This window comes from Treponema denticola, from assembly GCF_024181645.1.
GTDB classification, from domain to species: domain Bacteria; phylum Spirochaetota; class Spirochaetia; order Treponematales; family Treponemataceae; genus Treponema_B; species Treponema_B denticola_A.
Genome location: NZ_CP058624.1, coordinates 2,707,046 through 2,764,575, shown reverse-complemented (window position 1 = coordinate 2,764,575; position 57,530 = coordinate 2,707,046). Strand labels below are relative to the sequence as shown.

At 38.9% G+C, this 57,530-nt stretch carries 57 protein-coding genes, 1 tRNA gene and 3 pseudogenes (2 of these 61 running past the window's edge); 24 read left to right on the top strand and 37 right to left on the bottom strand.

Annotated elements, in window-relative coordinates; translation table 11 throughout:
* From HO345_RS12985 to HO345_RS12975, 3 genes and pseudogenes are all read left to right on the top strand, one after another.
* On the top strand, positions 1-198 hold the end of the coding sequence (locus tag HO345_RS12985) for a TP0733 family outer membrane beta-barrel protein (RefSeq protein WP_253683262.1). 420 nt of this gene lie to the left of the window's left edge; only the last 198 of its 618 coding nucleotides appear in the window; its start codon lies off the left edge, out of view; the stop codon is at positions 196-198.
* 17 nt (positions 199-215) lie between these two features.
* Positions 216-1,256, top strand: coding sequence for a hypothetical protein (locus tag HO345_RS12980; protein WP_253683261.1), 1,041 nt, complete (start codon positions 216-218; stop codon positions 1,254-1,256).
* Positions 1,249-2,571 (top strand): annotated as a pseudogene (locus HO345_RS12975) (AAA family ATPase); the annotation flags it as partial. The gene HO345_RS12980 and the pseudogene HO345_RS12975, both read left to right, overlap by 8 nt.
* A gap of 64 nt (positions 2,572-2,635) precedes the next feature.
* Here the strand turns inward: HO345_RS12975 and HO345_RS12970 are convergent.
* Positions 2,636-3,142, bottom strand: a complete 507-nt coding sequence (locus HO345_RS12970) for a LysM peptidoglycan-binding domain-containing protein (RefSeq protein WP_010694484.1) — start codon at positions 3,140-3,142, stop codon at positions 2,636-2,638.
* Positions 3,143-3,266: 124 nt separating this feature from the next.
* A complete protein-coding gene (locus HO345_RS12965) occupies positions 3,267-4,970 on the bottom strand; it encodes a formate--tetrahydrofolate ligase (RefSeq protein ID WP_253683259.1) in 1,704 nt (567 codons plus the stop codon).
* 127 nt (positions 4,971-5,097) lie between these two features.
* Between HO345_RS12965 and HO345_RS12960 the strand changes: the two genes are divergently transcribed.
* Genes HO345_RS12960 through HO345_RS12950 form a run of 3 tightly spaced genes read left to right on the top strand, consistent with a single transcriptional unit; the run spans position 5,098 to position 8,091 of the window.
* The gene (locus HO345_RS12960; RefSeq protein WP_010694475.1) at positions 5,098-6,453 is read left to right on the top strand and encodes a glycine--tRNA ligase; all 1,356 of its coding nucleotides are present in this window, start codon (positions 5,098-5,100) and stop codon (positions 6,451-6,453) included.
* 10 nt (positions 6,454-6,463) lie between these two features.
* Entirely contained in the window at positions 6,464-7,465 is a 1,002-nt protein-coding gene (locus HO345_RS12955; protein WP_253683258.1) for a CDP-alcohol phosphatidyltransferase family protein, read from the top strand.
* A gap of 56 nt (positions 7,466-7,521) precedes the next feature.
* Entirely contained in the window at positions 7,522-8,091 is a 570-nt protein-coding gene (locus tag HO345_RS12950; protein WP_253683257.1) for a hypothetical protein, read from the top strand.
* A gap of 31 nt (positions 8,092-8,122) precedes the next feature.
* Here the strand turns inward: HO345_RS12950 and HO345_RS12945 are convergent, their stop codons facing one another.
* Genes HO345_RS12945 through HO345_RS12935 form a run of 3 tightly spaced genes read right to left on the bottom strand, consistent with a single transcriptional unit; the run spans position 8,123 to position 11,159 of the window.
* Positions 8,123-9,019 (bottom strand): GNAT family N-acetyltransferase, encoded by an 897-nt coding sequence (locus HO345_RS12945; protein WP_253683256.1) that lies wholly within the window; start codon positions 9,017-9,019, stop codon positions 8,123-8,125.
* Positions 9,019-10,692 carry a glycoside hydrolase family 3 protein gene (locus tag HO345_RS12940; protein WP_253683255.1) on the bottom strand — a complete coding sequence of 558 codons (1,674 nt, stop codon included), beginning with the start codon at positions 10,690-10,692 and terminating at the stop codon, positions 9,019-9,021. The genes HO345_RS12945 and HO345_RS12940 overlap by 1 nt, the downstream gene beginning before the upstream one ends.
* 8 nt (positions 10,693-10,700) lie before the next feature.
* Complete coding sequence (locus tag HO345_RS12935; protein ID WP_010694469.1) at positions 10,701-11,159, bottom strand: hypothetical protein; 459 nt, start codon at positions 11,157-11,159, stop codon at positions 10,701-10,703.
* Positions 11,160-11,241: 82 nt separating this feature from the next.
* Between HO345_RS12935 and HO345_RS12930 the strand changes: the two genes are divergently transcribed.
* Positions 11,242-11,313 (top strand) — tRNA-Cys (locus HO345_RS12930).
* Positions 11,314-11,411: 98 nt separating this feature from the next.
* Here HO345_RS12930 and HO345_RS12925 read toward each other — a convergent pair.
* The 12 genes and pseudogenes from HO345_RS12925 to HO345_RS12870 form a co-directional block, all read right to left on the bottom strand.
* Entirely contained in the window at positions 11,412-12,602 is a 1,191-nt protein-coding gene (locus HO345_RS12925; protein WP_253683254.1) for a TraB/GumN family protein, read from the bottom strand.
* Positions 12,589-13,572 carry a DHH family phosphoesterase gene (locus HO345_RS12920; protein WP_253683253.1) on the bottom strand — a complete coding sequence of 328 codons (984 nt, stop codon included), beginning with the start codon at positions 13,570-13,572 and terminating at the stop codon, positions 12,589-12,591. The genes HO345_RS12925 and HO345_RS12920 overlap by 14 nt, the downstream gene beginning before the upstream one ends.
* A gap of 70 nt (positions 13,573-13,642) precedes the next feature.
* Positions 13,643-15,481 carry an ABC transporter ATP-binding protein gene (locus HO345_RS12915; RefSeq protein ID WP_253683252.1) on the bottom strand — a complete coding sequence of 613 codons (1,839 nt, stop codon included), beginning with the start codon at positions 15,479-15,481 and terminating at the stop codon, positions 13,643-13,645.
* A gap of 1 nt (position 15,482) precedes the next feature.
* Positions 15,483-17,285 (bottom strand): ABC transporter ATP-binding protein, encoded by a 1,803-nt coding sequence (locus tag HO345_RS12910; protein WP_253683251.1) that lies wholly within the window; start codon positions 17,283-17,285, stop codon positions 15,483-15,485.
* Positions 17,286-17,357: 72 nt separating this feature from the next.
* Positions 17,358-18,137 carry a prolipoprotein diacylglyceryl transferase gene (locus tag HO345_RS12905; RefSeq protein WP_253683250.1) on the bottom strand — a complete coding sequence of 260 codons (780 nt, stop codon included), beginning with the start codon at positions 18,135-18,137 and terminating at the stop codon, positions 17,358-17,360.
* 127 nt (positions 18,138-18,264) lie between these two features.
* Entirely contained in the window at positions 18,265-18,525 is a 261-nt protein-coding gene (locus tag HO345_RS12900; protein ID WP_002666892.1) for a hypothetical protein, read from the bottom strand.
* 134 nt (positions 18,526-18,659) lie between these two features.
* Positions 18,660-19,406 carry a histidine kinase AtcS gene (atcS, locus tag HO345_RS12895; RefSeq protein WP_253683249.1) on the bottom strand — a complete coding sequence of 249 codons (747 nt, stop codon included), beginning with the start codon at positions 19,404-19,406 and terminating at the stop codon, positions 18,660-18,662.
* Positions 19,406-20,125 (bottom strand): response regulator transcription factor AtcR, encoded by a 720-nt coding sequence (gene atcR / locus HO345_RS12890; RefSeq protein WP_253683248.1) that lies wholly within the window; start codon positions 20,123-20,125, stop codon positions 19,406-19,408. The genes atcS and atcR overlap by 1 nt, the downstream gene beginning before the upstream one ends.
* A gap of 16 nt (positions 20,126-20,141) precedes the next feature.
* Entirely contained in the window at positions 20,142-20,876 is a 735-nt protein-coding gene (locus HO345_RS12885; protein WP_253683247.1) for a hypothetical protein, read from the bottom strand.
* A 107-nt stretch (positions 20,877-20,983) separates the two neighbouring features.
* Positions 20,984-21,820 (bottom strand): PD-(D/E)XK nuclease family protein, encoded by an 837-nt coding sequence (locus HO345_RS12880; protein ID WP_002676311.1) that lies wholly within the window; start codon positions 21,818-21,820, stop codon positions 20,984-20,986.
* A 66-nt stretch (positions 21,821-21,886) separates the two neighbouring features.
* On the bottom strand, positions 21,887-22,312 hold the full coding sequence (locus HO345_RS12875; protein WP_002666879.1) for an HIT family protein: 426 nt from the start codon (positions 22,310-22,312) through the stop codon (positions 21,887-21,889).
* A 622-nt stretch (positions 22,313-22,934) separates the two neighbouring features.
* Positions 22,935-23,075 (bottom strand): annotated as a pseudogene (locus HO345_RS12870) (beta-ketoacyl-ACP synthase II); the annotation flags it as partial.
* A gap of 41 nt (positions 23,076-23,116) precedes the next feature.
* Here HO345_RS12870 and HO345_RS13180 point away from each other — a divergent pair.
* Positions 23,117-23,332: a plasmid mobilization protein gene (locus HO345_RS13180; protein ID WP_366796403.1), complete on the top strand. Its 216-nt coding sequence runs from the start codon at positions 23,117-23,119 to the stop codon at positions 23,330-23,332.
* Positions 23,333-23,468: 136 nt separating this feature from the next.
* On the opposite strand, the pseudogene HO345_RS13250 reads toward HO345_RS13180, so the two are convergent.
* The 9 genes and pseudogenes from HO345_RS13250 to fabF form a co-directional block, all read right to left on the bottom strand.
* Positions 23,469-23,735: pseudogene (locus HO345_RS13250) on the bottom strand (hypothetical protein); the annotation flags it as partial.
* Positions 23,736-23,797: 62 nt separating this feature from the next.
* On the bottom strand, positions 23,798-24,082 hold the full coding sequence (locus HO345_RS12865) for an Imm32 family immunity protein (RefSeq protein WP_253683246.1): 285 nt from the start codon (positions 24,080-24,082) through the stop codon (positions 23,798-23,800).
* Positions 24,082-24,588, bottom strand: a complete 507-nt coding sequence (locus tag HO345_RS12860; RefSeq protein WP_301338711.1) for an RHS repeat-associated core domain-containing protein — start codon at positions 24,586-24,588, stop codon at positions 24,082-24,084. The genes HO345_RS12865 and HO345_RS12860 overlap by 1 nt, the downstream gene beginning before the upstream one ends.
* Positions 24,589-24,737: 149 nt before the next feature.
* A complete protein-coding gene (gene imm9, locus HO345_RS12855) occupies positions 24,738-25,208 on the bottom strand; it encodes an Imm9 family immunity protein (RefSeq protein ID WP_253683245.1) in 471 nt (156 codons plus the stop codon).
* On the bottom strand, positions 25,205-25,717 hold the full coding sequence (locus HO345_RS12850; RefSeq protein WP_253683244.1) for a hypothetical protein: 513 nt from the start codon (positions 25,715-25,717) through the stop codon (positions 25,205-25,207). Before HO345_RS12850 ends, imm9 begins: the two co-directional genes overlap by 4 nt.
* A gap of 2 nt (positions 25,718-25,719) precedes the next feature.
* Entirely contained in the window at positions 25,720-25,857 is a 138-nt protein-coding gene (locus tag HO345_RS12845; RefSeq protein ID WP_253683243.1) for a hypothetical protein, read from the bottom strand.
* Between the two features lie 9 nt (positions 25,858-25,866).
* Entirely contained in the window at positions 25,867-26,286 is a 420-nt protein-coding gene (locus HO345_RS12840) for a putative toxin-antitoxin system toxin component, PIN family (protein WP_002680893.1), read from the bottom strand.
* Positions 26,283-26,531 carry an AbrB/MazE/SpoVT family DNA-binding domain-containing protein gene (locus HO345_RS12835; protein WP_002666876.1) on the bottom strand — a complete coding sequence of 83 codons (249 nt, stop codon included), beginning with the start codon at positions 26,529-26,531 and terminating at the stop codon, positions 26,283-26,285. The genes HO345_RS12840 and HO345_RS12835 overlap by 4 nt, the downstream gene beginning before the upstream one ends.
* 236 nt (positions 26,532-26,767) lie before the next feature.
* Positions 26,768-28,003: a beta-ketoacyl-ACP synthase II gene (fabF, locus tag HO345_RS12830; protein WP_002673329.1), complete on the bottom strand. Its 1,236-nt coding sequence runs from the start codon at positions 28,001-28,003 to the stop codon at positions 26,768-26,770.
* Positions 28,004-28,187: 184 nt separating this feature from the next.
* Between fabF and HO345_RS12825 the strand changes: the two genes are divergently transcribed.
* Complete coding sequence (locus HO345_RS12825) at positions 28,188-29,042, top strand: Rpn family recombination-promoting nuclease/putative transposase (protein ID WP_253683242.1); 855 nt, start codon at positions 28,188-28,190, stop codon at positions 29,040-29,042.
* A 4-nt stretch (positions 29,043-29,046) separates the two neighbouring features.
* Here the strand turns inward: HO345_RS12825 and HO345_RS12820 are convergent, their stop codons facing one another.
* Entirely contained in the window at positions 29,047-30,699 is a 1,653-nt protein-coding gene (locus HO345_RS12820; protein ID WP_253683241.1) for an AMP-binding protein, read from the bottom strand.
* Between the two features lie 106 nt (positions 30,700-30,805).
* On the opposite strand from HO345_RS12820, the gene HO345_RS12815 reads away from it, so the two are divergent.
* The 3 genes from HO345_RS12815 (at position 30,806) to HO345_RS12805 (ending at position 34,903) form a co-directional block, all read left to right on the top strand.
* The gene (locus HO345_RS12815; RefSeq protein ID WP_253683240.1) at positions 30,806-31,885 is read left to right on the top strand and encodes a biotin--[acetyl-CoA-carboxylase] ligase; all 1,080 of its coding nucleotides are present in this window, start codon (positions 30,806-30,808) and stop codon (positions 31,883-31,885) included.
* A gap of 122 nt (positions 31,886-32,007) precedes the next feature.
* Entirely contained in the window at positions 32,008-33,015 is a 1,008-nt protein-coding gene (gene pta, locus HO345_RS12810) for a phosphate acetyltransferase (RefSeq protein ID WP_253683239.1), read from the top strand.
* A gap of 4 nt (positions 33,016-33,019) precedes the next feature.
* On the top strand, positions 33,020-34,903 hold the full coding sequence (locus HO345_RS12805) for a tetratricopeptide repeat protein (protein ID WP_253683238.1): 1,884 nt from the start codon (positions 33,020-33,022) through the stop codon (positions 34,901-34,903).
* 197 nt (positions 34,904-35,100) lie between these two features.
* On the opposite strand, the gene HO345_RS12800 is transcribed toward HO345_RS12805, so the two are convergent.
* The 6 genes from HO345_RS12800 to HO345_RS12775 form a co-directional block, all read right to left on the bottom strand.
* A complete protein-coding gene (locus HO345_RS12800; RefSeq protein WP_253683237.1) occupies positions 35,101-35,742 on the bottom strand; it encodes a cyclodeaminase/cyclohydrolase family protein in 642 nt (213 codons plus the stop codon).
* Positions 35,743-35,810: 68 nt separating this feature from the next.
* Entirely contained in the window at positions 35,811-37,052 is a 1,242-nt protein-coding gene (hutI, locus tag HO345_RS12795; RefSeq protein WP_253683236.1) for an imidazolonepropionase, read from the bottom strand.
* 25 nt (positions 37,053-37,077) lie between these two features.
* The gene (locus HO345_RS12790; protein ID WP_253683235.1) at positions 37,078-37,713 is read right to left on the bottom strand and encodes a hypothetical protein; all 636 of its coding nucleotides are present in this window, start codon (positions 37,711-37,713) and stop codon (positions 37,078-37,080) included.
* Positions 37,714-38,260: 547 nt separating this feature from the next.
* Positions 38,261-38,575: a hypothetical protein gene (locus HO345_RS12785; RefSeq protein WP_010694388.1), complete on the bottom strand. Its 315-nt coding sequence runs from the start codon at positions 38,573-38,575 to the stop codon at positions 38,261-38,263.
* A gap of 44 nt (positions 38,576-38,619) precedes the next feature.
* Complete coding sequence (locus HO345_RS12780; RefSeq protein ID WP_253683234.1) at positions 38,620-40,704, bottom strand: heavy metal translocating P-type ATPase; 2,085 nt, start codon at positions 40,702-40,704, stop codon at positions 38,620-38,622.
* Positions 40,705-40,724: 20 nt separating this feature from the next.
* Entirely contained in the window at positions 40,725-40,946 is a 222-nt protein-coding gene (locus HO345_RS12775) for a DUF6110 family protein (RefSeq protein WP_253683233.1), read from the bottom strand.
* Between the two features lie 136 nt (positions 40,947-41,082).
* Between HO345_RS12775 and HO345_RS12770 the strand changes: the two genes are divergently transcribed.
* Positions 41,083-42,681 (top strand): neuraminidase, encoded by a 1,599-nt coding sequence (locus HO345_RS12770; protein WP_253683232.1) that lies wholly within the window; start codon positions 41,083-41,085, stop codon positions 42,679-42,681.
* A gap of 196 nt (positions 42,682-42,877) precedes the next feature.
* Here the strand turns inward: HO345_RS12770 and ftsH are convergent, their stop codons facing one another.
* Positions 42,878-44,854, bottom strand: coding sequence for an ATP-dependent zinc metalloprotease FtsH (gene ftsH, locus HO345_RS12765; RefSeq protein ID WP_253683231.1), 1,977 nt, complete (start codon positions 44,852-44,854; stop codon positions 42,878-42,880).
* A gap of 411 nt (positions 44,855-45,265) precedes the next feature.
* Between ftsH and HO345_RS12760 the strand changes: the two genes are divergently transcribed.
* The 6 genes from HO345_RS12760 to HO345_RS12735 all read left to right on the top strand — a co-directional run bounded on the left by HO345_RS12760 (position 45,266) and on the right by HO345_RS12735 (position 51,163).
* Positions 45,266-47,989 carry an efflux RND transporter permease subunit gene (locus HO345_RS12760; protein WP_253683230.1) on the top strand — a complete coding sequence of 908 codons (2,724 nt, stop codon included), beginning with the start codon at positions 45,266-45,268 and terminating at the stop codon, positions 47,987-47,989.
* Entirely contained in the window at positions 47,986-48,759 is a 774-nt protein-coding gene (locus HO345_RS12755) for an outer membrane lipoprotein-sorting protein (RefSeq protein ID WP_253683229.1), read from the top strand. Before HO345_RS12760 ends, HO345_RS12755 begins: the two co-directional genes overlap by 4 nt.
* A 69-nt stretch (positions 48,760-48,828) precedes the next feature.
* Positions 48,829-50,250 carry a hypothetical protein gene (locus HO345_RS12750; RefSeq protein WP_366796402.1) on the top strand — a complete coding sequence of 474 codons (1,422 nt, stop codon included), beginning with the start codon at positions 48,829-48,831 and terminating at the stop codon, positions 50,248-50,250.
* A 64-nt stretch (positions 50,251-50,314) separates the two neighbouring features.
* A complete protein-coding gene (locus HO345_RS12745; protein WP_010694353.1) occupies positions 50,315-50,524 on the top strand; it encodes a DUF2281 domain-containing protein in 210 nt (69 codons plus the stop codon).
* Positions 50,524-50,901, top strand: a complete 378-nt coding sequence (locus HO345_RS12740) for a type II toxin-antitoxin system VapC family toxin (RefSeq protein ID WP_010694351.1) — start codon at positions 50,524-50,526, stop codon at positions 50,899-50,901. The genes HO345_RS12745 and HO345_RS12740 overlap by 1 nt, the downstream gene beginning before the upstream one ends.
* Before the next feature lie 34 nt (positions 50,902-50,935).
* Positions 50,936-51,163, top strand: coding sequence for a NifU family protein (locus tag HO345_RS12735; RefSeq protein ID WP_002681558.1), 228 nt, complete (start codon positions 50,936-50,938; stop codon positions 51,161-51,163).
* 15 nt (positions 51,164-51,178) lie between these two features.
* On the opposite strand, the gene deoD is transcribed toward HO345_RS12735, so the two are convergent.
* Positions 51,179-51,880: a purine-nucleoside phosphorylase gene (gene deoD, locus HO345_RS12730; protein ID WP_253683227.1), complete on the bottom strand. Its 702-nt coding sequence runs from the start codon at positions 51,878-51,880 to the stop codon at positions 51,179-51,181.
* 163 nt (positions 51,881-52,043) lie between these two features.
* Between deoD and HO345_RS12725 the strand changes: the two genes are divergently transcribed.
* Positions 52,044-52,880: an MBL fold metallo-hydrolase gene (locus HO345_RS12725; protein ID WP_253683226.1), complete on the top strand. Its 837-nt coding sequence runs from the start codon at positions 52,044-52,046 to the stop codon at positions 52,878-52,880.
* Positions 52,834-53,301: a hypothetical protein gene (locus HO345_RS12720; RefSeq protein ID WP_253683225.1), complete on the top strand. Its 468-nt coding sequence runs from the start codon at positions 52,834-52,836 to the stop codon at positions 53,299-53,301. Before HO345_RS12725 ends, HO345_RS12720 begins: the two co-directional genes overlap by 47 nt.
* Positions 53,302-53,423: 122 nt before the next feature.
* On the opposite strand, the gene HO345_RS12715 is transcribed toward HO345_RS12720, so the two are convergent.
* Together HO345_RS12715 and HO345_RS12710 are read right to left on the bottom strand one after the other, a co-directional pair.
* A complete protein-coding gene (locus HO345_RS12715) occupies positions 53,424-54,212 on the bottom strand; it encodes a TrmH family RNA methyltransferase (protein ID WP_253683224.1) in 789 nt (262 codons plus the stop codon).
* Between the two features lies 1 nt (position 54,213).
* On the bottom strand, positions 54,214-55,365 hold the full coding sequence (locus tag HO345_RS12710) for an iron-containing alcohol dehydrogenase (protein ID WP_253683223.1): 1,152 nt from the start codon (positions 55,363-55,365) through the stop codon (positions 54,214-54,216).
* A 130-nt stretch (positions 55,366-55,495) separates the two neighbouring features.
* Here HO345_RS12710 and fliQ point away from each other — a divergent pair, with 130 nt between their 5' ends.
* The 3 genes in view from fliQ to flhB are tightly spaced (at most 17 nt apart) and all read left to right on the top strand, a layout consistent with a single transcriptional unit that may run on beyond the window.
* Positions 55,496-55,765: a flagellar biosynthesis protein FliQ gene (gene fliQ, locus HO345_RS12705; protein ID WP_002666830.1), complete on the top strand. Its 270-nt coding sequence runs from the start codon at positions 55,496-55,498 to the stop codon at positions 55,763-55,765.
* A 17-nt stretch (positions 55,766-55,782) separates the two neighbouring features.
* A complete protein-coding gene (gene fliR / locus HO345_RS12700; RefSeq protein ID WP_010694343.1) occupies positions 55,783-56,577 on the top strand; it encodes a flagellar biosynthetic protein FliR in 795 nt (264 codons plus the stop codon).
* Positions 56,574-57,530: the 5' portion of a flagellar biosynthesis protein FlhB gene (gene flhB / locus HO345_RS12695; RefSeq protein ID WP_253683222.1), read on the top strand. It continues 216 nt past the right edge of the window; the window shows 957 of its 1,173 coding nt (coding positions 1-957); it begins with the start codon at positions 56,574-56,576; the stop codon falls past the right edge of the window. Before fliR ends, flhB begins: the two co-directional genes overlap by 4 nt.

The window sequence follows — 57,530 nt, the reverse complement described above, 5'->3', positions numbered from 1 at the left end:
ACTTATAGCGGAAACGGAGCCCAATACTTCGGCATGATTTTTAGATTTGATGCAGGAACTTATTATCAGTTTTCGCCTGAATGGTCTTTCGGAGGCGATATATCTTGGAATGTAGTTCCTGAATGGCATAAAAATAAAGAAACTAATCGCACTGCAAACTTTTTAGGTATCAGCTTTGCCGCCAGATATCATCTTTAATTATGGGAGAATTCAGCATGAAATTTAGAAGATATATTTTTATTTTAATACCGCTTATTTTTATCGGCTTTACGGCTTGTAATTATAGACCCATATTTGCAGCCATTGAACAAGAGATTGATTTAAAAGAGTTTTCGGTTGAAGGAAATGTTTTGAGCTTGTTGGAATCAGGCGGAAATGTTTATGCCTCAAATCTGGCAGGTGTTTATTCAAAAGAAAAAAGCTCTGACGGCTCTTGGGAGAAGATTTTAAGTGTTAAAGGTACTCAAAAGCTTGCCAGTGACACAACTGATGTTGTTTTTGCTTGTTTTGTTTCAGGAAGTGTGAAATATTATGAAAGCGGAAGCTGGAAAACCGTTCCCGGTTCCGAAAATATACGCATTATTGCCGGAAATAGTATTGTTTTCGGATATGATGATAGCAAAAAAGAAGTTTTAAAAATAGTAAAAAATGCAGCTCCTTCTATGGTAATACATTCCGGTGAGGTTGATAAACTTTTTGCAGCAGGAAACTATGTTTTGGTAAAGTCAAAAGACTCGGCAAAACTATATAAAGATGGTGTTTCCGGAGCGGTCCCAGGTTTGCCAAGCGGCGCAAAAGCTATTTGTCCTGCCGGAGCTGACGATAAAATTTTTGTATTGGCCGGATCAACAGTTTATTATTATGGTCCTGCACCTGATGATAATTGGAACAATAAAATATCAATATCCGGAAGCCCTGACAATATTTCATATTTTGGAGCGAGAAAAACCATATTGCTAGGCTGCGACAAGGGATATACCGAGATACGGTTAGATAATGCGGATTCCACAAATCTTTCAAAGGCAAAACAGCTTAATCCCGGCAATTCAGGTTCTACGACTCCCTCCGGCTCTTATTCCCAATATCAAACTACTCTTGGAAGTTATTATACAAATCCTGTGTTGGGTGTTGAAAGAGGAAATGCCGGAAGCGGTGAGTATGCCGTATTTCTGGGTATTAATTCAGGCATAATTAAAAGAAACACGGGGCTATGGGGCTTTTATAGCGATAAAAAACGCGAATGGAACCGTGAGTAAGGATCTTTTTGAAGCTGCGGCTTCAAGTTCTAAACAAAATGAACCTCTTGCCTCCCGCATGAGGCCTATCAGCTTGGACGAATATATAGGCCAAGAACACATAATCGGAAAGGGATGTCTTTTAAGGCGTGCAATCCAAGCTGATAGACTTTCTTCTCTTATTTTTTTCGGCCCCCCCGGAACAGGAAAAACAACCCTTGCCAGAGTTATCGCAAATACCACCAAAAGCAATTTTTTAAGTTTAAATGCCGTTTTAGCAGGTGTGCAGCAGATAAGGGAAGCCGTAACCAATGCTGAGGAAAACAAAAAGCTCTATAACCGTAAAACTATTCTTTTTGTGGACGAAGTTCACCGCTGGAATAAATCCCAACAGGATGCTCTCCTGCCATGGGTAGAAAACGGGACGATAATTTTAATCGGTGCCACAACGGAAAATCCTTATTTTGAGGTAAACAAGGCTCTTGTAAGCCGCAGCCGCGTTTTTGAATTAAAACCTTTAACCGATGATGAGCTAAAAAAAGTTGCACAATTTGCTCTGGCAAATAAAGAAAGGGGTTACGGTAGTTGGAAAATAGAATTTGAAGATGGAGCTTTGGATCATCTTATCGATACGGCATCAGGCGATGCGAGAAGTCTTTTAAATGCCCTTGAGCTTGCCGTTGAAACGAGCGCGGAGCACTGGCCTCCTGAAGAAAATTTTAAAATTATGATTAGTCTAAAGGCCGCCGAAGAAAGCATCCAGAAGAAGGTTGTCTTGTATGATAGGGACGGGGACTATCATTATGATGTTATAAGCGCATTTATAAAGTCTATTAGAGGAAGCGATCCTGATGCCGCCATGTACTGGCTTGCCAGAATGATAGCGGCAGGAGAAGACCCGCGCTTTATCTTTCGGAGAATGTTAATTTCTGCCTGCGAAGATATAGGGCTTGCATCCCCCGGGGCTGTAAGCGTGGTTGCAGGTGCGGCCGAAGCCTTTGACAGGGTCGGTATGCCTGAAGGCAGGTATCATCTAGCCCATGCCACCCTCTATTTGGCAACCTGCCCTAAATCAAACAGCGCCGAAGCTTTTTTCAAAGCCCTAGATTGTGTTCAAAAGGAAAATAAAGAAGTACCTAATCACTTAAAAGATTCAAATCGTGACGGAGAAGCTCTAGGCCATGGTGAAGGCTATTTGTATCCTCATGCTTTTGAAGGGCATTGGGTCAAACAGCAATATCTACCCGATGGGCTTGAGGGCACTCACTTTTATGAGCCTAGCGACCAGGGCTATGAGGGCAAGATAAAGCCTGAAATTTTAAAAAAGCGGCAAAGCTAAAGCCTTCGCACGAAAATAAAAAAAACTTCCTCCCATTTCGGAAGGAAGTTTTTATCAAAAATTAAAACTCTTTAAGCCGTCGTCTTAAAGACTCAACTACTCCGGATTTTCCTTCATCCTCATAAATTTTAATACATTTTTCAAACTCAGGTCTTGCAAGCATTTTTGAAGGTGAGTGTTTCATGAAAAGTTCAAAATCGGGGATTAAAAGTTTAGTCTTAGGAGTGAGCTTGTCCGGATGTTTAACCTTACCGGGGTTAATTGCCATAATTATGGGGAAGTAGTAGGCTTTCTCTCTTGTTCCGTAAAATTTCAATGCAATTTCAGACAGAGTGTCGCCTTCTACAACTACATATTCCTTTACAGGTACATCTCTCGGCTCTTCAACAATCGGTTTTGGCTCGGGTGTAGGTTCCACTACAGGCTCCGGTTCAGGCGCCGGTGTAGGCTCTTCTACCACAACAGGAGCGGGTTTTTCTTCGGGAGGAGGAGTGGGGGGGGTTCCACAGCTCGTAAGTACAAAAGAAAAAAGGGCCATAATTGCCAAAATTTTCAAAATGTTTTTCATTTTTTTCTCCTTAAATGATCTATAATTTATAAACTTGCCTTTCGGTAAATTTATAAATGATTACCCTATATTATACGATATTATTTTATAAAAATCAAATACTACCGCATATTTTTAGCAAATTTTATGACAAGCCTTCAATATTTCCGTTTACAAGGTCAATTCTGACGGCCTGCGGATCTTTAGGAAGACCCGGCATTCTCATCATGTCTCCCATAATGGCTACAATCATTTCGGAACCTGAGTTTAAAACTATATCCCTGACATTCATTTCAAAGCCTTTAGGAACTCCGTAGAGCTTAGGATCAGATGAGAACGAGTACTGTGTTTTAGCGACACAAACAGGGAAGTCAGCCATTCCGGCTTCTTCAATCTTTTTGATCATCTTGTCGGCAGCTCCCGAATATGTAACATCAGCAGCTCCATAGATTTCTTTACAGATTTTTCCTATCTTTGTCTTTATGGAGTCCTTATCTTCGTAAACAAATTTTAAAGGCTTCGATGGATTGGTTTCGATGGTCTTTACGACGAGCTCGGCAAGTTCAACGGCACCTTTTCCGCCTTCAACAAAGGCATTGTTTACGGCAAAGCCTACACCTTGGGCTTCACAGTGTTTTCTAACCAGATCCAATTCGGAGTCAATGTCATATCCGTATCTGTTAAGAGCTACAACTACAGTCTGTCCGAATTTTTTCATATTTTCAATGTGCTTATCAAGGTTGATCAAGCCTTTTTTGAGGGCATCGGCGTTGGGTTTGGATATTTCCTTTTCGGGAACATCTCCGTGCATTTTTAACCCGCCGGTAGTGGCCGCAATTATCGTCAATTTTGGATTTAAACCGGCTTTTCGGCACTTGATATCGAAGAATTTTTCGGCACCGAGGTCTGCGGCGAATCCTGCTTCGGTAATTACATATTCTCCGTAGGTAAGGGCTGTTTTTGTAGCGATTACCGAGTTACAGCCGTGAGCAATGTTTGCAAAGGGTCCGCCGTGAATAAAGGCCGGGGTATTTTCCGTTGTTTGCACAAGGTTCGGGTTAATTGCGTTCTTTAAGAGAACTACGATTGAACCTGCAATACCTAAATCTTTTACCTTTACGGCATTATTTTCGGTATCATAACCCAATATGATATTTTCGATTCTTCGGCGTAAATCTTCAATATCTTTTGCAAGGCAGAAAATAGCCATAATTTCGGAAGCAGGAGTAATATCAAAGCCCGATTCCATTACTACGCCGTTACCGTCTCCTAATCCGGTAACAATTTGGCGTAAGTTTCTGTCATTTACGTCCAAAACCCGCTTCCAAAGGATTGTTTTAATGGCCTTTGGAGTTCCTTGATTTCTAAAAATATAGTTGTCAAAAAGGGCACTTATCATGTTATGTGCCGAGGTGATTGCATGGAAATCTCCCGTAAAGTGGAGGTTAATGTCTTCCATAGGCAAAACTTGGGCATAGCCCCCTCCTGCAGCACCTCCCTTCATACCGAAACAGGGTCCTAAAGAAGGTTCCCTCAAAGCTGCAACAGCCTTTTTCCCGATTTTGTTTAAGCCCAAGGCGAGCCCGATAGAAACGGTTGTCTTTCCGATTCCGGCCTTTGTAGGCGTGATAGCAGTAACAAGGATTAAATTATTCTTTTTTACCTTTGCATCATCTATAACGCTATAGGGAACCTTGGCTATATACTTTCCATAGGGAATGACATTGTCGTCATGAATCCCTAAACCGTCTGCAATTTCAGCGATTTTGTTTAGCTTCGCTTCTCTAGCTATTTCTATATCAGTTTTCATACAAATATTATGACATAAAAAATCTATATTTGCAACCATAAAATTCTTTTTTTGGAGAATATCTCTTACAATTTATACGTAATACAGACTGTTTTAATCGGTACTTGTACAAAGATAAAAAAAAGACTATAATTTACACTTATAATTGCAATAAGGGAGATAAATTATGGAAGATCATAAAATTTCAATGGAAAAAATTGTAAGTCTTTGTAAAAGAAGAGGTTTCGTTTTTCAATCATCCGAAATTTACGGAGGACAGAACGGTGCATGGGATTACGGCCCCTTAGGGATAGAGTTAAAAAATAATGTTTCCCGCGCTTGGTGGAAGGAAATGACCCAGCTTCATGATAATATAGTAGGACTTGACGCCGCAATTTTGATGCATCCCCGCACGTGGGAGGCTTCAGGTCATGTTGAAAATTTTACCGATCCTCTTGTAGACTGCAAAAAATGTAAATCCCGCTTTAGGGCAGACCATTTGTCTCCTGAAAACCTTGAAAAAAAAGTTTGCCCCGATTGCGGAGGTGAGCTTACCGATACCAGAAAATTCAATCTTATGTTTAAGACTCACATCGGCCCCACAGATGATAATTCAAGCGTTATCTATCTTCGCCCCGAAACTGCCCAAGGTATTTATGTAAACTATAAAAATATTATTCAATCAAACAGGATGAAGATTCCATTCGGTATTGCTCAAATCGGAAAGGCTTTTAGAAACGAAATTGTTACAAAAAACTTTATCTTTAGAACCTGCGAATTTGAACAGATGGAGATGCAGTTTTTTGTAAAACCCGGAACTGATGACGAGTGGTTTGACTATTGGAAAAAACAGCGCTGGGCATTCTATGAGAAGTATGGGGTAAGAACAAATAAGCTCCAGTGGCATCAGCACGGTAAGGACGAACTTGCTCATTATGCAAAAGATGCTTATGATATCGAATACGAATTCCCTATGGGCTTTAAGGAACTTGAAGGTGTGCATAACCGCACTAACTATGACCTTACACGTCATACCGAGTATTCAGGCAAAGATATGCAGTACATCGATCAAGATAACGGAAACGAAAAATATATTCCGTACATAATTGAAACCTCAGCAGGCTTAACGCGAAATGTTCTTATGTTTATTTGCGATGCCTATGATGAAGAAAAGGTTGCCGATAAGGGAAATGATGATGATTGGAGAACAGTATTACACTTCCATCCTAATGTTGCTCCTATAACCGTAGCCGTGCTTCCCTTGATGAAAAAAGACGGACTTGCAGAATTGGCCGAAGAAATTCGAAATGAACTTAAAGAGGAATTTAAAACAGATTATGACCAGTCCGGAGCTATCGGAAAAAGATACCGCCGTCAGGATGAGGTTGGGACACCTTTTTGCGTAACCGTAGATTATGATTCAAAAGAAGATAATACGGTTACCTTGCGCTTTAGGGATTCTATGGAGCAGATTAGAATTCCCAGAACGGAATTAATTTCACGAATAAAAACCGAAATTAAAAACTATAAAAGGGTACAATAAAAAAACGCAAATGGAAAATTACTCGTACAGTGCAGAGGATAAGTCAGTACTTACTCCTCTGATCTACAAGTGTTTTGTGTTTCCGCTTGTAAAAATTTTGCCTGAATCAATTCCGGCAAATATAATTACAATATTCTCCAATAGTTTTGTAGTGTTTTCCTTCATTGTCGCTTATCTAAATTATATTCATGACACTTATAGATTTTTGTGGCTGATTCCTATTTTTTGCTGGACTTATATTGTGGGAGATTATTCTGACGGCGTACAGGCAAGACGTACAAAAACCGGTTCCCCGCTCGGCGAATACTTTGATCATTTTTTGGACAGCTTTGTTACAGGTCTTCTTACAGGAATTTTAATGTTTTGCTTTAGAGTTACAAATCCTGTTTTGCTTTTTTGCGTATATCAATTTTTATATTTGGGGCAGATAGGAACATTTTGGGGACGTTTTAAAGACGGGGTAATGGAGTTTGCAGCTTTTAGTACAAGTGAAGGTACTATGGCTATTGCAATTATGGCAGCCCTTGCTTCTTTTCCTTTTATGAGAGAGAGTAGTTTAAAAAATGTTTTTTTTACGTTTAGTATTCCATACATAATTATGTTTGCCGGTTTCGGTGCTGCTTGGATTACAGGTCTTATAGCTATTTTTAAAACAAAAAAAATAAGTATCCGTTTAGTTTTACATCTTTTCTTTTCTGCCCTCATAGGTGCCGTTTTAGTTTGGAAGGTGAAAGCTCCGATATTTACACAAACATTAATTATTACATTCTATAATGTTCTGTTTATTCAATCGGTTTTATCGGCTACTGCAGAAAAAGTAAAAGAATCCTTGCCCGACTTTTTGATACCGGTCAGCTGTATTCTATATTTTGTAGTATTTGACTATTCTATGATTATTCAAGTTGTTCAAATTGTTTACCTTTTAGTTAGAATAATCATAAGGTTTCTTATTTTCTTTAAGAAGTATAGACATTGTTGGTATTGGAAAAATCCTATTCCTTTAAAAAAGTAATTAAAAAATGCTTTTAAGGTATTGACAAAATCTTGATAAAATAGCAAGGTATAGCCATGGTTGATCCGATATTTAGTGATGAATTTTTAGTGTCTCCCGAAGTAAAAGATATAGCAGTTGTTGAAATTCCTAAGTTTATAGATGCTGCAGATGATGAGCTGGCCTCATCGTCTTTAAAAATTTCTAAGGCCTTCGGACGAGGAGCCTCTTTTGAAATTTATACGGATAAAACCAATGTAGATGCTGAAAAACATTTGATAGAAAGTTTTAGGAAAAACATTCAGCTTCTTGTACAAAAAACTTGGGTTGAAAAAGATGATGAAGAATGTAAAGAAGATACCGTGTACAGGATAAATTCTTTATGTGAAAAACTGATAAACTCGGAACATTCTGCCGCATATAAGGAATCATTTGAAGATTGCTTTGCAATTTTGCACGATGTTGTTTCCCTTCTTTTTGGAGACTTGGTAAAAACCGATTCTTTTGTGGAATACGCCTTCCGCATTGATCCCGACTTCGGATTTTTTTGGTATTATGTTACTCGGCTTTCAAAGGTTGAAATTATATCTGAAGAAAAGGCCAGATATGCTTCCTTGCTTGCAATGTTCTTTTTAGCAAATTTTTAAAATAAACTCTTTTAAAAATTAGATTACAAATCTAAAAATATGAAATTCTAAAATCACAGGATTCTGTAAATCCTATCTTTTTATACATTTGCCTCGCTGCCGGATTTTTTATTTTTACAAAAAGAGCACACTTTTTTTTATATTGAAAACAGTCATTTGTCAGCATCATCATATTAGCCGCTCCCACACCACTATTTCTATATTCAGGAATTGTAAATACTCCGCCTATTTGATTCCAGTTAAAACCTAAGGCGTTTATTCCGGCCTTTGCAATATACTTACCTTCCTTTTTTACTGCATATAGGGCATGGTTGTTTATTCTTTTTTTTAGAAGCCTTAGGCAGGATTCGTGAGAGGCTTTTACACCGGGAGCCAAGACTTCCGATTCATTGTATTCTATTTCCATCGGGCAGAGAAGTTCCGCATCTTCAATCTGCGGTTTTATAAATTCCAATTTGGCATTAAGATTATCGGATGCCCTTTCGCAAAAAAGGTTTGGTTCGGAAGGTTTTGTTTTTAGCGTAAGCAGTTTGTAGTTTTCAAAACGAGCCGGAACAAGCGATAGGCTTTCATTTATTAATTGTTCCAAATAAATGGAGATGTTTTTTTCCCCCATTACGGAAAGAGGATTTGTGTGCTTTAAAAAATTATTTTTTATATATTTTGCAATATCGTCAGTAATTTCTTTGGTAAAACAATGCAGTAAAACACCGTGGGCTGCTAAAAACAAAATACCTACAAATTCTTTATCGCATGAAAAAAAAGCATCAGCCTTTATAAAGGTAAAAAGCTCTTGGCCCATATCAAAAAATCTTTTTTGTTTTTTTAGACACTCGGCAAGGTTTATGCATAGGTACTCGTAAGGAAGAATATTATCTATAAATAGATTTATATTTTTATTTGTAAGATGAATAACTGAGCTTTTCATTACTCTATTCCTGAAATAGGAAGTTTTCCGTTAGGGGTAAAGTCGCCGCAAAGGGCTCCGAAGGCGGCAGTAAATGATGCCGGCGAATAGCTGTAAATGGCTATTGCCGTTTCGGCTTTAGGAACCTTTGCCAAAAATGCAGGCGATAAAACCGAGATAACTATGTATTTTTTCTTGGGATAGGCGTACATTATTTTTTGCAAAACGCTTAAAGAATATTTATCGGAAAGACAGAAGATAATTGTATCAAATCGGCGTGCATGGTGATAGGCTGAATCTACTTCAATTATTTTTGCCTTGGGGAAACGCTTTAAACCGTATTTAAAAAAATCTTTATAGGCAGATACAAGGAGGATATCTTCATCTTCTTCAGGCTTAAAAGGGATATCGGCCGCACGCACTATTGTAGTTGAACGGCCTGCCAAACTTAAAAAGAACTTTTGACCTTCCTTATCGGGAATTCTTTCATCCAGTTTTTCCATATCGGGCAGAATGGGAACGTGGTTATCGCTTTTAAAATACTTCAATTTTTCAAGTAAAATTCTAAAGGCCGCATCCTTTACCCTTTCTTTAAATTGAGGATCTTCCTTCATTGCCCTGATATTATCTTTCCAAAAAGCTTGGTAGTGCCGAGGCGTTGTGGAGGATTCGATTATATCGTTTCCGGCTTCTAAGGCCATTTTAACAGCCTTTGCAATACCGCCTGCAAAATTCATTGCCCCGTGCATCATCATGTCATCGGTAATTATAAGGCCTTTAAAGCACAATTCTCCGCGCAGTATATCCGTTAAAAGATATTTGGAAAATGTTGCAGGTTCTCCATTAGGTAAAATTGACGAAAAGTTTAAGTGCCCTGTCATAATTGCAGGTACGCCGGCATCTATCAGATATTTAAAAGGAATCAATTCCCTGTTGCGGAAAGTTTCCTCGGATATGTCGATTTTAGGAAGACGGCCGTGACTGTCGATGCTGGTGTCTCCATGCCCCGGAAAATGCTTTGCTGTTGTAAGAACGCCTGCGTCCCTGCTTCCCCGTACAAAAGCGGCTCCTAAAATTCCTGCGGCATGAGGAGAATCTCCAAAAGAACGCGGGCCGATTATTGACGAGTCATGATCCGTTAGAAGGTCTACAGTGGGAGCAAAATTTAGGTTTATGCCTAACGCCCTTATTTCTCTTGAAATATAATAGCCGGAATAGTAAGAATCTTGGGGTATGCCTGACGCTCCTATTGCAAGATTGCCGGGAGTTTCCGAGGTCAGCCCCTTTACATGCCGTACCCAGCCTCCTTCTTGATCGGTTGCAACAAAAAGCGGAATACCGAATCTGCCTTCGAGGGATTTTTTTTGTAAAATGGAAATGGACTTAGCAAGTTTATGGGAGTCACCGGTATTCCAGCCGAAAACCTTGATACTTCCCAGTCCGTAGTCTTCAATCCATGAAATGAGCAAGTCCCCGGGGTCTTGGCCTGCCCAGCCGAACATAAAGGTTTGAGCTAAAAGTTCCTCATCGGTCATGTTTTCAACTATGTCGGCTGCCAGTTCTTCGTTCGGTACATTATCGTAAAAGTTGGGTAATTGTTTTACAGGAGAAGCGGAGTTCAAATTGATCATTAATAAAAAGATACATAAAAAAAATAGTATGCACTTTTTTGTAATTGAGAATTCGGTTTTCATAAGTTTATTTATTCCAGCCAGTAAACCTTATCGGGTGCTCTTTCTGTAAGGAAAAAATTTTCATATCGGTTTGATGATTCTACACGAATATCATCAGGAAAATATGTTGAATGTAAAAACCAAACAACATCCAATAGGTCTCCAAAAGAATCGGAGCATGAATACCTATAATAAAGCTCTATATCGTCATCTTCCAATATTTTTTTTCTTTCAGGATCTGTTTTTGTATCAGGGTCTATAGCTTCCCGGATATTGCTTCTTAAACCGCCGTACCACGCATGGGTTACCGATAAAAGATTGAGATGTTTTTCTTTATCCATTTTATAAAGTTCATAAACACCCGACATAGCAGGTACAGCGCGATTAATCTGATACTTATCAGCCTTCTTAAGAGGCGACCATGTAAGAATATAGTGAGGCTGATTTTTAAATATCTTCTTTATAATTACAGGTTCCATGTCAAACATGAGTACATTATACTATTTTTTTATTAAAATTGCTATAAGCCCTTGCCAAAGTTTGTATTTTTTGGTATACTAGGCAAAGTTCGGCGCCGTACCCAAGTGGTAAGGGACAGGTCTGCAAAACCTTCATTCATCAGTTCGATTCTGATCGGCGCCTTTTTCCATTTTTTAGTTTTTTTTTCATAATGGGAACCTCCTCAAAGAGGTTTCCCTCCTTTTTTATAGCCCTTACAGAAGTTTTTTTGTCGGGCTTTTTTATTTAATCAGGTTAGCAATAAGAGCCGGAACCGTCATAAATGTTCCTATCGAGCTTCCAAGAGAAGAAAGAATAAAAACAAGAAGAACTTTTGTGATTCTGTTTTTATACCAGCCGGAGATTTTCGCCGCATCATTTGTAAGGTTTTCCATGTCTTTTACTTGAGGTTTTTTTGCCCAAGCTTGTACAAGGCCTGAAATCATTCCTATACCCAAAAACGGGTTTATCGTTGTAAAAGGTGCTCCTAAAAATGAGGCGAGAATAGCGAGGGGATGGCCGAGTGCAATAAGAGCTCCTATCGCTGCGAGACCTCCGTTCCAGAGAACAAAGGATAACAGCATTTGGCCGGTTTTTATTTCGCCTCCTTTAAAGAAGCCTAGAACAATCAATCCTATTATAACTATGGGAAATATCCAAGCGGCAATTTTGCTTCCTGTGCTTTTCGGCGGAATTACTTCAATGTCGGATACGTCTGTTGTTTTTGTACCTGCTTCCAGTTCTTTTATAAATCGTTCCGTTCCGGGAAGGTGGCCTGCACCTAAAACCGCTACAATTTTTTTGCCGCTGCTTTCCCAAATTTTTGATGCAAGATAGCGGTCTCGCTCATCTATTAAAACGCCTTTTATGTTCGGAAGATACTCGGCCATTTCCTGCATCATGTTATCCATTGCACTTTGATTTTTTAATTTTTCGATTTCATCTTCTTCAAGTTTTTCGTTGGAAAATGCCGCACTTAAAAGAGTTGCCAAAAGCTTTGATCTTCCCCAACCGCGGTTTTTTGCCCAAGCTCTTTTTAATGTTGTATGAATAGGACGGTCAACCATTTCGGTTTTTATGTTTAGCTCTTGAGAAACCTCGATTGCGGCCTTCATTTCATCGCCGGGTTTTACACCGAGGTCGCTTCCCAGTTTTTTTTGAAAAGAAGCAAGAACCAAATTTGCAAGGAGTAAAAATCCCTTTCCTTCACGTAAAACTTGGGAAATATTGATTTGCTGCCAAGTATCTTTTGAGGTTAAGGACTTATATCTTACTTCGTCCAATTCTACACATACACAATCGGGGTTTTCTTCCCTAATTGTAGATTCAACATCCTTGATACTTTCTTTAGAAACGTGAGCCGTTCCTAAAAGAATAATTTCGCGGTCTTTTAAAAGAATACGCTTTAAAGTTTTTTCGTTATTTTCGTCCACAGTTGTTTCCTTGTTCAGAATTAGCTAACTTAATGATAGAGTTTAAAAATGCGGTTTTACCGCAGTATCTTTCTGCATCTATTGCTCCTCCGGCCATATGTGCATGGCCTCCTCCCGACCCCATGTCTTTTACTGCTTCTTGAATGAGCCAGCCTGCATCAAGATTTTTATCACGGCTTCGTGCAGAGAGTTTGTATTCAGGTCCGTCTGTTTCCAGTACAATAACAAAAGAAATATCTTTTATCCAAATTAAAAAATCGGCTACAACCGACAAAATAGCTCTTGAGTAGTCTTCACTTAATTCTACAATTAAAAAATTATCTATGCGTAAATAGTTTGTAAAGGCCTGTCCTATTTCTTCGAGGTCGTCGATGTTTATAGTCGTTTTAATCATTTGATATGTTTTTTGCACATCAGATTTAAAGTAGAGTTCATAATAAGCGTCCAGATCAAGTTTGCTTACACTTCTGGATAAAAAAGCCGTATCCAGCTGTATACCCGCAATCATTGCTGTCGCAGTCATTTCGTCATATTCTTTTCCGGATTCTTTCCAATAAGACCAAATAATGGAAGAACAGGCTCCGGTACCTACCCTTATATCCGTATAAGCTGCCGTAGACTGCATTCTTGCCGGATGGTGGTCTATTACGGCTTTTAAGATACCGCCTACATTTTTTACGGTTCCCTTAAAAGGAGAGCCGTCTACAATTACGACTTGGTATTTTTTTAGATCATCTATTTCATCAAGTTTTAAAAGCGGGTAGTCTAAATATTCTACAAATTCTATTAAAGATAGACTTTGAATATGACCGCCGTAAGCAATCTCTACTTTGTAACCGTAAGTTTCTAAAAGTTTTAAAAGAGCATAAGCAGCACCCAGAGCATCATGATCCGGAAAATCATGAGTTTGTACAAGCACCTGTTGGTCTTTGCTTAACACCGAACAAAGCGTAGATAATTTTTCTTCCATAAATTAATCCTAAAGTAAACTGAGGAATAATATAGCATAAAAAAAAGTGTTTTTCAATTGGCCTGTGTTTTTATCTTAAAAGCTTTTCAATTTCCTCTTCCTTATAATATTGAGCTTGGGCATTCCAGAGTTCATGGTATTTACCCTCTTTGTCTTGAAGAAGAGCATCGTGGGAGCCGTGCTGTACTAACTTGCCTTCATCAAAGACGGCAATCTCATCGCAGAATTTACATGAAGAAAGCCGGTGCGAAATGTAAACGGCTGTTTTATTCCCTATAATTGTATCAAACTTTGAATAAATTTCAAATTCGGAAATAGGGTCAAGGGCAGCGGTAGGCTCATCGAGTATTATAAAAGGAGAGTCCTTGTAAATAGCCCTTGCCATCGCAATCTTTTGAGCTTCGCCGCCCGATATTTCGATTCCGCCTTCTTCATAGTCTTGATAGAGATAGGTTTTTAAACCTTGCGGCATTTTTTGTAAAGCCTTTTCAAAGCCGGCTTTGGTTAAGGCTTCTTCCGCTCTTTTTTCATCATATTCCATTGAAGCTGAAATATTTTGTCCCAACATAAAAGAGAAGAGTTTAAAGTCCTGAAAGACTACTGAAAATATATCCAGATACTCGTTATAATCGTATTTTTGTATATTGATACCGTTTAATAAAATTTCGCCATCCGTCGGATCATAAAAGCGGGTTAGGAGTTTTATCAAAGTAGTTTTTCCACTGCCGTTCATGCCCACTATGGCAAGCCTTTGTCCTATTTTAAATTTTAAGTTCACATTTTGTAGAACATATTTTGAAGTTTTAGGATATTTAAAACCGACATTTTTAAATTCAAACTCATACTCGTTATCATCTCTTTTTTCGATAGGAAGAGAGCCTTCGTATTTTCCGTTCGATAAATTAAGATAATCGAAAATGGTCTTAAAATAATCTTTATTGGCATAAAGACTTGAAATCGACATGATGATAAGAGTTACGGCATCGGCCGTTAATACTGCAATGCCCGTATACTGAACAATATCGCCCAACTCGATAAGGCCGTAATAGGCTTTGAATCCTGCATAAAAGTATACAAGCAAAGAAGAAAAAATTGTCATCAGTCCCGTTTGAACATTGCACTTAAAAAAATTATGAGACAACCGTTTATAAAAATTTTTCACATTATTATTGGAATTTTTTAACACACTTGTAAGTAAATTATAATTATAAAGACGGACATCCTTTCCCGATTTGTAATCATCGTTAGTATTCATATATGCACGAAGTAGTCTGTTTAAAAATACGACATCCTTATCAAACATTGCATGCATTTTGGTATTAAATTTTTTGGAAGCCAGTATTGAAATAAGGCTGAACGAAAAAAATAAAAGAATAAAAATCGTATTCCATAACCAATTGGCTATAGGAATAAGTTCCGATTGCATCCTAAAAAGATTTATGGAAAAAATTATTGCAAAAATAAAAGTCAATACCGAATTTATTATTGCACCGAAATGTCTGCCTACATGATAGATACCGTAATTTCCGAAGTTGTCATATTCTCTCATCTTTGTAAGACCCAACTGAAGATCAGTGTCTTCCAAAAATTCGTAATCGAGTTTCATAGTTTTTTTATTTATTTCCATATCCCTTTTATACAGTATGATACGGAATCTGTTAGTTTGAGTTTCTTCTGAAAATCTTTTTATCAAAATTAAAACAAAATTACTTATAAGGGCTATAAGACAGAGAAATAATATTTCTTCCTTTGTTTTCCCCTTTACAAAAGCATTGATGATGAGCTTTACCAAGTAAAGGTTTATAAAAATATCGGCTGAACTTACAATTTGTTCTAAAATTAACGATGTAAATAAAACCTTATCCGTTTTATAAGAAAATTTAATAATATCTTTTATACTTGTTTTCATTTTATTTACCTCCCTTGTGTTTATTGTCTTGATAGTATGAACTTTGTATATCGAACATTTTTTTATATTCTCCGTTTTGTTTTATCAACTCCGAATGACTTCCTTCTTCTATTATTTTACCGTTTTCGATTAAAATAATCCTATCGCAAAAACGGGTTGATGCCAGTCTATGCGAAATAAAGATAGAAGTTTTATCCTTTGTCATATTATTGTACTCGGAATAAATTTGACTTTCCGCTATAGGGTCAAGAGCCGCTGTAGGTTCATCTAAAATAGAAATAGGTCCGTTTTTATATAGAGCTCTTGCAAGCATAAGACGCTGTTCTTGTCCGCCTGAAAGGTCTATCGCATTAGGCCAAACTCCTTTTACAAGATAGGTGTTTTCCTTTTCATTTAAGTTTTCAATAATTTTTTGTAAGCCTGATTGTTTTAGAGCAGAATCAAAGTCATCTTGGTTAAATTTTTTATTTCCTGCGGTAACCAGATTTTTAATAGTATCGGGTAAAACATATATATCTTGAAAAACAGTTGAAAATAAAGAATAGTATTCATCAACATTGTATTCGTTTATATTTTTCCCGTTTAATAAAACTTCACCTTCAGTGGGTTGAAGAAGATTCATTATCAAACATGTTAGGGTAGTTTTTCCCGCTCCATTTACTCCGACTATTGCAAGTTTTTCTTTATCTTCTATGCGTAAATTTAAATCTTTAAAAATATATCTCTCAGACTCGCCATATTTAAAAGAAACATTTTTTAACTCTATATCGAATTTTTTAGGAAGAGGAATACCTTTACCTCGGATTAATCCGTCATTAAGCTCGCAAAAATTGCGGTAATAGTCTATGTTTAAACTTTCTCTTTTTAAGTGAGTAATCTGCGAAATAATTCCCAATAGCCAGCCTGAAAATGTTTTTATAATAGAAAATAAAAAGATAAATTCTCCTATGCCTATTTCTTTGTTTAAAACCATTCCGGTTAGATAAATATAGGCAAGGCCGTCTCTTAAAAATATAAAAAGAGCCGATATAGTGGCACCGATAAAATTTACGGTTTTTATTTTTCCGTAACATTTGTTTATTATTTTTAAAGAACTCTTATATGCTTGCACTATCCAAGTTTCTATCTTGTAGAGTTTTATATCTTTAGCAAATTTATAATCACAGGCCCTTTGCGTAAGATACCTCATCTTATGATGTTCTTTTTTTAAGACTTCATTTATTTCTTTATTCTTTTTTATCTCATATTTTCCGTAAAAATAACTTACTGTTCCCGATATAAAAATTAATCCGATAAGAATGGGATTAATAGAAGCAATAAGGCTTCCGAAAAAGAAGATGCCGACAATACTTACAATGAGGCTGCTTATTTTCCTCGGGAATTGCTGGCTTATTGAGTAATCATTATCTACCATATCTCTTGCTTTTTCAAAACTTAAAATTCCTTCTTGTGAAGCGATATTTTTATATGACATTGTCCACATTTTTTTGTAAAGCTCTGTCATAAGCTCTATTCTCCGGTAAGATCCTCGGCAATTAAACCTTGCATTTAAGAAGGTTTCAAGAGCTTTTAAGACTGCTACAATAAAGGCTATAATCAAAAAACTTTGAATAAAGACGGAAATTCCTGCCTTATTTTGAATCGATTCTATTACCGCCCTCGGCAAGTAGGCACTTGCAAGAGGCGAAAAAACAAAGACAGGTATGTACAAAACCATTAGACTAAAAAGAATCTTATCGGTTTTAAGAATGTTTTTTAACATATAAAGGCTGTTTTTTATAATCCCTCTTTCTTTTGACTCCATAAGAGTTTCCCTCCAATGAGCCTTATTATACAATAAAAACTAAGGTTTTGGGAGAGAATGGCATAGAAGGTATCAGATTTGACGCAAACGGTTTTTTGAAAATAGGCGGTGTTTTGAAAAATATATAATTGTGTAAATTAAAATTATAAGACTTATCCATTGCGAAGTGGAAAAAAACAGAACTTTTCCTCGTGCGGAGTCATATCTAAGAAATTCCAAGATAAAGCGGATTATGCTATAACAAAATAAATATATAAGGACCATGTACCGGCTTTTATTTTTTAATGTTAAGTATAGTAAAAAAAACGATAATAAAATCAGAAAAAAAGCTTCACATAGCTGGATCGGAAAGAGATTTATGCCTTGAGGAGCAAATGAGTTTTTTGGAAAAACTACATTAAAGCATCCGCAGTAAGGAATTCCATAACAACAGCCGGCTAAAAAGCATCCTACTCTTCCAAAAGCATGTATAAGCGGCAGCATAAATATTGATTTTTTTAAATATTTCTCGACTTTTATTTTATGTATTTTTTTTATAAAAGGAATTATTAATATACCTCCTATGACTCCTCCATAGAAAACAAAGCCTGATTCTATTAAGCTATGAAAATAGTTTAAGTCGAATATTTTTGACCACTCAATTGAATCTTTGGCTATTAAAAGATATAAGAACTTTGCGCCTATGGTTCCGCTTAAAAAAAGGTAGGCTTCAATTAGTATAAAATCGTTGATATCCAATTTTTCTTTTTTAATAACTATTCCGCCTATTATATTTGCAACGATAATACCAAGAGCAATCATTAACCCATAGGAAGGAATTTCAAATTTAAAAAAAGATATGTAAGGCTGCATATTAATTGAATGATGGTGTTTTATAAATAAAAATAGATAATCGAATTAAATATTCGACTATCTATTCTTAATTGTAAAGATTATTTTACCACGAATCATAGTTCTGGTCTAATTTTGTTAGATATCCTTACATAGTTGATAAAGCAGCTGCAGTTCCTGCAAGGCACGCAAAGCATGCGATCCATAATATAACTCCCAGCAGCAGAGCTATAATGGACAAAACAAGACCCGCGGTCGAAATACCCTTAGATTCAGGATTTTTTCTGCCAAGTGCACCGAAAATTATACCTAGAATTGCAAGAATTGAGCCAAACCAACCAAGAGAGCCTCCGGAAACTACTCCGATTACAAGGGCAATAATACCCAATACCAAAGATGCGACAGCCATTAAGAACCTCCTTAAATTATTTCTCAGTATAGTCTAAAAAATAAAATTTATCAAGTACAAATTACTTTCTATTAAAAAATATAAAAGAAAAAATCAAATCGATACATATGTAGTTTGAAATGTTTAGTTTTTGACTATAAAACATTCGGAAGATTAGGGAGCAAAACAAGCGGAAACATGAGTTCGACGGCGAAGGCGCCCTCTTCGCTTTGGCGGTTTATAAAGGCGGAATATTTTTTTACTATTGCATCGATGCGGCCTGAGCCGAAGCCGTGATCTTTACCTTCTTTTGTTGTAAGAAATTTTCCTTGGGTCTTTTTGCGGCGGCCCTCGCAAGAATTTGTAAACGAGATATAGAGGTTGTCGTTTAATTTTCTTATGTACACCCTTATAAATCTTTTCTCTTTTTCTTTTAGGCTTAAAGCACCTTCAATGGCATTGTCAAAAAGGTTTCCTATTATTACGCAAAGTTCAAGGTCGCTTAAAGCTATGTTTTGAGGAATGGAGGCTTTTATGTTTAGTTTTATATCATGGGAAAGAGCGATAGCTGCCTTCGTATTTAAGATTGCATCGCTCATCAGGTTTCCGGTTTTGATTACACTGTCTACCTTAATCAAATCTTCAGTTAGATTGTTTAAATAGCTTTCAAGTTCATCATAGTTTTTAAATTCGAGATAGGCCTTCATAACCTGAATATGATTATGAAAGTCATGCCGCCAGCCGCGCATTTTTTTATAGATGGAATCTACATCCTCGTAATATTTATTGATAAGGCCGTTTTCAAAATCATCAAAACGCTTATTGACGGCTCTTTTAATTAAAAAGTACAGAAGTATAAACAGCAAAAGGACTGAGCTTAAAACAAGTATAAAAATGAACATCAGGTTTCTCCTTGGGTAAAAAAGCCGATAAAGAGGGTGTTGACATTTTTATATTCCCTGCGGCTTATCGGAATTAAAGTATTATCCGCAAGGACGGCCCTGTCTTTTTGAAGCTGCCTTATGTGCATCAGGTTTGCGATAAAGGCTCTGTGGGTTTTTACAAATAGTTTGGAATTTAACTTTTCTTCCGCCTCCGATAAATTCATCCTTGTTATGTACTCGCTTTTTAAAGTTTTTATTTTTAGATTATGCGAAATAGATTCTATAAAAACAATTTCAGATTGCTTTAATGTTGTAAGGCAACCTTCGCAGGAAAATACAAAATTTTCTTCTTTAACTTTATCCTGTTTTTTTAAGGCTCTATCCAAGCAATCAAAAAGTTTTTCTTTTTTTACAGGTTTTAAAAGATAGTGCAGGGCTTCGACATCATAGCCTTCCTGCATATAATCGGGTATACCTGTTATGAAGATGATAACGGCATCGCTTTTTGTTTTTCTTATTTTCTTTGCAAGTTCGATACCGCTTATCCTAGACATCTGTATATCCAATAAGATTATATCTATATCGGAAAGCTCTTCAAACTCAAACCAAAACTGTTCGCCTGAAGAAAAAAGTTTAATTTCCGGCAAAAGATTATTTTTATTTGCCCATTTGTTTGCATAGTCTTTTAGGAGTCTGGATTGAACTTCATTATCTTCGATGACGGCTATTTTAAGCATAACTCTGCTAATCTTATCAATAGAAAGAAATATATTTCTCCGGAGTTTCTTGTTCGGCTGACTTTAATTTAGTTTTTTTATTTAAATTAAGATCATACAAAAAGAATGTCAAAAGGCTTCCGTCATATTCAGTAAATAAAAGTTGGTTATTGTCTGTAATTCTAACTTTATATACCGAGTTTGAAATTTTAATTAAATTTTTACCGTCATAGTCGGAAATATATAAGGCTATATTATCTTCCGAATTTAGAGTCTTATCATCATTTGTGTCTTCATTTACAACAGCATAAATATTTTTATCGCAATAAATATCATTTCTGGTTTTTTCTTCAGCAAATCTATATTTATATATAAAAATATTTGAGTCAAATAATTTATACTCTTCATAACTTGTATCTTTTATAAAGATAAAGTTGGTGATTCCTTCGTTATATGTTTTTCCTAAAAAACTTGAACTCGATTTAAAGGATAATTCAGGTATATCGTCATATAATCCATCAGCTTTTATTTTTGAGCTTTTAAGATTAAAAATAAAAACATCTTTTAGCTTTTTATTGAATTCTATATATTCCCGTATCTCCTCTTTTGTATCGTCTTCAACAATTGTTACTGCATTTGATACGGTATGGCGGCCAAATGGGCCAAATGCATCTATCATAACAATAACCCATGTAATAATTCCCAAAATAAAGAAAATAAAAATTAACACAAAATCAATTTTTTTGATTAATTCAAACGATATTTTTTTCATTTTATATCTCCTACGCTTATGAATATTATATTAGCATTATTGTATATCTTTTAGGTAGAAAGTACAAGGTGCCGGTAAAATAACAAATTATTATCGGGAAGTGTATATTATGCAAATTCTAGATCAGAAAAACTTACGCTTATAGCTGAATTTTGATTGAATTTTTTATATATTGGTTTTTCCAATATTAGCGGATTATCCAAAACATAGATGTATGCTTTATCATCATCAGAATTATAAATACGAGAACGAGGGGTTTTAGGCGGTATAATTTCTTTTACGGGATATAATTTTTTTATCAATACTTTTTTTGCATCTGTATCCCATTCACGAATCCCGATAAATATTGGTTGGTGATAATTGTCATTTCTATAAACAAGGTCTTCCTCTATTCTTTTGATCTCAGCATCTTTATTGATGACAACCGCCCATATGTCTATATCCGATATTTTCATATTTTGACTCCCTGTAAGATAACTATCAAATTCATCTGCGATATTTATAGTTATGTTGTATTTTTTGATTACTTCATATATTTCTTTCCATTCTTTATACAGAATCTTTACATTAGTGTTTGCTGAAAATTCAATTTGATTATTATACTGTGTTAGCAATATAAGAATCTTTTTCGGCTGACTGTAATTTTCAAGAATTTTTAAATACCTATTCATTTGATCTTGTCCAACAGTGCTTAGCCCTATTTTAGTTTCTATAACTATTGCATAATTCTTGCTTAAACAAAGGATATCAAAACGTGCAGAACCAAAACTGGGCTCATAATAAACTTCTAGTGTCTTAACATCTTCCTTTTTAAATTTAAAGTTTTCGCCTTTTATAATTTCTCGAATTACCCTATAGTCAGAATAAAATAAGCAAGCCAAAGTTCTTGATAAGCCGGTTTCTTTACGATTGTATAAATCAAACAATGATTTTATTTTTTCCATTTTTTCTCCATGCTTAAAGTATTGCTATAGCACACACAAAAAATTATAAAGGTATACTGTTTTACTTTATAAATTTTCTCGTATTTCCTTAGCTACTCTTTCTAATTCTTCTCTATTCGGCTTGTGATTATAGTACCTTCCAGAAAACTGTAGTTTAAATCCGTCATCTTTATATCTTGGGAAACAGTGTATATGAGCATGGCTCACTTCTTGAAAGGCCGCTTCTCCATCTGCTAAAAAATAGTTAATACCTTCACATTTTATTTTAGACTGACGTATTGCTTTGTTAATTTTATTTGTTACCATAAACATTTTAGATGTTATCTTGTCATCGATTTTATATATGTATTGTTCGTGTATTTTGGGAATTATTAATACATGGCCTGCGTTTACAGGCTGAATATCCAAAAATGCTAAGCAATCATCATCTTCATAAATCTTACTTGCGGGTATTTCGCCTTTAATAATTTTACAAAATATACAATTATCCATTTTTGCTGTCTCCTATTTAGATTATATTCTTAACAAAACTTCTTCATCCTTAATCCTACATCAATACCTTATTTTTTTCAAGTAAGAAAAAAGCATTTGTGTCTACAAGCCAGAGAATGTACCCATAGTTACAGAGTAAAAGCCATAGCAAAATCTAACTCAGCATGGCTATGCAGTATGGCAGATAAATGATAAAATGATAGCTGAACAATGATTATACTGAATCGGACTAAACTAATCTTTAAGAGGACAAATAATGGGAGAGGTCAAATGACAATTCAAGATTTTATTCGTGCGGAGGGTTTAATACCCAGACGCTTTGCGTCGTAACAAAGGGTATTAAAGCCGACTGCAACCACCTTATGAGAACATACAGTGAGAAACATTGAGCACTGTACCCCGATGCTCTGCGTCTGGGTATGTTGATTAAAACTCATAACACAGATTATCCACATTAGAAGGGACAATAGCTATTATGAAAACTAATATACACGATACTGATGATTAAAAAATATTTCCAAGGCCATGTCTTTTTCAACCAACAAAAAACCGTTCAAAATGTTGGAAGTCCATACATTCTGAACGGTTTTAGCTTATCTGATTAGAGCTTTTTAAAAAGCCCTTACTTTATCTTTTTAAAGACGGCAACGCCGTTATGGCCTCCGAAACCGAGAGAGCCTGAGGCGGCACAGTTTATTTCGCCTTTGACACCCTTGTTCGGAACATAGTCCAAATCGCATCCTGCTCCAAGAGAAGGTCGAGAGGCTCTACCGAAAGTCGGGAGCGAAGACCAAGAGCGACTATGTGAGAGCCCGAGTCTTAGGCGAGCCGTTCAAGGTTATTACAAAGGACAAGTCCACTGAGAAGCATCTCCGTGAATTGTCTTCCATCATCGCCTCTATCCAGCAGATCGGCATCCTCTACAACGAAGCCGTGAAGACGCTGATACAGCTACCACTCCGTAGCCACGGCTCAACGAATGATCGCCAAGCTCGAGAAGTATTCCGTGCTCCTCATTAAGCTACAAGAGCAAGCGATAGCTCTAAGGGAGGATTTAAGAACCCAATGACTTTTCTTCGCCTCGCTTACTCGGCGGATAATTCTAATCAGTAGGATTACCTACAATCCCAATACGAGTCGTACTATCTTGAGAGTATTATGGCTTATAGATTCCAGCTTTTAACGCTTCCACAAATTCCACCCCATAAATAGAAGCTTCCAAGCAAGCTTTTCGAAACTCATCAGTACAAAATAGCCTGTTGAAGAAGTAGCTACTATCTGTCATAAATACCTGTTGGGATATATCTGTCCTTAAGTGTAGCTCTATAGGCTTCTTTATAAAGCCTTTCTTGTCATAAACAATATTAGATGACGTATGGTTAATTAAGTCTGTATAATTATAGAAGCGTATGTAGTAGTACTCTTTTTTTTTATTATCACCTTGTCGTTCTAGAAAGTCGCAATTTTACTACTCTCCATACTTCTTCACTTAAGATCGTCATTCTCTATTTTACGAATAACAAAACTCTTACCTTCTTCATTTAAGGAGTACAATTCATCTAGGTGGATATGATATGTCATATCCACCTCCTCCATTTTAGCTATACCTAAGATGCTCCTTGCTAGAAGCTGTAATCCGATTTCATTACCCAAAATTTCAATCTCACCTCCTATAGGTGAGATCTGAAAGGAAAGATAACAACCTGACTTGGGTGTAATATACGGGATCCCCTCTTCGTTATAGCGAACCGTTATGCTTCTTTTTTTCATCAATCCTCCAATGCCTTTTTAAGAGCGTCTTGGACACGAGAATTCTGTGCTACTTTTTTAGGAAGTTTTTCTTGTGCCTGTCCAACAGTCAACCCTGATATGTTTATACACTGTTCTTTTTTTGTTCCCCGATTGATGTGTACATGGGGACCATGGCTATCAACATGTATTTCTACTTGATTGTGGGCAACCTTCTGCCTTGAGAATACCGTGACGCTAGAATTAACATCCTCACCTATTTTTTTGCTCTTATATGTTAACCCCAACACATCCAGCCAGCTATTGCTATCTTCTACATAGTTATGCAGTGCTAACGTTCCACTAGCAAATCGTATCGGGTCTTCCGAAATATATCTCCCCAATTCTGGTGAGTAGTACCTGAAACGGTTGTAAGCCAGCTCCGTCTCGTGGTCGTAGTACTGTCCTTGGAAGAGGAATGGGATGCGTATCTGCTCGCTGTATGGGGCATTCCTGTCGTACACCTCCTCCAGTATCTTACCGTTCATATCGAGTCTGCGACGGGTAGTGTCCCACCACTTTGTTCGATCCTTTGTACTTCTCGGTAAGCTGTCCATCCTTGTCATACTCGAAGTGCCACTCGCCCGACTGCTCGATCTTACCCCCTTGGAGGTACTTGCGAAGCTTGCGTTCGGGGTCATAAAGGGCATTTGCTGAATTTAATCCGATGCCCACCACATGTTACACCTTTGGTAAAAAGTAGAATTAGTGCTTTTGTCGCTGCGTCGACAATGTAGTCCTCTATTGTATTATAACTTGAGTAATCTATCTCTTCTACGAAATAAAAGTGCCTACTGTCTGATATCGGATTCCATAAAGACCATTCTACTTTTCGAAGTCCCCATAGAGTTTGTTTATGACTAGGAATGGCGATTGAGATAAATAAGCGATACCGATCTCCCCAGCGAAAAGAACGTTTAGCTACCCCAACCCTATCCGAGGCTCTGGTCATAACAGAAATAACCAAAGATCTTCCTCCTATATCAAGTCCTTTCGCAAGTTTATCTACTATCTCACTAAACCTAACTTCTACAGCCTGCAGATCAATTTCTAGGCTTGTTAAGTTTGATATTTCACTTGGAAATGATATCTCAATATGCTCCTTCATGACTTTTTCAACGCCTTTTTGACTCTGTCAGAGATCGCTATTCTCGTTGGGAAGAAAAACGCCTCAGAGGAACCAACAATTGGGACAATCGAGTATTTTTTTATCTTCTCCGCAGAGAGTACTGCTTTAATCAATATGCTCTTATTCACCCCATAAAGAGAACTGTCTTCATTAAGTATATCAAGAGTTCTAGTGAATTTTGGAGCAAAATAACGATACTGATTTCTTGACTGAACTACGGACACTTCGTACCATTCAATTTCTTCCTCGCCTGTCATTAATTCATCTATGATATTTCGAACTTGTTCTGAGAATAATGGTACACCCAAGTCATCGGCGATATAGTCGTCCAATGACATTTTTGGGGATAGTCTGTATTGGAATGGAAATCTTCTGTTAGATTCGATTGCCTCCATCCAGTCTATAAGTGTTTTTTTCCCATCTGGAGAGATAGCTAGGGGTGTTGAGGAAGTTTCCTCTTCGGGGAATTGTATTTGCCACCATTTCATATTTATATCCATCCTGTTTTTCGTAATAAGTCGGGGTTGTTTCTTACGGGGTCCTTCACTCGAACTTCGAACTCCTGTAAAAAAGTCTTCTTTTTTTGTCCACGAGGGGCTTGCGATGCAATTTGGTCTGCAGCTTTCATATTTACCTCCTAAATATATCCATACTTTTCAGCAATCAATTCGAAATATTTTGATGGTGTAAAAATTAACGGTTTATCAATTTTTACATCTTCAAAATCCTTGTCTCCCGTAATCAAAATATCTGAATCAGATAAAATTGCGGATACAAGAACCGGCAAATCTTTTATATCACGAACTTTTGGATATTTATTTTCATCAATTGTATCGGGACTCTTAAATTCTTCAAAAGTAATTCCATCAAAGAAAATACCCAATAACTCTTTTTTAAATGGAAATTTATTTTCAAAAACTTTTTTGCATTCTTCCTTTGTATATGAAGAAATTATTACCGTATGATTTTCAAGCAAATGAGAAAAAACTTTAGCAACCTTACCATCAGGGAAAAGTATCGCAGAAATCACAATGTTTGAATCTATGAAAATCCTCAACTCTTTTTCCTTAGCTCTTTAATATAAGCAATAACGTCATCTTCTGTTTGAAAGCCGGCTTTTTCTGCTTCTCCTTGCATTTGAGTCTGAATATTTGCTAAAGTTATTTGAGAAGCATTTGTAATATAAACTTTTCCTCTGCTTTCTTCAAAAAAAACTTTATCGCCGGTTTTTAATCCGAGCATATTTCTTATCGCAAGCGGAATTGTAATCTGACCCTTAGATGTTAGTTTTGCAAGCTCCATAAAACGCCTCCTTACTTTCCTTACTTATACTATTATATAATAATTAATTACTTTCTGTCAATAATTTGTATTAAATCTTTTTATCCTATTTATTTGAAAAATTTATTCTTATGAAGTCTTCGATTTCTTTTTCTTTTAGAATTGAACATTTAACTTCGGTACGGGAATTCCGAGGGCCGAAGTTAAATGTATTGTTTCGGTTTTAGCTTATCTGATTAGAGCTTTTTAAAAAGCTCTTACTTTATCTTTTTGAAGACGGCGACACCGTTGTGGCCTCCGAAGCCGAGCGAGCCTGAGGCGGCGCAGTTTATTTCGCCTTTGACACCCTTGTTCGGAACATAGTCCAAATCGCATCCTGCTTCAAGGTCGGGTTCGGTTAGGTTGATGGTCGGGGGATAAAATCCTTCTTCCATTGCCTTTATACAGAAGATAGCTTCAAGAGCTCCTGCGGCACCTAAGCAGTGGCCTATCATCGACTTGGTTGAAGAAACCTTCATTTTATACGCATGGTCGCCGAAAGCTTTTTTAATCATGGCCGTTTCTGCAGGGTCGTTAATCGGTGTCGAGGTTCCGTGAGCATTATAGTATTGAACTTCTTCAGGTTTTACGCCTGCATCGGCGAGGGCGTTGGTGATGGCCAAAGCGCCTCCGTCACCTGAGGGGTCGGGGCTGGTTAAGTGGTAGGCATCGGAGGAAGCTCCATAGCCTGCAAATTCTGCATATATTTTAGCGCCTCTCTTTTTTGCATGTTCATATTCTTCAAGAATGAGAATGCCGGAACCTTCACCCATTACAAAGCCTGAGCGCTTTTTATCGAAGGGACAGCAAGCCTTGGCAGGATCGCCTGAGGCGAGGGTTTGCAAAATCGTAAAACCGCTTATGCCGAAACCGGTAATTGTTGCTTCCGTACCGCCCGATACACATACATCGAGCCTTCCTGAGCGGACAAGGTCTAAAGCGTTTCCGAGAGCATCGGTACCGGAAGCACAGGCCGTAGCCAAGGTCCAAGACGGGCCCTTTATGCCGAACTGCATACTTATGTTTCCGGCTGCCTCATTCGGAATAAGAAGAGGAACAGTCATCGGCGGAATACGATCCGGAGCGACTTGAAAGTATTTTTTAAAGGCTTCTTGGTAGATTTCAAAACCGCCTATACCGTTTCCGAGTATTATACCTGTGCGGTTTGCATCGATGTTTTCTTTTGAAAGGCCTGCGTCCTTCATTGCCTGTGAAGCTGCGGCTACGGCAAATTGAGTGAACCGCGCCATTTTACGGGCATCTTTTTTATCCATAAATTGTGAAGCGTCAAAGTTTTTTACCTCTGCCGCTATCTGAATCTTAAAATCGGAACAATCAAATTGGGTAATGTTTCCGATTCCGCATTTACCTGCTTTGATTCCTTCCCATGTTTCATCCAGGGTGTTTCCTATGGGGGTTACGGCACCGAGGCCTGTAATTACAACTCTTCTCATATAAACTCCTTTTTTATGTCAGTCTGTCTACATAACAACTTTTATAGAACAAAGTCTACTTGCTTTCGGCCTGTGTGTCAAGGCCGGTTTTTCTGAAGCCGCGGAAATCAATTTTGCAATAAAAATGTATTCTCTTACAAAACTTGCCAATCTATGTTATAATAAAATCAGTGAGGAAACGGCTATGAGTACGTCAAACAGAAAATACAAGGATTCGGTTTTTGTTGATTTGTTCAGCGAAGATGAAAGAGCAAAAGAGAATTTTTTATCTCTTTATAATGCTTTACACGGAACGGAACTTAAAGCTACGGAAGATTTAAAAAACATCCGCCTTGATCAAGTTTTGTATATGACATTTTACAATGATGTATCATACCTCGTGGATAACAAAATAATAGTACTTGCTGAACATCAATCAACGATAAACCCCAACATGCCTTTGCGCTGCCTTGAATATGTCAGCCGCCTTTATGAAACTCTATTTGAATCAAAAGAAAAATACAGCCGTAAGCTATTAAAAATTCCAACTCCAGAGTTTTATGTCTTTTACAATGGAGAAGAAAGCTATCCTTCTGATAAAATACTGAAACTATCGGATGCTTTTATAGAAAAGACAACGGAAACTAATCTTGAGTTAACTGTTAAAGTAATAAACATAAATCAACAAAACCGTCATCCTATATTGGAAAACTGTAAAATGATGCAGGAATATAGTATATTTGTAGAAACGGTAAGGAAATGGAAAGAAATAGATCCGCAAAAAGGTTTTGAAAAAGCTGTTGAAGAATGTATACAAAATAATATTTTGCGTGAATATTTAAAGCGCAAGACCAAGGAGGTAATTAACATGTTACTAGCCGAATATGATTATGAAACAGATATAGCCGTACAACGGGCAGAAGAACGGGAAATAGCCTTTGCCGAGGGTTCATACCAAAAATCACTCGAAACGGCAAAAAATTTGCTTGAAATGGGTTTTAGCACAGATTCTATTATAAAAGCGACAGGTTTAACCCTAAAAGAAATAGAAGCTTTATAAAGTATCAATCCTTTCGGCTTCTGATTGCAGCTCGGCTTATCTTGCCGTTATGGGTTTTAGGCAAAGTTTCTACAAATTCGAGAGAACGCGGGGCCTTGTAGAGGGCCGCATTTTTCTTTGCAAAGAACATAAGCTCTTTTTCTAAGGCTTGGCTCTCTCGATAGGTTTTGTTTAAAACAACAAAGGCCTTTACCGCCTGACCTCTTTTCGGGTCGGGCACGCCTGTTACCGCACATTCAAAAACTGCCGGATGCTGGAGAAGAACCGACTCCACCTCAAAGGGGCTTATACGGAAACCGGAGCTTTTTATAAGGTCATCGGTTCGGCTTTCAAACCAAAAATAACCGTCTTCATCCCTATAGGCGGCGTCTCCTGTGTGGTAAACTCCATCCTTAAAAACCTCGGCCGTTTTTTCTTCATTTTTATAATAGCCTCCGAACATTCCGAAAGGAACCTTTTTATCCAAACGCAAGATGATTTCTCCCGATTCTCCTGCCTTGCAAGAAGATCCGTCGGGGCGGATAATATCTATCTCATAGCCGGGTGCGGGTTTTCCCATCGAGCCGGGTTTTATTTTCATGCCGGGGAAGGTTCCCGTTGTGAGGGTAAGCTCTGTTTGCCCATAGCCTTCCCGCAGTTCTATTCCGGTCTTTTCTTTAAAGGTAGTGAAGATGTCCATGCTAAGGGCTTCACCTGCCGTTGTACATTCTTCTAATGAGGATAAATCGTAATCGTCTATTTTTTCGCGGATTAAGTACCTGTAAACGGTGGGAGGTGCACAAAAGGAAGTTATCCTGTATTTTGATAATTTTTCGAGCATGTTTTTAGGGATAAACATTTTCATGTCGTATACAAAGACGGCACAGCCGCAAAGCCATTGACCGTAAATTTTCCCCCACATGGCCTTTGCCCAGCCTGTTTCGGCAACGCTTAAATGCCTTCCGCCTTCTTTGACGTTTTGCCAAAATTTTGCGGTTGCAATGTGCCCAAGCGGATATAAAAAATTATGCTCCACCATTTTGGGATTACCCGAAGTGCCTGAGGTAAAGTACAAAAGAGCGGTGTCCTTTCCGCAAGGGTAGGCTTCTCCTTGGGGAGGAGTGAACTCATCACTCATATTTTTTACGAGTTCATCAAAGGAAATCCAGCCATCCATTTCGTCATGAACCCAGGCAAGAAGGGGCTTATTATAAGCGGACTCGGCAGCTTTTTGAATTTCTTCTTGCAAATTTTTTTCTTGTACGGCCATTATCATTTTTATATTGGCTGATTGAATACGGTATTCGATATCGTGGGCTGCCAGTTGGACAGTTGCGGGAACGGCTATTGCCCCTATTTTGTGCAGGGCAGGAAGAACAAACCAAAACTCGTATCTTCTTCGCAAAAAAAGCAAAACCGTGTCGCCTCTTCCTATTCCCATCGCCTTAAAAAAGTTGGCCGTTTTATTTATCTGCTTTGCCAATTCTCCGAACGAAAAAATCCTTTCTTCGGTTTCATCGCACCAGACGAGAGCCTCCTTTTCGGGGTATTCCTTCGCTATTCTATCTATTATGTCATAAGCAAAATTAAAATTCTCGGGAGCTTTGACTGAAAAAGAATTATGTACGGTTTCCCAATCATCGCTTTCAGTATAGTTTATATATTCTTTATAAAACATAGATTTACCTTATAAGGTTATAGACAAAGCTGTTCCAAAAAGGTTGCAATAGAAAAAAAATGAAAAATATGCTAGAATTCCATTTGATGAATTTATAGGGACTTTTATGGGAGAACTTATATCAAGGACAACGAGTGATATCCTTTTGGATATGCTTATAGAACAAAACGGAAGCCCCCTTTCGGGCGAAGAAGCGGCTTTGCACTTAGGCCTTTCGAGGGTTTCCGTCTGGAAGGCTGTGCAAAAGCTAAGGGATGAAGGTTATAAAATTGAAGGCGGAAAAAACAAGGGCTATATTCTAAAATCCTCTTCAGATGTGCTGAATGCTTTTTTAATTGAAAAGAACCTATCTGCCTTTGCTCAATCTATTTGCAAGGGGAAGGTTGAAGTTTTTAAGACAATAGATTCCACTAATACCGAGGCAAAAAGGCGTTTAAATTCTTCAAGCAGAGCCGAGTCCCTTCACGGAACGGTTCTTTTTGCCGAGCATCAAAGTGCCGGGAGAGGCCGCTTTTCACGCAGTTTTTATTCGCCAAGAGGAGCGGGGTTATATTTTAGTCTGATTTTTTGCCCCTCAATTCCGGCAAGGACTGAAAAGGAAGTACCCGCTTCCGCTCTTTACACGGCAATTTCGGCAACGGTTATCTGCCGCTGCTTAAAGGCTCTTGGTTTTACTCCGCAAATTAAGTGGGTAAACGATATTTATCTTAACGGAAAAAAAATCTGCGGCATTTTAAGCGAGGGAATTATCGATATGGAAACTTCCTCAGTGCAGGCCGTAATTATCGGCATAGGCCTCAATGTAAAAGAGTCTAATTTTCCTCCGGAAATAAAAAACAAGGCCGGCGCTCTCTTTACCGAAGCCGGCAAACTTTTTAATGAAACCGGCTCATCTTTTAGTGAAGCCGAAGCGCCTTCCCTCAACCGGAATGTTTTAGCTTCTTCAATTATATCGAGCCTGATTGAAGCCCTCTACGGTCTGCATTCTCAAGAAAGCTTAATGGAAGAATATAAAAGCCTCTCCCTCCTTACGGGAAAAAAGGTAAGGGTTCTGCCCTTTGCCGATACCCCTTATGAAGCCTTGGTTTTGGGAATCAGCGATTTAGGGCATCTTATCATAGAAACCGATGACGGCAAAAAAGATGAGTTAATTTCGGGCGAAGTTAGTTTGGAACTTGAAACTTAAAAAAGCTTATCTTTTGGATAAATGCTTTGCTAGACATAAATATTGAAAAGTGCTAAAATACGATGTAAGTAAAAATTGTTAGTCCAATTTAAACATACGGAAAAGATTAAGGAGAAAAAATTATGAGTTTTGTAGATGAAATGAAAAGAAAGGCAAAGATGTATGCTAACCGCCTTGTTTTACCTGAAGGTACTGAAGAAAGGACTCTCAAAGCAGCCCGATCTATCGTAGACGAAAAATTGGTATCGGAGCTTTTTTTAATCGGTTCCGATGATGCTGTTTCTGCAGCGGCTTCTAAGGCAGGGGTAAAGCTTGACGGAATCAAGATAATCGATCCGAAAAAATCGGAATGGCTCGACTCCTTTGCCGAAAGCTATTACGAAAAAAGAAAGGCCAAGGGTATGACCCTTGAACAGGCTAAAATAGAAATGAGTGCGGAGCTGGGCTTCGCAGCAATGATGTTGGTTCAAGATAAGGCGGATGCAATGGTTGCAGGAGCCTTAAACACAACAGCCGATGTACTCCGTGCAGGTTTAAAAGTTATCGGAACTCTTCCGGGAATGAAAACCGCTTCTTCTTGCTTTTTGATGGATACAAAAAATCCTAAACTCGGAGCAAACGGAGTCTTTATCTTTTCGGACTGTGCCGTAATTCCGACTCCCAGTTCGGAACAGTTGGCCGACATTGCCTGCTCCGCAGCTATGAGCTGCCGAACCTTTGCCGGGGTTGAGCCGATTGTTGCAATGCTATCCTTTTCTACCAAGGGCTCGGGCGGCGACAAAGATGAAAATATTTTACGCGTCCGCGAAGCCGTAAAAATCTTACAGGAAAGAAAACCCGATTTTGTCTTTGACGGAGAAATCCAGTTGGACTGCGCCATTGTTCCTTCCGTTATGCAAAAGAAAGCCGCCGACTCTCCCGTAAAAGGACAGGCCAATACCCTTATCTTCCCCGACCTCGGAGCCGGAAACATAGGATATAAACTGGTACAGAGGATTGCAGGAGCAGAGGCCCTCGGGCCCTTCCTCCAAGGCTTTGCAAAGCCCATATCCGACCTTTCCAGAGGCTGCTCGGTAGACGACATAATCACCACCTCGGCTGTAACCTTGGTTCAAGCCGGAAGAAAATAAACTTATGGCTAAGTCTGTAAATGCGCTTATAAATGAAGCTATTGAAGCCGGAAAAAAACGCGACTATAAGACTTCAATTTTAATTTTAGAAAACTTAGCCGCAGAAGGCTTAGCCGAAGTATCTTCTCCCTTTTACGGCGAAAAAAAGGGAAATCCCGAAATATATTTATACCTTTCAAGGGCATGGGCTGCCGTAAACAATTACGGCAGATCAATAGCCTATGGTAAGGCCTATGTTAAAAGATGCTCATCGGACTCGTCCGCAAATAGTACGGGTCTTCCTATGGGTTTCTTTTTTTTGGGCCGTTCCTATTTGGCGGCAGGGCAGTATGACAGAGCTGTTTATTGTCTTGAAAAAAGCTTAAAGCTAAATCCCCATCCTCTTGAAACAAGAGCAATGCTAGGTTCGGCCTATCTAAAATGGAAAAAACCGCGTCTTGCCAGAGAAACCTTTGAAGAAGCCTTAAAGTTTGCTCCTTCGGATACAAAGCTGAATGCCGGATATTTAAATTCTCTTTTTGTTGAAGGAATTTATGAATTAAGAAACGGCAATGCAGATATGGCTCGCCAAATGTTCAGCTTTGCAATAAAAAACGGCATAGACGGAGTTGCTCCGCGCCTCTATCTTGCTCACGCCCTAAAAATGGAAGGCTATCTTCCGGAGGCCCTAGGCCAATACGAAGCGGCTTGCGAATTCGAGCCAGATGATCCGGCGCTAAAATGGTACCCTGCAATGATCAAGATGCAGCTGGGCGATGCTGCCGGAGCGGCCGAAGATTTTGCAAAGCTTGGTATTGAGATTCCCGATGACGGAGTTTCGGATCGCTTTTTTGCAATGGGCGTTATTAAAAAACATATGGAGCGGGGCGATTACTCAAGAGCTGCCGTTGCTGCCCGTATCTTTATTAAAACCTTTGGAAGCGATGCCGAAATACGCCTCCTCGCTGCCGAAGCTCAGCGTTCGATGGGCAATACCAACACAGCCTTGGGACATTATAAGTGCGCAATTGAACACGAACCTGAAAATCCTTATCCGCATTACGGCATAATGCTTGCCCTCCAAGAAGCATACCGCTGGGAGGAGCTTAGTGCCGAAATTCTGCGGGCCGAAGCAAGCGGTGTTTGCGATGCGAACGATATTTATTATTATAAAATAATTACCGCTGCCCATATCGATAATCCCCCCGAAGAGGTATTGCCTCATCTTCAAGCTCTTATTCAAAACGGAAGAGCCGATTCGGCTATTTTTAATGCGATGGGCTGCTGCTACATAAAACTGAACATGCCCGACCTTGCCCTCGGCTGGTATGAAAGGGCTTTGAGCATCAATGAAAAAGATGAAGAAGCTAAAATAGGAATTATCGCCTCTTACGAAAATTTACAGTTACATAAGGAAGCTGATGAAGCTTATGGAGCCTATCTAAATGAATGGGGAAAGAATATCTACATAAGACGGGACTATGTACTATTTTTGGAAAAATGTGAACGTTGGGAAGATGCCGGCAATCAGCTTGAAATTTTAATGAGCCAAGGCAAAAAAGTTAATTTTGATCCCGAGCTTGCTTTGTTCCGAAGAAAGGCAGGACAATACCAAAAAGCCGCTATTCTTTATAGAAAGATGCTTAGGGCTAAACCGGAAGAAAGACTTTTATTACACAACCTCGTCTTCTGTCTTGATAAAATGGGGCAAACAAAAGTCGCCCTCGATCTTTTAAAAGCTGCCGAAAAAATGTTCGGCATTAAGACCGATTCCATGCTCATCAAAGGCATCCTTCAAATGCGCCTAAAAAAGAAAGAAGAGGCAATAAAAACTTTTCAATACATATTGGAAAAAGAACCTAAAAACAAACATGCTGCCGAATTCTTGGAAAAGGCCTATGGGAAATAATTTGGAGGTAGAAACAGCTGTTCTTACCGGCTTTAAAGCTAAGGGCTGGGAAGCAGCTCTTAGACTAATTTATTATGTCAAGTTCGTATAAATTTAGACTTCATTCTATATCATTATTTTGCTTCAAAAAGGCAGGCTTCTTTTTGAAGCTTGCCTTTTTTATTTAGGTTAAAGCTAAATTTCGTGAAACTTTAAACCTATTCAATCTTAGAATAGATTGTTTTTAAAATTTCGGTCTTTAGCTTTTCGCCTTCTTCAAGCATCTTATTGCACTCCGCCCTTGTTTTTTCGCAGAGGGGAGCGTCATCGATACCGCCTAGATTTATCTTAACGTTTAAGATAGCACCTTCCAGACCGGAGCGGGCATTAAGAGCTGCAACACCGGCATCGGACGTGGCATTTTTGTTTCCGTGAAGAGCAACAATGGGTAAAAAGCGAAGTACATCCAAACAGGTCTTAGCTGTTTCAAGCGGAACCTGCATTGCCACGACAGTAGCATCGGACATAGCTTTGCTGCGTTTTGCCTTTTGCTCATCGGTGTCCTTGGGCAGCTTTAGAGCTTCCATAAAGGCGTTAAAGGCCTGTGTGTCTTCATCAATGATTTCGACCAAGCGTTTTTGAGCCTTTTCTAATTTCGGGAGCTGGGCCTTAAATTCTTCTTGAGTTTTTTCATCAAGAGAAGCAAAGGCTTTTTTTCCTGTTGTCAAGCGGATAACCATCTGACCGAGGGCCGAGGCGAGTGAACCTGCCAAGGCAGAAACGGAGCCGCCTCCGGGAGCAGGTGAATCGCTGGCTGTTTCGTCAACAAAGGCACTTACCGTCATCTTTACTAATTCCATAAAATATCTCCTATTTTCAAATTATTTTTATTCAAATTAATTAACTTCAAGTATTACAACTAAAAAATTTAGTTATTGTAAACAGGCCTGCCCTTTTCGGCAACAAGCTTTCCCTTTTTCCAAACCTGAGCGGCGGAATTTACGCCGAAGTGATAAACAAGGAAATCTATATTCGGGGCATCAAAGATAACAAGGTCAGCCTGTTTCCCTTCTTCGATGCTGCCTATAGTTTTTTCACGAGCTATCGCATAAGCCGCATTGATTGTAACGCCGCGTAAAATTTGTGCAGGCAAAAGTTTCATCTTGTAACAGGCTGCCCACATTGCCATTTGCAGGTTTTCTGTCGGGCTGCTTCCGGGGTTGTAATCGGTTGCAAGGGCGACCCTTACGCCTTCTTCAATCATCTTTTTTGCAGGAGCATAAATAGGCGACATCAAAAAGAATGAAGTTGCAGGCAGAAGAACGGCAACCGTTCCGGATTTTGCAAGAGCCGTAATGCCCTCATCGGATATAGCCATCAAGTGCTCGGCTGAGTGAGCATTCATCTTTGCTGCAAGCTCCGCTCCCTTTAAGGGAATAATCTCGTCGGCATGAAGTTTCAGTTTAAAACCTAGATCGGCAGCGGCCTTCATTATTCTTTCGGTTTCTTCTACGGAAAAAATCTTGTCTTCACAAAAGGCATCAGAGAATTCCGCTAAACCGCGTTTTTTAACCTCGGGCATAACCTCTTCTATCATAAACTTGATATAGCCTTCCTTGTTGTCCTTAAATTCGGGCGGAGTTGCATGAGCACCCATATAGGTCGAAACAATATCGATTGGGTGATTTTTATTCAGATAAGAATTTATCTCAAGACATTTAATTTCGGTTTCCATGTCGAGGCCGTAACCGCTTTTTGATTCGGCGGTGGTTGTACCGTGAATAAGCATTCGGTCAAGGCTAGTCAAAGCTTTTTGCGTTAACTCTTCTTTTGAAGCTGCTCTGGTAGCTCTTACGGTGCTGAAAATACCGCCGCCGCTTGCGTGGATTTCAAGATAAGTTTTTCCTGCAAGTTTCATTGCAAGCTCATGCTCGCGTGAACCGCCGTGTACCAAGTGGGTGTGAGCATCGACAAGTCCTGCCGTAATAGTCTTTCCACGTGCATCTATTATTTTTTCGGCTTGGCTTTTTAAACTTTCGGGAGCTTCTCCCTTACCAACCTTTTGAATGAGCCCGTCTTCTACAATAATGTAGCCGGCAAAGGCCTTATCAAAGTTTTCGTCCTTTTTTTCCGTAGAAGAAAAAATACTGTCACTTATAAATAAAATCATTTTGAATCCTCCATAAAAAATAAAATTATTTTATAAAATATCTTAAAATATCTTTTAGGTTTAAGTTTACGGCATTGTTTATAAATTTAAAAATATCGTCTTCCTGTATTTTATTCAAGGTATTAAAAAAGGTGAGAGGATTTTTTAATTCATTTACATTATTTAAACCTGCAGCTTCAAGAGAATAATCGGCAAGACCGCCGTAATTTTCAAATTTCCAATCTTCCGTCATACTAAAAAGAGCTCTACCCTTTTTATCGAAAAAGACGGAATAATTTTTTTTATCGTTAGGATTATATTTATTTTTTACATTGCCGTTCCATTTTAGCGGGAAACAATCCGCATCAAAACCGGCTTCCTTTACCTTCTCGCGAATTGCTTTTTCAATACCGTCGGAAACAACTATAATTTGAAATTGATCTTTTAGACCGGCGTTTTCAGAAGTCTTTTTATAGTATGCAGCAGCTTTTTTATAGGCCGCCGATTTTAAGGCATCGCTGTCATCTGCAAATATAAGCCATGTTATGGTATATCCTCTTAGATCTTCATCTTTTATCTGTTTAATTATTTCGGTTTCTTTGGCTAAAGAATCCAAAAGTTCACATCCTGTAAGAATAAATACAAGAATAGTCATAAAAAAAACGGTTTTAATTTTTTTCATTTTTACCTCCGCAATCAGCGGAGATAGGATAGCATTAAAGAAGATGTTTTTCAATAGGGCTTTTGCAAATATGCGGGCAATTACTGCGTCGTTACACAAAAGCGAATGCTCAACGTACGGCAAGTACGCCTCCGCTTCGCTTTTGCTAAACTCCTTGTACTTACCTCGCCTATTTTCAAAAGTGCTGTCAGTGCTGCGTTACTCCACAAAAAAGTGACCTCGACGTACAGCAAGTACGACTCCGCTTCGCTTTTGTTAAACTCCTTGTACTTACCTCGCCTATTTTCAAAAGTACTGTCAATGCTGCGTTACTTCACAAAAAAAACAGTCCTCGACGTATACCTAATACGCCTGCGGTACTTTTTTGCCTAACTCCTTGCATCTGCTCCGCCTATTTGCAAAAGAACTGTCAGTGCTGCGTTACTCCACAAAAAAGTGACCTCGACGTTTGGTACGACTATTTGTAACTGCTGTTGATGTGGTTGCCTTCCATTAGGATACAGTATAAAGCATTAAGGGCGAAATTGCAAGGCTTAAAAACTGTGCTCTATACGTTCTTTAATTTTTCCCAAAGCCTTGAAATCTTTTCGATGATTATTTTTTTTTCTACCTTGCCCGAAATATAGGCATCGGAAAGTTTTTTTAACTCGGGTAAATCTTCTCTAAAGATTTCAAACTTTGACAGGGGCAGGGCATTTGCATCATACTCAATGCAAAGGCTTCCCGTCTTTTCATTCCTTTCAATTTTGCTGACCGCCTTATGAGAAGAAGCGGCCTTTTCAAAAGCTTCAAAAATATCCTTATCTTTTATCATCTCACCCCTGAGCCTTATATGCCCGGGAAAAAAACTTGAAACAGTCATTACTTTATCCGGCCTCCAATTAAATAGATTCGGCGAGGGGCGGCTCATAGCCGCTCATAGCTTCTCATTGCGGACATACCTATGGCAACCGTCGAACCGTTATGAACTAAGGCCGCTGTAGCCGGAGGGATTGAGCCCGCAAGTTCCCCTGCAATCAAGCCCGAATTAATGCCGATAATAGCCTTATTGTTTACATTGATTCTTTTGATCAAGCCCGTTGCTATACGCCTTAAAATGGGTAAGGCCCTTAGCCCGTCATCCGGTAAAAGAATGTCGGCGGTTTCTCCTGCTATCGAAGAAGCCTGTCCCATTGCAATTCCTACATCCGCTTCCGACAGGGCAGGGGAATCATTTATCCCGTCGCCTATCATGACGATTTTTTTACCCTCCGCTTTTAACTCTTTAATAAAATCGGCCTTTGTGTCGGGAAGAGCTTGCGCATGATAACGGTCGATACCGGTCTTTTCGGCTATGCTGCGTGCGGTTTGTGGGCCGTCCCCTGTAAGCATAATTATATTTTTTATTCCCAGTTTGTGAAGCTCTGAAACAACTTCTTTTGCCTCGGAGCGTACCGGATCTTCTATCGCAATGATACCGGCAAGTTCTTTTCCTATCGATAAATATAACTGAGAACAGCCGCTCTTCGACAAATCTTCAATGGCTTTTTCGGCCTCTTCCGTTTTTGGAATACCCTCATCATCAAATATAAAATGAGCACTTCCTATACGCAGCTCCTCTCCTTTTAAAGTAGATTTAAGGCCATGGGCTAAAATATAGGAAACCTTCGTATGTTCTTCTCTGTGTTTAATGCCCCTGTTTTCAGCTTCCCGTACAACGGCCCTTGCAAGCGAATGGGGAAAATGCTCTTCAAGACAGGCCGCTATTTTTAATACGGCTTTTTCCGGCCGGCCGCCGAAGGTAATTATCTTTTTAACCGAGGGTTGGGATTCCGTAAGAGTTCCCGTCTTATCGAATACGATTGTATCGGCCAGGGCAAAATCTTCTAAAAACTTTCCGCCCTTTACGGTGATACCGTGCTCTGCACAGTTTTTCATAGCTGAAAGCACGCAGACAGGAGCTGATAACTTCATCGCACAAGAATAGTCGACAAGAAGAGTCGAGGCAGCCTTTGCAAAGTTACGGGTAAAGGCGTAGGTCAAGCCTGCAAGTAAAAAGTTATAAAAAACAAGTTTATCCGCAGTTCTTTCGGATTTGATTTGTGAAGCCGCCTTTAAAGATTGAGAGCGGTCAATCATATCGGCTATTTTGCTCACTCTGGTTTCCCGTCCGCAAGCCTTTACGCATACATGGATCTCCCCCTCCTCAACGACGGTAGAAGCAAAAACAGTATCTCCCGAGACTTTGTGCACGGGAAGGCCTTCTCCGGTCATTGAAGCCTGATTAACGGAAGCCTCGCCCGATACGACCGTTCCGTCTGCGGGAATAACCGACCCAATCCTAAGAATAACCGTATCTCCGGCTTGAAGAAGATTGGCGGAAATTTCAGTTTCATTTCCGTCTTTTAGAACATGAACAGTTTCTTTTGCATTCAAAAAACTGCGGGTTAAATTTTCATAGGACTTCCGGCGGGTATAGTCTTCCAAGATTTCGCCCATTTCAAGCATCATTGCGATGGTTCCGGCGGTGTTTAGGTCTCCCGTCGCATAGGAAAGAGAAAGAGCCGCTGCATCTAAGGTTTCGGCACAAAAAGGCCTGCCTCCTTTCAAGGCTTTCATTCCGCCTTTTACACGGGGCATAATTGAAAAGAGAGCCAATATTCTGCGAACAGGAATAGGTAAGAGTCTGCGGATAAAGAATTCCGCAAGCAGCATCCCCAGAGAAACCGTTAAGCTCTCGCTCACTATCGGTTCATCCACACTCGCTAATAGTTCTTCATTTTCAAGGTAAGAAGAATTTAGAGCTTTTATATAAGAAAGAGCTTCGGCTTCGCTTATCCCCGAATATTCAATTAAGATGCTTCCTGAAACAGGATTTACACTTATCGACCTTATGCCTTCCTGCAAAGACACAAGAGTTTCTACAAGAACGGCTTGTTTGCGGCTTAAACCTTTCCGGCTATATCTTAAACGCAAACGCCCCGGAAGGCGGTGAGCAATATAAAAGTTCATAAAGTTTTAAAAAAATCAGGCTAGTTTGCTGCCGAAGCGGCTTCTTTGTTATATGCAGCTTCTGCCATTATATCTTGAGCGTCTTCTTTTACCGTTTCAACAAAGGCTGCAGCATCGTCTTTTAATTTTAAACCTGCTCCAATTATTTTGGCACAAGCTTTTTTAAAACCGGCATCTCTAGCCAAAAGAACCGCAGCTCCGCCTGCAACAACACCGAGTGCAAATGCTCCCCATTTAGTCATATATACCTCCAATAATCCTATCCTTGTGGGGCGTATTTTATCATTTTTTTATTATATTTACAAGGCCGCATATTTTTAAAAGAACTTGACCTATCGTCGATAATTATATAAATTAACCCTTTAAGGAGTTATCAAAATGAAAAAGACCATATTTATTTTTTTACTTGTTGTTGCAGCCCTTGTTTTATTGGCTGGCTGTCCGCAAAAAATAAACAATGAAAAAATACCGGCCTTTACTGTAACCTTTAATGTGCAAGGACGCGGAAAAACACCGGCGGCTTTAACCGTACCGAAAGGCCGCTTGTTGACTGCTGCTCAAACCCCGCCCCTCGAATTTTCGGGCTGGGAATTCGGCGGATGGTATAAAGAGGCGGCATGCAGCACCCCGTGGAACAATGCTTCCGACAAGGTTACCGAAAACACGACGCTGTATGCCAAATGGACACAAAACACAACCGTTGCCGTACAGGATTTATGGCAAAGTAAAACAGCACCCTATCCTAACGATTTTTACCGCATACCCGCCCTTGCAGTAACAAAAGATGGAACCCTGCTTGCCGTAACCGATTTACGTTACACTGCAAACACCGATTTGGGGTACGGTCATGGTATTGATTTATTGATTAAACGTTCGGAAGATAATGGAAAAACATGGTCGGACGATACCAATATCACAAAGATACCGAAGGATGATCCGAACGGCTATGGAGATGCCGCCATCATTGCCGACCGCGAATCGAATGATGTACTAATATTGTGTGTACACGGAACAAAACAATATCAAAATGGTAACTATTCAACGACAGATCCAAAGAAATACCTGCACATTATCAAATATGTCTCCCACGATGGGGGCAAAACCTTTCCCCAAAAAAAAGATATTTCCAATACGATTTTCGGGTTTAATCCCTCGTGGTTCAGTCTGTTTTTCGGTTCGGGCAGAATTATGCAATCGCGCTATATTAAAGCCGGCAGCCATTACCGCATTTACTCGGCGCTGTTAAGCAGAGGCTATGGCAATGCCGTCGTATATTCCGACGACTTCGGTTCTACATGGAAGCTTTTGGGCAATGCATCTACTTCTCCTATCTCCAACGGAGATGAAGCAAAGGTAGAAGAACTGCCGGACGGCAGCGTTATACTTTCCAGCCGTAACGGTCCTTTCGGCACTGGCAGATTGTTTAATATCTTTAAATATAGCAACCCTGCTACAGGAGAAGGAAACTGGGGGACAACGGGATCTTTAAACATTGGCCCTAGCGGAAGAGGCACAAACGGCGAAATCCTTGTTGTAAAGGCGCGTAAAGCGGATACAAAAGAGCCGGTCTACCTTGCATTCCAATCGCTTCCCGATGGTCCGGATCGCAAAAATGTTACCATCCATTGGCGCGAGCTGACGAACGGTACTATAAGTGTAAACGATTTTGTTTCGGCTTCCGCATGGAACAGCCACAGCCACTTGGTGCAAGACGGAGACAGTGCCTATTCGACTATGGATGTACAACGCGACGGCGGTATCGGCTTTTTATACGAAAGAAACACACGTGGAGCGGGGCTTGATTACGACATAGCGTACAAAAATCTGCCCATCGATGTCATCACAAACGGCGCTTATGAAGCTATTTTTCTCGGTACGGGTTCAGTTCAGTGCCCCTACACCGATTTGGAAGGCAAGCCCGTTGATCCAAGCGTAAAAGAATATTACAAAAACGAAAAGTTGTACTGGAAGGAATAACTGCCTGATTGTTATAAGGGGAGCTGTGCCCCCTTAAACCACTGGCTTTTATATGGGGAAAGAGAGACCCTTGTCAGACGCAAGTTTCCCTCTATCTCCTTTTCAACGCTTCCAACGGGGACACCCCCACCTATTTTCAAAAGATTACACTTTGAACTCATCGACCTCCGCGGCCGAATTTTTAAAATATTGCCGTCTATTCATCTTCTTTTTCAAAAAGTTTAGGAGCCTTCTCCTCGGCGATTATCGCATCGAATTCTTCGTTTTCTATGGTTTCCTTTTCCAAAAGGGTTGTTGCTATCTTTTCCAAAAGATGCTTCTTTTCGTTCAGCATTTTTACAACACCCTCATAGCGGGTATTGATTATTTTTGCGATTTCTTCATCGATGTATTGCTGGGTTGTTTCTGCATATTCACGCACCATCCTAGGTTCATTATCGCCAAGATATCCGGCACCCCGCTTGCTCAAGGCTACGTTTTTAAATTTAGAACTCATACCGTAATCGGTTATAAGGCTTCGGGCAATATCGGTGGCACGGGTTAAATCGTTTGCAGCTCCTGTAGAAACCATATTGAATTTTACTTGTTCTGCGGCACGGCCTCCTAAAAGAACATCTATCTCGGCCAAAAGCTGTTTTTCGGTAACAATGTGCTTATCGTCTTCGGGAATATGGAAGGTATAGCCCAAAGTCGAGGTTCCGCGGGGAACGATGGTTACCTTATGTACCTTATCGGCTCCATCGGTAAAGCTGCCCACTATGGCATGTCCCGTTTCATGGTAGGCTATTACTTTTCTTTCTTCTTCGCGGATTACGCGGGATTTTTTCTGTAAGCCTATCATTGCCTTTTCAACAGCTTCATCCAAGTCAGTCATAATGACGGTCTTTCTTTTACCTCGGACAGCCAAAAGAGCGGCCTCGTTTATAATATTTGCAAGGTCGGCACCTGAACAGCCTGCCGTAATGCGGGCTATCGCAGCCAAATCGGCCGAAGCATCCAGTTTTACATTTTCTGCATGGAGCTTGAGAATCTGTTCCCTTCCCTTTACATCGGGGCGGTCAACCACGACCTGCCTGTCAAAGCGGCCGGGTCTTAACAAGGCCGGATCCAAAACGTCGGGGCGGTTGGTGGCAGCCAAAAGAATCAAGCCCGTCTTATTGTCAAAGCCATCCATTTCAACTAAGAGCTGGTTCAAAGTTTGCTCACGTTCATCATTTGAGCTGTAAGAATTATGACGCGACTTTCCGATAGCATCCAATTCGTCTATAAAGATAATACAGGGAGCTTTTTCACGGGCCTGCCTGAATAGGTCACGCACACGGGAAGCTCCTACACCGACAAACATTTCGACAAAGTCCGAGCCGCTTATTCTAAAGAAAGGAACTCCTGCTTCCCCTGCAACAGCCCTTGCAAGAAGGGTTTTTCCCGTTCCGGGAGGTCCTACCAAAAGAACGCCTCGCGGAATCTTTCCGCCTATTTCGGTATATTTTTGAGGATATTTTAAGAAGTCGACAACTTCCATTAATTCTTCTTTAGCTTCATCCACACCTGCAACATCCTTAAAGCGGGTTTCAACCTTTCCCTCGTCTATTGCAGCACTTCTGGCCTGCCCGGGAGAAAAAATGCTTCCGCCCAAGCCGCCCATACTCTTTGTCATCCGCCTCATAATGGCACGCCAAACAAGGAATATCAAAAGGAAGGGAAGCACCCACTGTAAAAGAAGTTCAACAAAATAGCTTCTTTCCTTAGGTCTTACATGATAAACTACATGATGGTCATCTAAAAGCTGCAAGAATTCCGAGGTGTATATCCCGACGGTTACATATTCATTAGTATTTTTTTGTACCGACAAAAATGAAAATAAAGAGGTATTTGAAGCATCATCATCCTGTATGCTGGTATAACCGGTAAAATAAACCGGGCCTAGAACAACCTTTTTTATCTGTCCCGATGTAATTCTATCCTTAAATTCCGAAAAGGGAATCAGAGCAGAACTATTGAGAACCATTAACTGATTAACTAAAATAAAAATGACAACTACAAGCGGCGCTAAAAGCCATAAAGAAAAAAACGGCTTCTTGGGTGATTTTTTATCGTCTCCGTCCGAATCCGGTCCGAAATTAAAAAAGTTAAAGGGGTCGTTTTGGTTTTTATCGTCGTTATTTTTACTCATACATTCTCCAATTAATATCTCGAATTTATTTTACTATAATACATAAAAAATAAGAAAAAGTCGATAGGAAAACAAATTTATATTTTAATTAAGGAAAACGTTTTTATAGAAAAATTCCCCCTTTTCATAATTATTGTACGAAAAGTTTGCAACAAATGGTAAAATTTGAAAAAAGTCGGGGTTTCCAAAGGGGAAATCCCCTTTGGCAGCGCGGGTACAACCAGCGTAGCTTCGAGGTAAAAGAGAGGGGGTCATAGGGGGAGAGTACAGCCAGCAAAGCTTCAAGGCTAACCCCTGCTCTGACTTGAAAAGCCCGTAAGGGAACGGGGTGTTCTCTCCCCCTAAAAAGCATTGTATTGACAAAAAAATAAGGCGGTTATATAATTAACAAATCTTGTCGAGGGGGGCTTTATGAAAAAAGAGAAAACATTCACATTTAAACAGATATTTTCTACAAAAAAATTTTATAAACATCCCGTATCAATGCTTATAACGATTCTTGCAATAACCTTGTTTTTTGCTCTTCAAATAATAAGATTGAATTTTGATAATAATAATTTCCGTTTTATACCTAAAAATGATCCGTCCAGAATCAGTGCAAAAAAAATTGCCGACATTTTCGGAGAAGATGTGCCTATACTAATAGGTATTGAACGCCGTTTTTCTACCATCATAGACAAAGAATTTTTAGATGAAGTGAGACAACTGGATGAAAAACTAAAAGAAATTGAGTTGGTAAAAAACACGGTCTTGATAACAAATACAACCCATATAGATATTGGCGAAGAGGGGATTGTAAGCGAACCCATTATTCCGCCGGATTTTTCGGGTACGGAAGAAGAAATTAAGGCTATTAAACATAAGCTCCGCAATTGGGACATGTATGAACGGAGCCTTGTTTCTGAAGATTTACATGCAACCCAAATCCTTGTTTTTCTCAATATAACGAATGAAGAAAGCGGCTCTCCCGAAACTATTGCGGCCTGCCGTAAGATTATGAAACTGACAGACTCTTGGAATTTTCCGGATTCTAAAATCTACCTGACGGGAACTCCTATTTTTAACGAGATAGTAAATGAAGCAACCGCCCATGATTTAAGCTTTTTAGTTCCTCTGGTCATCATTGTCGTTTTAGGCGTTTTATTTCTTTCTTTTAGAAGATTTACCGGTGTATTTTTACCGCTTTTGACAGTCATAACCTCCGTAATATGGGCTTTGGGAGCAATGGCTCTTTTTAACGTTCCCTTATCGATTCTTTCTACAATTTTACCGATTATTTTAATTGCAGTCGGTTCGGCATACGGCATCCATGTTATCAACCACTATTATGATGAGGTCGTACAAGATGATTCCATCTCAAAGGAAGAACATAAAGAACAGGTTATCAAGGCCTTAAGCGAGGTTATAAGGCCGGTTTTTTTGGCCGCTCTTACGACCTTTGCAGGCTTTGTTTCCTTTTGCTTTACCTCTGTCGTCCCCATCTTTGAATTCGGTATCTTTTCGAGCTTCGGCGTTGCTGCAGCATTTTTAATATCCATAACCTTAATTCCCGGTATATTGATACTAAGAGGGCCTAAAAAGCCGTCAATGCGATGGGCGGATAAAAAAGATAACACCAGCCGCTTGGATCGCGGCATTGCAAGTACCTTTGTTCTTATTGCAGAACATTCCCGCTCGGTCATTCTTTTTGTCGGTCTCATAGTAATTTTTTCCATATTCGGAGTAAAGAAACTTGTTATCGATAATGTTTTGATGGAGTACTTTGATAAAGATGTCGCAGTAATTCAATCCGATCGTTTTATGCGTAAACACTTCGGCGGTTCAAAAGTTCTTGAAATGGTCATAAAGACCCAAGACGGTTCCGATGTTTTACGTCCCGATATTTTAAAAGCTATCGATGATCTTTCTTCTTTTTTGGAAGAAGAAGTTGAAGATGTAGGCAAGGTTACCTCCATTGTTCCCCTAATTAAGCGTTTAAATCAGGCATATAATGCCGATGAGTCCCCTGAAGGAATTGTTAAGGGAACACAAAATACCGATGAGGCTATGAATGCAGCGGAAGATTTCGGCAGCTTTGAAGACTTCGGAAACTTTGAAACGGAAACGGCAGATAATAATCAACTTGCAGAAGATATTCGCACAAAGAAAAAGCAATATACCCAAGAAGAAATTATGACTATGCTGAATGAAGTTGCGGAAGAAAGAACCAAAAAAAATCTTTCCGCAGAAAAACTCGTTTACGACTTCGGAAAAAAGATAAACTACAAGGGACTTGCCTACTATGAAATTCCAACCGACCCTAAAAAATACGGCAGAAATTCTCAAGAAGAACTTTCGGCCATAATGAAAAACTATCTTATCCTTTTAGGGAAAAACACCGAAGGTTTTTTAGATAATAATACAAATCCCAAAACACTAAAAGTGAATATTCAGCTCCGCACTGTCGGACAGCAGGATACGGACAAGGTTCTCGAAGAAATTAACGAATTTGTAAGCCTTAAATTCCCCAAGGATGTAATCGCTGAAACAGGCGGCTTTGTATTGGTCGAAAAGACCTTGAACAAACTCGTAGTAGAATCTCAATTGATTTCAGTTGGAGTTTCTCTTCTTATAGTATTTTTGATTCTTTCCGTCTATTATAAATCAGCCTTTGCAGGTCTTTTTGGAATTATCCCGCTGGCACTTTCTATCTTGATTAACTTCGGAATAATGGGCAGATTGGGTATAAAGCTAAACATAGGAACTGCGATGGTTGCAAGTTTTGCAATAGGAATAGGAGTTGATTATACAATTCATCTTTTGGCAGCCTATCATAAATGCTTTTTAAAAACAAAGGGCAGCGGCCAATTTTTGTATCTAACCTTCTTGGGTTCGGGAAAGGCTATCTTATTCAATGCCGTTTCCGTAGGAGCGGGTTTTGCAGTTTTAATGCTCTCAAAATTTAACATGCTTTCAGAGCTGGGCTTTTTAATTGCCCTGATAATGATAACCAGCTCCCTCGGCAGCTTGACTATTCTTCCGGTTTTATTAAATTTAATGAAACCAAAGTTTATAAGAAAACTTTTACCTGTAGACATAAAGGAAATCAAAAACGAACATCCTTTTAACGAAGAAAAAGATACGGAGGAAGTATGAAAAAAATTACTTTAAGTTTAATTTTTACTATCGGATTTTGCAGTTTAATATTTGCCCAAAATGCAGAAGAAATTGCAGCTAAAACAAAGACAAAAAACACGGCATCTTCAATGGGGTCTGCCTCAAGCTTGGATATACAGTCAGGCGGAAAAACCCTTTCCACCTTGGATATTATTCAATATTCTTCTTTGGACAAAAACGGTTTACAAAGAATGCTTGTCGAAATAAAAAATCCGCCGTCTTATAAGGGCTCAAGGTTTTTAATGATTGAAAAAGCCGACGGCTCCACGGATCAGAGAATGTATTTGGCCCAAACAAAAAAGGTACAAAAAATATCGGCCCAAGGAAGCGCCGATGAGTCCTTTATGGGTTCGGACTTTTCAAATAACGATATTTCGTTTATGGAAAGGGACACAAAGCTCGATAATTTTAAAATTTTAGGCGAAGAAGAATATGCCGGAAAGCCTGTCTATCTTATAGAATCTACCCCTAAGGATAAAAATTATACATATTCAAAAACCATAATGCGGATCACAAAGGATAAAAATCTTTTACTAAAGGCCGAATTTTATCAAGGTTCTCAGCTTGTAAAAACTCTTGAGCTTTACGATTATAAGGAAGTAAACGGAATAATGACAGCCTATAAAACAAAACTGTCCACCGTCAAAACAAATACCTCAACCATAATCACAATAAAAAAAATAGAATACGGTATGAAGATTCCCGATTATGTTTTTACACAAAAATACTTGGAAACCGGTAAAAAATAAATTATTTAGAAATTAAGGGAGATCTTAAACACAAATTGAGTTAAGGTCTCCTATAAGGTATTTTACAATATGAAAAAGTCTTTCTTTATGTTAGTTTTTATCCTTTCTATAAGTTCATTGATTTTTAGCGAAGATGACAGTTTGGGAGATTTCGGTTTTGATAATGAAGAAAGCGGAACGGAATCAAGTGTATTCAGCATAGATTTCGGCGGTGCGTTTTATGCGGGCACGGAAGTTTTCTTTGATGTCCTTAAAAAGCCCGAAAACTTTAAACCGCCCTTCCCTCTTTGGGGCAGTCTCCATTTAGAAGCAAAGTCGCCCCTTGCCGAAGCCTATGCCTCGGTAAACTTAAACGCCAAAACTCTTGCGATCGGAATGGGTGAAACAGCCGAATTCTTTCCCAATCCTCTTTTTCCTAAATGGATTGATGAAGCCTATGTACAAGCCCTCACAGGCCCTGTAGTTTTCGGCGGAGGAATAAAAAAAATAAACTGGGGACGAGCTAATTTTTTCAGTGTTTTGGATATTGTAAACCCCAAGGACTACAGCAAGCCCTACGAATTCTATCCCGAAAAAATTAAAAAAGCCTCTCCGGTTTTTTTTCTTTCGGCCTATCTGCCCAAAGAAATGAAGCTTGAGCTTGTATATCTTCCGGTTTTTGAAGCCGATGAATTTACCCTAGACGGCAGATGGGAAAAAAACACATTTGCAAACATTGAGCAAGCTCTGCCTTTTTCTGCCAATAAGACCTTAGTTGAAGCAAAGAAAAAGCTTTTTTCACAACAAGCCCCAAAGACAAACACCTTTGACTATGCCCAAGGAGGCTTGCGTTATAGCCTGACAATCGGCGGTAAACACGATCTAGGCTTTCAGTATTTTACGGGCTTTTTACATGAGCCTAATTTTAAATCGGCCCATAAACCTTCCGCCCCCACCGAAGCGGAATTTACACAAGTCTTCGATAAGGCAGAACTTACATACAACCGCTATCATCAAATCGGGGCAGATTATGAAGCAATGTTCGGACAGTTTACAGTACAGGCCGAACTTGCTGCAAATATAACCGCTGACTTAAAAGGAAACAATCCCGATATATACAACCCGAACCTTGCATGGAATTTGGGCATTTTATACGCTCTTCCTAAAAATATAAGCTTGAGACTTCAAGCTGCCGAAACCGTAAGACTTTTAAATTCGGGAATAAATCAAGATGAACTCAGCCTCGACACGGAAAAAGGAAGCCCGATAACCGATACCCGCCTCCTTTTTTCCATCTCTCAAACCTTGGTACGAGGCTCCCTTGAATGGAAGCTAAATGCTCTTGTAGGAATAGAAGATGCGGATTTTATGATAAACCCCGAACTTTCATGGCTGATAGGCACAATCGACTTTGATTTAGGCTTGGGCTTTTTCGGCGGCAAAAAAAACGGTAAATTAGGCCGGCACCAAAACAATCATTTTATAAAAATGAGCATCGGCTATGAGTTTTAGAAAATTTTATAAATTGTAGTATTTTATCCGGAAATATGTTAAAATGATTTTATGGGAGGAACGTATGCCATATATCGCTTTGGAAAAAAAGATAAATAATTTGACTTTAGAGCAGCAACAGTCTGTTTATGATTATGTAAATTTCCTTTTATATCAAAATACAGCCGCAAAAAATCAAAAAAATATACGCAGAAACCCCGGAGGCCTTGAAGGTAAATTCTATATGGCGGAAGATTTTGATAAAACTCCGGAATGTTTTAAGGACTATGTTTGATGTACCTGCTGGATACGCATACATTGCTATGGTTTTTAAGAGATTCTCCACAACTATCAAAAAAAGCTTTAGAGATAATTACTACAGAAAATAAAGTTTATGTCAGTATTGCCTCATTATGGGAAATAGCAATAAAAAAAAGTATAGGTAAACTTGAATTTGAACACTCTATAGAAAAAATCGCTGAATTATGCCATGAGAAGGATATTTTAATATTACAAATTCAACCCAAATATTTTGATAAAATAATAGAACTGCCAAATATTCATAACGATCCTTTTGATCGTTTGATCATTGCTCAGGCAATAATTGAAAATTTGGTAATTATTACAAAAGATACAATCATTCCTAAATATAGTGTAAAAACTATTTGGTAACTAAAAATATTTAATAAGATAATGGGAGGTCATTATGTTGGTTAAAGAAGAAATAGAAAAAGGCATCGCCTTGGTAAGACCCTATTTACAGGCTGACGGCGGAGATATAGAGCTTGATTCGGTTGATGAAGCCGGAAAAGTTTATGTTAAGCTAAAGGGAGCCTGCGGCTCATGTCCTATGGCTATCTACACTCTTAAAATGGGTGTTGAAGAACAGCTTAAGGACATGTTCCCCGAAGTTACCGAGGTAGTCGCAGTGTAAAATTTTTTAGAGCGGTTAAGCTATTATTGCCTCTAAGGCAATTTCCATCATGGTTTTAAAGGTAGTTTGCCGCTCTTCGGCACTTGTCTGCTCTTGTGTAACTATATTATCCGAAATGGTAAGAACGGCAAGGGCTTGACGCTTATACTTTGCAGCCAGAGTATAAAGCTCTGCAGCTTCCATCTCGACAGCTAAAACCCCGTAAGCAGCCCACATCTTCCATGTTTCAAGGTCATCATAAAAAACATCAGAGCTGGCAATCGAGCCTACTAAGGGTTTAATTCCCATTTTTTGAGCATGGTCATAGGCATTTTTTAGCAAACTCCAATCGGCCGTAGGAGCATAATGACAGCCCCTAAAGCGGTGCGTGTTGATACCAGAATCGGTAGAGGCAGACATAGCTAAAACTACATCCCGCAAACCCATATCCTTTTGCAAGGCTCCGGCCGTTCCGATACGGATAGCCTTTTGTACGCCGTACTCGTTAAACAGCTCATTTGCATAGATTGAAAAAGAAGGCTGCCCCATTCCGGTTCCCTGAACAGAAACCCTTACGCCCTTGTATGTTCCCGTAAAGCCCAACATACCTCTAACCTTGTTATAACATTGAGGATTTTCTAAAAAATTATTTGCAACAAATTCCGCCCGCAAAGGATCTCCCGGTAGAAGAATTTTATCGGCAATTTCTCCTTGTCTTGCAGCTATATGAACACTCATTATTTACCTCCAATATATCTACGATAATATAAGTATACCCTATTCAAAGCTAAAGTGCAATGCGCAGACTTGACAACTTACAAAGTGATTGCTAGAATAATAAGTAGGAACTAAAAACTTCAGTTTTTAGAAATGCCCATATATTAATATAGGAGGTGTTTTTATGAGTTTTATGGATTATTTTGCAATTCATGTTGTTCCGAAACTGTATAGAGGAAAAGGAGCTTTTCATCCTGCGGAAACCGGAAAATTGACGGAAACGGTAAGTTGCGTAAGAGAGTACGATGTTAATATTTTTTTTATCCGCAAAGGTAACACTCTGATCGCAATAGATTCCGGGTACAAAAATCATCATGCTCTCTTGCCGGGGTGTAAAAAAATCGGAATCGATCCTAAAGCGGTTCAGGCTCTGTTTCTTACACATGCAGATCCGGATCATGCAGGCGGCTTGGATATTCGTTGTGAGAATTGTTTTATTAACGCTGAAATTTATCTAGGCGAAATTGAAGAAAATTATCTGACAAATACCATATATCGTAAAAAAATCGGCCCGTTCGGATTAAAAAATTCCGTGAAAATAAAAGACAATTATCACCTTCTTAAAGACGGCCAATCCGTTTCCGTCGGTGATTTGACAATTCAGCCGTTTTTAGTTCCCGGTCATACTCTCGGGCATTTAATGTATTTAATCGACAACGAACTGCTTTTTACGGGAGACTCCATTGCACTGAATCAAGAAGGCGGATGGTGTTTTTTTGATCTGTTTAACTACAACAGTGAAATGAATATTGAATCCTTGAAAGCATTAAAGGAAAAACTGGATTTAAATAGAATTAAGTATGTATTTACTTCCCATAACGGATTTACGGATAAAGTGAAGGATGTCTTTGCGCATGTTGATGTTATTCCAAAATGGAATGAAAAAGGATTTATATTTGATAAAACGGCCCCTTATGATTGTTTTGCAAGGAAAGATAAACTCCAACCCTGTATCAAATGAAGACATAGATTGGGAAAGCTTTGAAAAATGTGCTTTATTGTGTGATGAAAAGAAATATTCTTGTAACGCAGTTCTTTCCAATAAGGCAACTCTTTCGGAATTGATTACGATGATAACTCACACGGCCAGAGCTGATGCCGTTAAAATAGACAGTAAGTTTTCGATTGTACAGGATATCGAAAACTTAAGTCCTGTTCAGTTGTTTACTCCTCGAAATACGAAGTCTTATAGTCAAGGCCTTTTATTTGCAGATATTCCTGAAACTATAGAATTTAATTTTATTGATGAGGCCCCAGGCTTTAAAGAAAATGAAAGGATTATTTATGATACGCCTACAGGAGAGGAAGGAGAAACCGAAGCTTTAAAAAACAGCAAGAAATACTTTGGGGTGTTACAAATGCAATGCAAGCTTTTAAGATAGGGCGATATCAATATGCCTGTATGTACAACAGACCTCGTGTGCATAAAATTATGGAAGGGTTAAGGGAGTAGAAACTTTAAGCGGTTTAACTACGGCCGGCTTTTAAAAGGGATATATCGAATTCAATCGGATGTAAGAGCCTCACACCATTTTTGCATACAGATACCGAAGGCAACGCTTACGTTTATCGAGGCTTTTATTCCATACATAGGAATTGTGATAACCCGCCCTTGGGCTTTTTTTACGGCTTCGGGACTGACCCCCAATTCTTCCGAGCCGATAACGACAATTCCTTTTTTGGGGAATTCAAACTTTGAAATATCGGTGCCGCCGGTTTCAAGTACAATCAGCGGAAGATCGGGAAGGCTCTCAAGATCGGCTCTCTCCCACGGGAGATATTCGGTACAACCCATCGCCGTTCTTTTAGCTTTAGGACTGTCAGGGGAAACGCAGTCATGGGATAAAAAAACTTTTTCAACTCCGAAAGATTCTGCCGTTCTAAAAATCGAACCTATGTTAAAAGGCGTGCGGATATCTTCGGCATAGACATAAACTCCTTCAAAAAAAGTTCGTCTGAAATTTGCAATTTCATCGGCAGAGGAGTTAGGCAAAATCAAATCCCACTCCGCAGGTGTTGTATCAAGTTTTTTATAAAGCTCGTACCTGACAAAATTGATAATCTTTCTTTTATCTTCTTCCTGAGGGGCTTCAATCCATTTTTGAACTTTTAAAGAAGACTCGAAATCCAAGTCATCTAAAATAATTTTTAAAAGAGAACGCAGATAAAATGTATCCAAGAATTCATCTGCCTTATTTTGAACAAGAGCAGCTTCAGCCGATTCCAAAATACGCAATATTTTACGGCATCTTTGTTTTTGGGGTAAATTGTAAAGCTTAAAAATCTCAGGCATCTTAAAAGGCTTGTTTTATAATTTCAAAAATATCGTAATTTGCAAGAGGCCTTGGGCTATAGTTCATAAAACTTAAGCGGGCGGCATCTTCTGCAACAGGCACAAGGGATTCGATAGTTAAATCTATATCTTTTAACCGTATAGGTAAATTAGCTTCAGCAAGCCTTCTTCTAATTTCCTCAACGCCGCGTTTTGCAACTTCGGCAGCATCTCCGCCTTCAAGCATGGTTTCACCCAGCATTCTCGCTACAGCAACGGTCTTTGAAAGGCTTGAAGAAATCGCATCATTAATAACATGAGGAAGTAAAATCGTCGCAATAAGGGATTTTGAAATTCTATATCTTCCGCCCGCAGCAAGCGCTATAGCTGTTCCAAGTCCGGGTGCGGAAGCCGCAATTCCGATAGCGGAAAGACAAGCAGCCTGAGCCACAAGTTCCTCTCTGGGCATTCCGACAAGTTTTTCATGCTGAGGATCAAGGGAAATTAAAAATATCTCGACAGCCTTTCCCAAGATAGTCTCCGAAAAAAAACTGCCCCTTGTCGAAACATAGGCTTCAAAGGTAGAACATAAACCTGCAAAAATCATTGAAGTCATAGCATTGGGCGCAAGGCCTGCATATGTATTTGAATCAAAAATTACAAGGTCGCATAAATCTTCTTTTATCTTTAATAGATTTACTGTTCTATTTCTGGAATCTACAATAAAACTGGAATTCCCAAATAAAAATGGGTCACTGCATGTCGTAGGAACTTGAATAAGAGGTAAGGATTCTGCCGTAATAGGTTCTCCTTCAATATAGCGATAAACAGGTTTATCTTCATTATAAAGAGCTGCGATAGCCCTCCCTATAGCACATGCTGTCATATCGCCACAGGCAATTACGCCTCTTATATGAGCCCCTCTGGCTAATGAAAGAGCTCTTTCTATAACCTCAGAATCGGCTGTCTGTTCAAAACCGTTAAATACAAAAAGGGAGATATTTTTTTCTTCAAGAGATTTTCGGACCTTATCTACTAAACCCATATCTTCAAAAAAAGGGTCAACCACAAACATAAAATTATTTCCGAATTTTACAGCTTCCTCCCCGATGCGGGCAAGAGAATAATTACCTAAAATAACCTTTGATGAAACTTTAAATACAAAATCTGCCATCTTTTCAAATTCCTTTACGGAATAAATTTTCGGCATATTTTTTTTAAACTTGAATTTTAATTGCTGCCTTGCAAAATATAGCATTTTTGTTTATAATGACAGAAAACCCTAGGTCATTATGGAGGGGACTATGACTACAGGTACTATAGTTACTTTAATGCGTGAAGGTATAGGTATCATACTGATGCTTTCCGCACCCATCTTAGTTGCAGCTCTTTTAGTAGGCTTAATTGTTGCAATCTTTCAGGCGACTACCTCTATACAGGAACAGACGCTGACCTTTGTTCCTAAAATTTTAACTATTTTAGGAATGATTGCTCTTTTGGCAACTTGGATGATTACGGTGTTAAGGGAATATTTTGTTTCTTTAATGAATTTAATTCCGCAGCTGGTAAGATAAGGGCATTCTATAAATAAATGCAGCCCTTCGATTTTATCCTAAATAAAGAACCCATTTTTTTACTCGCAGCTGTCCGAATTTTTGCCATATTAATGACATCCCCCCTAATGTCAATGCGCAATGTTTCACGAATTGCAAAGGTTGCTCTTGCGGGCTTAACTGCATTTATGGTAACCCCCTATGCCTATCCCAACTTCGGAAATCTAAATGCCTTCAGTCTTGAGTATCTTCTTTTACTTCTTGGAGAAGGGCTTATCGGTGTTTTAACCGGTTTTTTTATAAGCATTTTATTTTCTACATTCAGCACGGCAGGACAGTTTTTTTCGTTCCAGATGGGCTTCGGTGCATCGGGAGTTTTTGATGCCCTAGCTCAAGTTGAAAACCCCCTCGTGGGTCAATATTTTAACTTTATTGCAGTTCTTATCTTTTTACGCATAAACGGTTTCCAACGTCTTTTTTTAGGCGGAATAATGAAGAGCATTGAGCATGTAAACTGCTTTTTGTTTTTAGAAAGGCAGGAGGAGCTTTCGACCTATCTTTTAGGAGCAGTTGGAAATCTTTTTTTAAACGCAATGATAATTGCCTTGCCGGTTATGGGAACACTAATCTTAATTCACATAACAATGGGACTTTTAACAAAGGCAGCCCCTCAGATGAACCTTCTATCGGAAGGCTTCCCCATTACAATTTTAACAGCCTTTTTTATTTTAGCCCTTGCTCTGCCTTTTTTTATAAACACCTTTGAAATTATTTTGGAAAAAGGCTTTTCGGATTTTTGGCGGCTTTTAGACAGTTTAGGGGGTACTAAATGATATCGGGAAAATCGCCCCTCCTTTATCAAAAATATTTTTCTCAAGAAGAACTCCTTCTCAATAAAACGATAGGCTTGCAGTGGTTCGCTGCCGAAGATGAAGGCAGAACAGAAGACCCGACCGAATATAAGATACGCAAGGCCAGAGAAGAAGGAAGAGTTGCAAAAAGTCAGGACTTAAATGCCGCAATGGTTGTGCTGCTTCCCGTAATCAGCCTTATAATAATGGGGCCCTACATATTTAAATCTTTAATGCAGGTCATCGCCTTCTTTTTTGAACGCTGCACAACAGAAGATGTTGTAAACGGAACTTGGTTCAGGATTTTTGTTTTATATTTTTTTAAAACGGTTTTCCCGATAACGGGGGTAGCCCTAATTTCGGGAGTGTTGGGAAATATTATTCAAAACAGAGGCTTTTTATTTTCGACAAAACCTATTCAGCCCGATTTTAAAAGAGTTACTCCCAATTTTGTGAGGTTCTTTAAAAGAGCTCTCTTTTCTGCCGAGGGGCTTTTTAATTTGGCTAAATCGCTTTTTAAGGTTGTCATTATAGGTTTTATAGGATATCTTGTTATAAAAAACAATATTACAAAGATGATAGCCCTGCTTCAATCCGATTTTCCCAATTCGATAATTTTTATAGCAAAAACAGCTGCTCAAATATTGGTGTATGCTGCGATCGCATTGGTTCTTTTAAGTATTCCCGATTACTTTTTCCAAAAACGTCAGTTTTCGGAATCGTTAAAAATGTCAAAAACGGAAGTAACCGATGAGTATAAAGAATTGGAAGGCGATCCGATGGTAAAGGCTCAAATAAACAGGCAGATGCAGGCAATCTTGCAAAAGACCGGTATAAAAAACGTTCCGGATGCCGATGTCGTTATTACAAACCCGACCCATTATGCTGTCGCTCTTCAATGGAAACAAGGCGTTATGCCTGCTCCCATGGTTATA

Bases quoted from the DNA above. Each gene is read 5' to 3' on its own strand.
- HO345_RS12980 (WP_253683261.1), top strand. From the start codon at position 216: ATGAAATTTAGAAGATATATTTTTATTTTAATACCGCTTATTTTTATC.
- HO345_RS12970 (WP_010694484.1), bottom strand. From the start codon at position 3,142: ATGAAAAACATTTTGAAAATTTTGGCAATTATGGCCCTTTTTTCTTTT.
- HO345_RS12965 (WP_253683259.1), bottom strand. From the start codon at position 4,970: ATGGTTGCAAATATAGATTTTTTATGTCATAATATTTGTATGAAAACT.
- HO345_RS12960 (WP_010694475.1), top strand. From the start codon at position 5,098: ATGGAAGATCATAAAATTTCAATGGAAAAAATTGTAAGTCTTTGTAAA.
- HO345_RS12955 (WP_253683258.1), top strand. From the start codon at position 6,464: ATGGAAAATTACTCGTACAGTGCAGAGGATAAGTCAGTACTTACTCCT.
- HO345_RS12950 (WP_253683257.1), top strand. From the start codon at position 7,522: ATGGTTGATCCGATATTTAGTGATGAATTTTTAGTGTCTCCCGAAGTA.
- HO345_RS12945 (WP_253683256.1), bottom strand. From the start codon at position 9,019: ATGAAAAGCTCAGTTATTCATCTTACAAATAAAAATATAAATCTATTT.
- HO345_RS12940 (WP_253683255.1), bottom strand. From the start codon at position 10,692: ATGAAAACCGAATTCTCAATTACAAAAAAGTGCATACTATTTTTTTTA.
- HO345_RS12935 (WP_010694469.1), bottom strand. From the start codon at position 11,159: ATGTTTGACATGGAACCTGTAATTATAAAGAAGATATTTAAAAATCAG.
- HO345_RS12920 (WP_253683253.1), bottom strand. From the start codon at position 13,572: ATGGAAGAAAAATTATCTACGCTTTGTTCGGTGTTAAGCAAAGACCAA.
- HO345_RS12915 (WP_253683252.1), bottom strand. From the start codon at position 15,481: ATGAAAACAAGTATAAAAGATATTATTAAATTTTCTTATAAAACGGAT.
- HO345_RS12910 (WP_253683251.1), bottom strand. From the start codon at position 17,285: ATGGAGTCAAAAGAAAGAGGGATTATAAAAAACAGCCTTTATATGTTA.
- HO345_RS12905 (WP_253683250.1), bottom strand. From the start codon at position 18,137: ATGCAGCCTTACATATCTTTTTTTAAATTTGAAATTCCTTCCTATGGG.
- HO345_RS12900 (WP_002666892.1), bottom strand. From the start codon at position 18,525: ATGGCTGTCGCATCTTTGGTATTGGGTATTATTGCCCTTGTAATCGGA.
- atcS (WP_253683249.1), bottom strand. From the start codon at position 19,406: ATGTTCATTTTTATACTTGTTTTAAGCTCAGTCCTTTTGCTGTTTATA.
- atcR (WP_253683248.1), bottom strand. From the start codon at position 20,125: ATGCTTAAAATAGCCGTCATCGAAGATAATGAAGTTCAATCCAGACTC.
- HO345_RS12885 (WP_253683247.1), bottom strand. From the start codon at position 20,876: ATGAAAAAAATATCGTTTGAATTAATCAAAAAAATTGATTTTGTGTTA.
- HO345_RS12880 (WP_002676311.1), bottom strand. From the start codon at position 21,820: ATGGAAAAAATAAAATCATTGTTTGATTTATACAATCGTAAAGAAACC.
- HO345_RS12875 (WP_002666879.1), bottom strand. From the start codon at position 22,312: ATGGATAATTGTATATTTTGTAAAATTATTAAAGGCGAAATACCCGCA.
- HO345_RS12865 (WP_253683246.1), bottom strand. From the start codon at position 24,082: ATGAAAAAAAGAAGCATAACGGTTCGCTATAACGAAGAGGGGATCCCG.
- HO345_RS12860 (WP_301338711.1), bottom strand. From the start codon at position 24,588: ATGAACGGTAAGATACTGGAGGAGGTGTACGACAGGAATGCCCCATAC.
- imm9 (WP_253683245.1), bottom strand. From the start codon at position 25,208: ATGAAGGAGCATATTGAGATATCATTTCCAAGTGAAATATCAAACTTA.
- HO345_RS12850 (WP_253683244.1), bottom strand. From the start codon at position 25,717: ATGAAATGGTGGCAAATACAATTCCCCGAAGAGGAAACTTCCTCAACA.
- HO345_RS12845 (WP_253683243.1), bottom strand. From the start codon at position 25,857: ATGAAAGCTGCAGACCAAATTGCATCGCAAGCCCCTCGTGGACAAAAA.
- HO345_RS12835 (WP_002666876.1), bottom strand. From the start codon at position 26,531: ATGGAGCTTGCAAAACTAACATCTAAGGGTCAGATTACAATTCCGCTT.
- fabF (WP_002673329.1), bottom strand. From the start codon at position 28,003: ATGAGAAGAGTTGTAATTACAGGCCTCGGTGCCGTAACCCCCATAGGA.
- HO345_RS12825 (WP_253683242.1), top strand. From the start codon at position 28,188: ATGAGTACGTCAAACAGAAAATACAAGGATTCGGTTTTTGTTGATTTG.
- HO345_RS12820 (WP_253683241.1), bottom strand. From the start codon at position 30,699: ATGTTTTATAAAGAATATATAAACTATACTGAAAGCGATGATTGGGAA.
- HO345_RS12815 (WP_253683240.1), top strand. From the start codon at position 30,806: ATGGGAGAACTTATATCAAGGACAACGAGTGATATCCTTTTGGATATG.
- pta (WP_253683239.1), top strand. From the start codon at position 32,008: ATGAGTTTTGTAGATGAAATGAAAAGAAAGGCAAAGATGTATGCTAAC.
- HO345_RS12805 (WP_253683238.1), top strand. From the start codon at position 33,020: ATGGCTAAGTCTGTAAATGCGCTTATAAATGAAGCTATTGAAGCCGGA.
- HO345_RS12800 (WP_253683237.1), bottom strand. From the start codon at position 35,742: ATGGAATTAGTAAAGATGACGGTAAGTGCCTTTGTTGACGAAACAGCC.
- hutI (WP_253683236.1), bottom strand. From the start codon at position 37,052: ATGATTTTATTTATAAGTGACAGTATTTTTTCTTCTACGGAAAAAAAG.
- HO345_RS12790 (WP_253683235.1), bottom strand. From the start codon at position 37,713: ATGAAAAAAATTAAAACCGTTTTTTTTATGACTATTCTTGTATTTATT.
- HO345_RS12785 (WP_010694388.1), bottom strand. From the start codon at position 38,575: ATGACTGTTTCAAGTTTTTTTCCCGGGCATATAAGGCTCAGGGGTGAG.
- HO345_RS12780 (WP_253683234.1), bottom strand. From the start codon at position 40,704: ATGAACTTTTATATTGCTCACCGCCTTCCGGGGCGTTTGCGTTTAAGA.
- HO345_RS12775 (WP_253683233.1), bottom strand. From the start codon at position 40,946: ATGACTAAATGGGGAGCATTTGCACTCGGTGTTGTTGCAGGCGGAGCT.
- HO345_RS12770 (WP_253683232.1), top strand. From the start codon at position 41,083: ATGAAAAAGACCATATTTATTTTTTTACTTGTTGTTGCAGCCCTTGTT.
- ftsH (WP_253683231.1), bottom strand. From the start codon at position 44,854: ATGAGTAAAAATAACGACGATAAAAACCAAAACGACCCCTTTAACTTT.
- HO345_RS12760 (WP_253683230.1), top strand. From the start codon at position 45,266: ATGAAAAAAGAGAAAACATTCACATTTAAACAGATATTTTCTACAAAA.
- HO345_RS12755 (WP_253683229.1), top strand. From the start codon at position 47,986: ATGAAAAAAATTACTTTAAGTTTAATTTTTACTATCGGATTTTGCAGT.
- HO345_RS12750 (WP_366796402.1), top strand. From the start codon at position 48,829: ATGAAAAAGTCTTTCTTTATGTTAGTTTTTATCCTTTCTATAAGTTCA.
- HO345_RS12745 (WP_010694353.1), top strand. From the start codon at position 50,315: ATGCCATATATCGCTTTGGAAAAAAAGATAAATAATTTGACTTTAGAG.
- HO345_RS12740 (WP_010694351.1), top strand. From the start codon at position 50,524: ATGTACCTGCTGGATACGCATACATTGCTATGGTTTTTAAGAGATTCT.
- HO345_RS12735 (WP_002681558.1), top strand. From the start codon at position 50,936: ATGTTGGTTAAAGAAGAAATAGAAAAAGGCATCGCCTTGGTAAGACCC.
- deoD (WP_253683227.1), bottom strand. From the start codon at position 51,880: ATGAGTGTTCATATAGCTGCAAGACAAGGAGAAATTGCCGATAAAATT.
- HO345_RS12725 (WP_253683226.1), top strand. From the start codon at position 52,044: ATGAGTTTTATGGATTATTTTGCAATTCATGTTGTTCCGAAACTGTAT.
- HO345_RS12720 (WP_253683225.1), top strand. From the start codon at position 52,834: ATGATTGTTTTGCAAGGAAAGATAAACTCCAACCCTGTATCAAATGAA.
- HO345_RS12715 (WP_253683224.1), bottom strand. From the start codon at position 54,212: ATGCCTGAGATTTTTAAGCTTTACAATTTACCCCAAAAACAAAGATGC.
- HO345_RS12710 (WP_253683223.1), bottom strand. From the start codon at position 55,365: ATGGCAGATTTTGTATTTAAAGTTTCATCAAAGGTTATTTTAGGTAAT.
- fliQ (WP_002666830.1), top strand. From the start codon at position 55,496: ATGACTACAGGTACTATAGTTACTTTAATGCGTGAAGGTATAGGTATC.
- fliR (WP_010694343.1), top strand. From the start codon at position 55,783: ATGCAGCCCTTCGATTTTATCCTAAATAAAGAACCCATTTTTTTACTC.